Source organism: Arthrobacter sp. 05N428_2, from assembly GCF_056397065.1.
This window is the reverse complement of sequence record NZ_JBFTMR010000017.1, coordinates 1-54,258: the sequence shown is the minus strand read 5'-3', so window position 1 is coordinate 54,258 and position 54,258 is coordinate 1. Positions and strand designations below refer to the sequence as shown.

58 protein-coding genes, 1 pseudogene and 1 riboswitch (1 of these 60 only partly in view) are annotated in these 54,258 nt (G+C 67.3%); of the genes and pseudogenes, 23 read left to right on the top strand and 36 right to left on the bottom strand.

Annotated features, from left to right (window positions below; translation table 11 throughout):
- Positions 1-704: the 5' portion of a lipoate--protein ligase family protein gene (locus AC1DGI_RS15855; protein WP_476899520.1), read on the bottom strand. The gene continues 55 nt to the left of window position 1, outside the view; the window shows 704 of its 759 coding nt (coding positions 1-704); the start codon lies at positions 702-704; its stop codon lies beyond the left edge, outside the window.
- Positions 705-720: 16 nt separating this feature from the next.
- Here AC1DGI_RS15855 and AC1DGI_RS15850 point away from each other — a divergent pair, with 16 nt between their 5' ends.
- Positions 721-1,104, top strand: a complete 384-nt coding sequence (locus AC1DGI_RS15850) for a DUF2177 family protein (RefSeq protein ID WP_476899516.1) — start codon at positions 721-723, stop codon at positions 1,102-1,104.
- Positions 1,105-1,133: 29 nt separating this feature from the next.
- On the opposite strand, the gene AC1DGI_RS15845 is transcribed toward AC1DGI_RS15850, so the two are convergent.
- The 4 genes from AC1DGI_RS15845 to AC1DGI_RS15830 form a co-directional block, all read right to left on the bottom strand.
- On the bottom strand, positions 1,134-1,937 hold the full coding sequence (locus AC1DGI_RS15845; RefSeq protein ID WP_476899515.1) for a thioesterase family protein: 804 nt from the start codon (positions 1,935-1,937) through the stop codon (positions 1,134-1,136).
- A gap of 23 nt (positions 1,938-1,960) precedes the next feature.
- The gene (locus AC1DGI_RS15840; RefSeq protein WP_476899514.1) at positions 1,961-2,761 is read right to left on the bottom strand and encodes a CPBP family intramembrane glutamic endopeptidase; all 801 of its coding nucleotides are present in this window, start codon (positions 2,759-2,761) and stop codon (positions 1,961-1,963) included.
- A gap of 90 nt (positions 2,762-2,851) precedes the next feature.
- Positions 2,852-3,409: a CcdC protein domain-containing protein gene (locus AC1DGI_RS15835; protein ID WP_476899513.1), complete on the bottom strand. Its 558-nt coding sequence runs from the start codon at positions 3,407-3,409 to the stop codon at positions 2,852-2,854.
- Between the two features lie 111 nt (positions 3,410-3,520).
- Positions 3,521-4,279 carry a response regulator gene (locus tag AC1DGI_RS15830; RefSeq protein WP_476899512.1) on the bottom strand — a complete coding sequence of 253 codons (759 nt, stop codon included), beginning with the start codon at positions 4,277-4,279 and terminating at the stop codon, positions 3,521-3,523.
- Here AC1DGI_RS15830 and AC1DGI_RS15825 point away from each other — a divergent pair.
- Together AC1DGI_RS15825 and AC1DGI_RS15820 are read left to right on the top strand one after the other, a co-directional pair.
- A complete protein-coding gene (locus AC1DGI_RS15825; protein WP_476899511.1) occupies positions 4,278-5,405 on the top strand; it encodes a sensor histidine kinase in 1,128 nt (375 codons plus the stop codon). The genes AC1DGI_RS15830 and AC1DGI_RS15825 overlap by 2 nt on opposite strands.
- Before the next feature lie 141 nt (positions 5,406-5,546).
- Positions 5,547-6,239: an endonuclease/exonuclease/phosphatase family protein gene (locus tag AC1DGI_RS15820; protein ID WP_441403232.1), complete on the top strand. Its 693-nt coding sequence runs from the start codon at positions 5,547-5,549 to the stop codon at positions 6,237-6,239.
- 61 nt (positions 6,240-6,300) lie between these two features.
- On the opposite strand, the gene AC1DGI_RS15815 is transcribed toward AC1DGI_RS15820, so the two are convergent.
- Together AC1DGI_RS15815 and AC1DGI_RS15810 are read right to left on the bottom strand one after the other, a co-directional pair.
- Positions 6,301-6,975, bottom strand: coding sequence for a DUF1345 domain-containing protein (locus tag AC1DGI_RS15815; RefSeq protein ID WP_476899510.1), 675 nt, complete (start codon positions 6,973-6,975; stop codon positions 6,301-6,303).
- 75 nt (positions 6,976-7,050) lie between these two features.
- A complete protein-coding gene (locus AC1DGI_RS15810; protein ID WP_476899509.1) occupies positions 7,051-7,398 on the bottom strand; it encodes a UBP-type zinc finger domain-containing protein in 348 nt (115 codons plus the stop codon).
- Positions 7,399-8,145: 747 nt separating this feature from the next.
- On the opposite strand from AC1DGI_RS15810, the gene AC1DGI_RS15805 reads away from it, so the two are divergent.
- From AC1DGI_RS15805 to AC1DGI_RS15790, 4 genes are read left to right on the top strand one after another with little or no spacing between them, the layout of a single operon-like run.
- Positions 8,146-8,907 carry a phosphatase PAP2 family protein gene (locus AC1DGI_RS15805; protein WP_476899508.1) on the top strand — a complete coding sequence of 254 codons (762 nt, stop codon included), beginning with the start codon at positions 8,146-8,148 and terminating at the stop codon, positions 8,905-8,907.
- Positions 8,908-8,917: 10 nt separating this feature from the next.
- A complete protein-coding gene (locus AC1DGI_RS15800) occupies positions 8,918-9,676 on the top strand; it encodes a VTT domain-containing protein (RefSeq protein WP_476899507.1) in 759 nt (252 codons plus the stop codon).
- 5 nt (positions 9,677-9,681) lie between these two features.
- Positions 9,682-10,356, top strand: a complete 675-nt coding sequence (locus AC1DGI_RS15795; RefSeq protein WP_476899506.1) for a response regulator transcription factor — start codon at positions 9,682-9,684, stop codon at positions 10,354-10,356.
- A gap of 36 nt (positions 10,357-10,392) precedes the next feature.
- Positions 10,393-11,391, top strand: a complete 999-nt coding sequence (locus AC1DGI_RS15790) for a sensor histidine kinase (RefSeq protein WP_441402617.1) — start codon at positions 10,393-10,395, stop codon at positions 11,389-11,391.
- Between the two features lie 27 nt (positions 11,392-11,418).
- Here AC1DGI_RS15790 and AC1DGI_RS15785 read toward each other — a convergent pair whose 3' ends face one another.
- Complete coding sequence (locus AC1DGI_RS15785; RefSeq protein WP_476899505.1) at positions 11,419-11,781, bottom strand: hypothetical protein; 363 nt, start codon at positions 11,779-11,781, stop codon at positions 11,419-11,421.
- Between the two features lie 140 nt (positions 11,782-11,921).
- On the opposite strand from AC1DGI_RS15785, the gene AC1DGI_RS15780 reads away from it, so the two are divergent.
- Complete coding sequence (locus AC1DGI_RS15780; RefSeq protein WP_441402615.1) at positions 11,922-12,359, top strand: hypothetical protein; 438 nt, start codon at positions 11,922-11,924, stop codon at positions 12,357-12,359.
- Entirely contained in the window at positions 12,356-13,513 is a 1,158-nt protein-coding gene (locus AC1DGI_RS15775; RefSeq protein WP_441402614.1) for a cation:proton antiporter, read from the top strand. The genes AC1DGI_RS15780 and AC1DGI_RS15775 overlap by 4 nt, the downstream gene beginning before the upstream one ends.
- Before the next feature lie 145 nt (positions 13,514-13,658).
- Here the strand turns inward: AC1DGI_RS15775 and AC1DGI_RS15770 are convergent, their stop codons facing one another.
- Together AC1DGI_RS15770 and AC1DGI_RS15765 are read right to left on the bottom strand one after the other, a co-directional pair.
- Complete coding sequence (locus tag AC1DGI_RS15770; protein ID WP_476899504.1) at positions 13,659-15,341, bottom strand: DUF5671 domain-containing protein; 1,683 nt, start codon at positions 15,339-15,341, stop codon at positions 13,659-13,661.
- Positions 15,338-15,862 (bottom strand): LpqB family beta-propeller domain-containing protein, encoded by a 525-nt coding sequence (locus AC1DGI_RS15765; protein WP_476899503.1) that lies wholly within the window; start codon positions 15,860-15,862, stop codon positions 15,338-15,340. The genes AC1DGI_RS15770 and AC1DGI_RS15765 overlap by 4 nt, the downstream gene beginning before the upstream one ends.
- 112 nt (positions 15,863-15,974) lie before the next feature.
- On the opposite strand from AC1DGI_RS15765, the gene AC1DGI_RS15760 reads away from it, so the two are divergent.
- Positions 15,975-17,441, top strand: coding sequence for a DUF5129 domain-containing protein (locus AC1DGI_RS15760; RefSeq protein ID WP_476899502.1), 1,467 nt, complete (start codon positions 15,975-15,977; stop codon positions 17,439-17,441).
- 209 nt (positions 17,442-17,650) lie between these two features.
- On the opposite strand, the gene AC1DGI_RS15755 is transcribed toward AC1DGI_RS15760, so the two are convergent.
- Entirely contained in the window at positions 17,651-18,844 is a 1,194-nt protein-coding gene (locus tag AC1DGI_RS15755) for a type II toxin-antitoxin system HipA family toxin (RefSeq protein WP_476899501.1), read from the bottom strand.
- On the bottom strand, positions 18,844-19,041 hold the full coding sequence (locus AC1DGI_RS15750; RefSeq protein ID WP_441403296.1) for a helix-turn-helix transcriptional regulator: 198 nt from the start codon (positions 19,039-19,041) through the stop codon (positions 18,844-18,846). Before AC1DGI_RS15750 ends, AC1DGI_RS15755 begins: the two co-directional genes overlap by 1 nt.
- A 241-nt stretch (positions 19,042-19,282) precedes the next feature.
- Between AC1DGI_RS15750 and AC1DGI_RS15745 the strand changes: the two genes are divergently transcribed.
- A complete protein-coding gene (locus AC1DGI_RS15745) occupies positions 19,283-19,867 on the top strand; it encodes a dihydrofolate reductase family protein (protein ID WP_441403297.1) in 585 nt (194 codons plus the stop codon).
- A gap of 76 nt (positions 19,868-19,943) precedes the next feature.
- Here AC1DGI_RS15745 and AC1DGI_RS15740 read toward each other — a convergent pair whose 3' ends face one another.
- Positions 19,944-20,690: an NlpC/P60 family protein gene (locus tag AC1DGI_RS15740; protein ID WP_441403298.1), complete on the bottom strand. Its 747-nt coding sequence runs from the start codon at positions 20,688-20,690 to the stop codon at positions 19,944-19,946.
- A gap of 4 nt (positions 20,691-20,694) precedes the next feature.
- A riboswitch (cyclic di-AMP (ydaO/yuaA leader) is annotated at positions 20,695-20,860 on the bottom strand.
- 200 nt (positions 20,861-21,060) lie between these two features.
- Here AC1DGI_RS15740 and AC1DGI_RS15735 point away from each other — a divergent pair.
- On the top strand, positions 21,061-21,315 hold the full coding sequence (locus tag AC1DGI_RS15735) for a hypothetical protein (protein ID WP_441403738.1): 255 nt from the start codon (positions 21,061-21,063) through the stop codon (positions 21,313-21,315).
- Between the two features lie 5 nt (positions 21,316-21,320).
- Here AC1DGI_RS15735 and AC1DGI_RS15730 read toward each other — a convergent pair whose 3' ends face one another.
- The 4 genes from AC1DGI_RS15730 to AC1DGI_RS15715 form a co-directional block, all read right to left on the bottom strand.
- Positions 21,321-21,836, bottom strand: a complete 516-nt coding sequence (locus AC1DGI_RS15730) for a DNA alkylation repair protein (protein WP_476899500.1) — start codon at positions 21,834-21,836, stop codon at positions 21,321-21,323.
- A 55-nt stretch (positions 21,837-21,891) separates the two neighbouring features.
- Entirely contained in the window at positions 21,892-22,755 is an 864-nt protein-coding gene (locus AC1DGI_RS15725) for an anti-sigma factor (protein ID WP_441399556.1), read from the bottom strand.
- Entirely contained in the window at positions 22,742-23,311 is a 570-nt protein-coding gene (locus tag AC1DGI_RS15720; protein WP_441399554.1) for an RNA polymerase sigma factor, read from the bottom strand. Before AC1DGI_RS15720 ends, AC1DGI_RS15725 begins: the two co-directional genes overlap by 14 nt.
- Before the next feature lie 163 nt (positions 23,312-23,474).
- Positions 23,475-24,173, bottom strand: coding sequence for a DUF4397 domain-containing protein (locus AC1DGI_RS15715; RefSeq protein ID WP_441399552.1), 699 nt, complete (start codon positions 24,171-24,173; stop codon positions 23,475-23,477).
- 304 nt (positions 24,174-24,477) lie between these two features.
- Between AC1DGI_RS15715 and AC1DGI_RS15710 the strand changes: the two genes are divergently transcribed.
- The 4 genes from AC1DGI_RS15710 (at position 24,478) to AC1DGI_RS15695 (ending at position 29,119) form a co-directional block, all read left to right on the top strand.
- On the top strand, positions 24,478-25,476 hold the full coding sequence (locus AC1DGI_RS15710; RefSeq protein WP_441399550.1) for a glycoside hydrolase family 16 protein: 999 nt from the start codon (positions 24,478-24,480) through the stop codon (positions 25,474-25,476).
- A gap of 129 nt (positions 25,477-25,605) precedes the next feature.
- Entirely contained in the window at positions 25,606-27,021 is a 1,416-nt protein-coding gene (locus tag AC1DGI_RS15705) for a dihydrolipoyl dehydrogenase family protein (RefSeq protein ID WP_441399548.1), read from the top strand.
- 106 nt (positions 27,022-27,127) lie between these two features.
- A complete protein-coding gene (locus AC1DGI_RS15700; protein ID WP_476899499.1) occupies positions 27,128-28,036 on the top strand; it encodes a hypothetical protein in 909 nt (302 codons plus the stop codon).
- A 48-nt stretch (positions 28,037-28,084) separates the two neighbouring features.
- On the top strand, positions 28,085-29,119 hold the full coding sequence (locus AC1DGI_RS15695; protein ID WP_476899498.1) for a Gfo/Idh/MocA family protein: 1,035 nt from the start codon (positions 28,085-28,087) through the stop codon (positions 29,117-29,119).
- 33 nt (positions 29,120-29,152) lie between these two features.
- Here AC1DGI_RS15695 and AC1DGI_RS15690 read toward each other — a convergent pair whose 3' ends face one another.
- Genes AC1DGI_RS15690 through mscL form a run of 4 tightly spaced genes read right to left on the bottom strand, consistent with a single transcriptional unit; the run spans position 29,153 to position 32,098 of the window.
- On the bottom strand, positions 29,153-30,547 hold the full coding sequence (locus AC1DGI_RS15690) for an MFS transporter (RefSeq protein ID WP_476899497.1): 1,395 nt from the start codon (positions 30,545-30,547) through the stop codon (positions 29,153-29,155).
- Positions 30,540-30,980 (bottom strand): MarR family winged helix-turn-helix transcriptional regulator, encoded by a 441-nt coding sequence (locus tag AC1DGI_RS15685; RefSeq protein WP_441399541.1) that lies wholly within the window; start codon positions 30,978-30,980, stop codon positions 30,540-30,542. The genes AC1DGI_RS15690 and AC1DGI_RS15685 overlap by 8 nt, the downstream gene beginning before the upstream one ends.
- 29 nt (positions 30,981-31,009) lie before the next feature.
- Entirely contained in the window at positions 31,010-31,666 is a 657-nt protein-coding gene (locus AC1DGI_RS15680) for an FMN-binding negative transcriptional regulator (protein ID WP_441399539.1), read from the bottom strand.
- Positions 31,667-31,693: 27 nt separating this feature from the next.
- Entirely contained in the window at positions 31,694-32,098 is a 405-nt protein-coding gene (gene mscL, locus AC1DGI_RS15675; protein ID WP_441399538.1) for a large conductance mechanosensitive channel protein MscL, read from the bottom strand.
- A gap of 168 nt (positions 32,099-32,266) precedes the next feature.
- Between mscL and AC1DGI_RS15670 the strand changes: the two genes are divergently transcribed.
- Both AC1DGI_RS15670 and AC1DGI_RS15665 read left to right on the top strand, forming a co-directional pair.
- Positions 32,267-33,490 (top strand): amidohydrolase, encoded by a 1,224-nt coding sequence (locus tag AC1DGI_RS15670; protein ID WP_441399536.1) that lies wholly within the window; start codon positions 32,267-32,269, stop codon positions 33,488-33,490.
- A gap of 11 nt (positions 33,491-33,501) precedes the next feature.
- On the top strand, positions 33,502-35,013 hold the full coding sequence (locus AC1DGI_RS15665) for an MFS transporter (protein WP_476899496.1): 1,512 nt from the start codon (positions 33,502-33,504) through the stop codon (positions 35,011-35,013).
- A gap of 85 nt (positions 35,014-35,098) precedes the next feature.
- On the opposite strand, the gene AC1DGI_RS15660 is transcribed toward AC1DGI_RS15665, so the two are convergent.
- From AC1DGI_RS15660 to AC1DGI_RS15595, 14 genes are all read right to left on the bottom strand, one after another.
- The gene (locus AC1DGI_RS15660) at positions 35,099-35,560 is read right to left on the bottom strand and encodes a MaoC family dehydratase (protein ID WP_476899495.1); all 462 of its coding nucleotides are present in this window, start codon (positions 35,558-35,560) and stop codon (positions 35,099-35,101) included.
- A gap of 8 nt (positions 35,561-35,568) precedes the next feature.
- Complete coding sequence (locus tag AC1DGI_RS15655) at positions 35,569-36,363, bottom strand: SDR family NAD(P)-dependent oxidoreductase (protein ID WP_476899494.1); 795 nt, start codon at positions 36,361-36,363, stop codon at positions 35,569-35,571.
- A gap of 20 nt (positions 36,364-36,383) precedes the next feature.
- A complete protein-coding gene (locus AC1DGI_RS15650) occupies positions 36,384-37,613 on the bottom strand; it encodes an acyl-CoA dehydrogenase family protein (protein ID WP_476899493.1) in 1,230 nt (409 codons plus the stop codon).
- Positions 37,600-38,466 (bottom strand): 3-hydroxyacyl-CoA dehydrogenase family protein, encoded by an 867-nt coding sequence (locus tag AC1DGI_RS15645; RefSeq protein ID WP_476899492.1) that lies wholly within the window; start codon positions 38,464-38,466, stop codon positions 37,600-37,602. The genes AC1DGI_RS15650 and AC1DGI_RS15645 overlap by 14 nt, the downstream gene beginning before the upstream one ends.
- Positions 38,467-38,477: 11 nt before the next feature.
- Complete coding sequence (locus tag AC1DGI_RS15640; protein WP_476899491.1) at positions 38,478-39,254, bottom strand: enoyl-CoA hydratase/isomerase family protein; 777 nt, start codon at positions 39,252-39,254, stop codon at positions 38,478-38,480.
- 9 nt (positions 39,255-39,263) lie between these two features.
- Complete coding sequence (locus tag AC1DGI_RS15635; RefSeq protein ID WP_476899490.1) at positions 39,264-40,433, bottom strand: acyl-CoA dehydrogenase family protein; 1,170 nt, start codon at positions 40,431-40,433, stop codon at positions 39,264-39,266.
- Entirely contained in the window at positions 40,430-42,088 is a 1,659-nt protein-coding gene (locus AC1DGI_RS15630; protein ID WP_476899489.1) for an AMP-binding protein, read from the bottom strand. Before AC1DGI_RS15630 ends, AC1DGI_RS15635 begins: the two co-directional genes overlap by 4 nt.
- An 83-nt stretch (positions 42,089-42,171) precedes the next feature.
- Positions 42,172-42,918, bottom strand: a complete 747-nt coding sequence (locus AC1DGI_RS15625; protein ID WP_476899488.1) for an SDR family NAD(P)-dependent oxidoreductase — start codon at positions 42,916-42,918, stop codon at positions 42,172-42,174.
- Positions 42,919-42,983: 65 nt separating this feature from the next.
- Positions 42,984-44,129, bottom strand: a complete 1,146-nt coding sequence (locus tag AC1DGI_RS15620; protein ID WP_476899487.1) for an acyl-CoA dehydrogenase family protein — start codon at positions 44,127-44,129, stop codon at positions 42,984-42,986.
- Between the two features lie 36 nt (positions 44,130-44,165).
- Complete coding sequence (locus tag AC1DGI_RS15615; RefSeq protein WP_476899486.1) at positions 44,166-44,963, bottom strand: enoyl-CoA hydratase-related protein; 798 nt, start codon at positions 44,961-44,963, stop codon at positions 44,166-44,168.
- An 83-nt stretch (positions 44,964-45,046) separates the two neighbouring features.
- Positions 45,047-45,721, bottom strand: a complete 675-nt coding sequence (locus AC1DGI_RS15610) for a TetR/AcrR family transcriptional regulator (protein WP_476899485.1) — start codon at positions 45,719-45,721, stop codon at positions 45,047-45,049.
- A gap of 180 nt (positions 45,722-45,901) precedes the next feature.
- Positions 45,902-46,837: a 5'-3' exonuclease gene (locus tag AC1DGI_RS15605; RefSeq protein ID WP_476899519.1), complete on the bottom strand. Its 936-nt coding sequence runs from the start codon at positions 46,835-46,837 to the stop codon at positions 45,902-45,904.
- A gap of 60 nt (positions 46,838-46,897) precedes the next feature.
- Positions 46,898-47,569, bottom strand: coding sequence for a response regulator (locus AC1DGI_RS15600; RefSeq protein WP_476899484.1), 672 nt, complete (start codon positions 47,567-47,569; stop codon positions 46,898-46,900).
- Positions 47,566-49,200 (bottom strand): ATP-binding protein, encoded by a 1,635-nt coding sequence (locus AC1DGI_RS15595; protein ID WP_476899483.1) that lies wholly within the window; start codon positions 49,198-49,200, stop codon positions 47,566-47,568. The genes AC1DGI_RS15600 and AC1DGI_RS15595 overlap by 4 nt, the downstream gene beginning before the upstream one ends.
- Positions 49,201-49,614: 414 nt before the next feature.
- On the opposite strand from AC1DGI_RS15595, the gene AC1DGI_RS15590 reads away from it, so the two are divergent.
- The 4 genes from AC1DGI_RS15590 (at position 49,615) to AC1DGI_RS15575 (ending at position 53,374) form a co-directional block, all read left to right on the top strand.
- A complete protein-coding gene (locus AC1DGI_RS15590; protein WP_476899482.1) occupies positions 49,615-49,977 on the top strand; it encodes a hypothetical protein in 363 nt (120 codons plus the stop codon).
- Positions 49,978-50,215: 238 nt separating this feature from the next.
- Positions 50,216-51,154 (top strand): ABC transporter ATP-binding protein, encoded by a 939-nt coding sequence (locus AC1DGI_RS15585; protein WP_476899481.1) that lies wholly within the window; start codon positions 50,216-50,218, stop codon positions 51,152-51,154.
- Positions 51,151-52,260: an ABC transporter permease gene (locus AC1DGI_RS15580; RefSeq protein WP_476899480.1), complete on the top strand. Its 1,110-nt coding sequence runs from the start codon at positions 51,151-51,153 to the stop codon at positions 52,258-52,260. The genes AC1DGI_RS15585 and AC1DGI_RS15580 overlap by 4 nt, the downstream gene beginning before the upstream one ends.
- A gap of 13 nt (positions 52,261-52,273) precedes the next feature.
- On the top strand, positions 52,274-53,374 hold the full coding sequence (locus tag AC1DGI_RS15575) for an ABC transporter permease (protein WP_476899479.1): 1,101 nt from the start codon (positions 52,274-52,276) through the stop codon (positions 53,372-53,374).
- Positions 53,375-53,379: 5 nt separating this feature from the next.
- On the opposite strand, the gene AC1DGI_RS15570 is transcribed toward AC1DGI_RS15575, so the two are convergent.
- Entirely contained in the window at positions 53,380-53,712 is a 333-nt protein-coding gene (locus AC1DGI_RS15570) for a hypothetical protein (protein ID WP_476899478.1), read from the bottom strand.
- Between the two features lie 223 nt (positions 53,713-53,935).
- Between AC1DGI_RS15570 and AC1DGI_RS15565 the strand changes: the two are divergent.
- Positions 53,936-54,258, top strand: a pseudogene (locus AC1DGI_RS15565) (HNH endonuclease signature motif containing protein); the annotation flags it as partial.

Genomic DNA, 54,258 nt, shown 5'->3' with positions numbered 1-54,258 from the left:
GCGCCCAGCACGGCCGCTTCGATGGCGTCCACGTCGAGGTGCGGGACCAGGTCGTTGACCGCTCCCGCCGTCGCCGGGTCCCAGTCAAGGCCCAACGCGGCGTAGCTGGCCTCCAGTACTGCCCTGATCGGCGTGGAGTTCTCGACGATGATCACCGAGCTGAACAGCCAGCCGCCGGACACCACGCGCTGTGCGGTGCCGATGAGTTTGAGCAGCAGCGCGGGGGTGCTCGACGTGCCGTGGGAACTGCCGTGCACACTGAACTCCCCCGGGCAGTACTCGCCGGGAATCTCGCCGACGGCGGCCTCCACCCCGGCGTCGCGCAGTGCCTGCGCCAGCAGTTCGCCGAAGAACGAAAAGCGGCCCTTGGCTCCGGCAATCGCATCTGTGTGCGGCTCCAGGTGGTCGATCACGAGGGTCCCCTCGTGGTACGCGGCGGCCCGGCCGCCGGCCTTCCGGACCAGGGGCTCGAACCCCAGTTCCCGGCAGGCCCGCGCCGCGGCGTCGAAGCCTGGCAGGTGGGTGTCCCGCTGGCCGAAGGCCACGGTGGGGGCGGGCCTGTACAGCCGCAGCAGGGGGCCCGCCGTGCCGGTCTTCACGCGCTGCAGCAGCCCCAGCGCAAAGTCCAGGTCCGCCGCCGCTCCGAGGGAGTGACCCTGGCGGTAGACCGTCAGGGTCCGGGGTGCGGCCGCGGGCTGCTGCATGTTGTTATGCTCCCTTATGGTCATTCTGCAATTCCTCGTGGTCGCCGCGGCGTTCGCCGCAATCGACGCCGTCTGGCTCAAGTCGATGAGCAAGTTCTACCGCCGGCACCTGGGCCACCTGATGGCGGACAAGCCCCATCTAGGCTACGCCGTGGTGTTCTACGTCCTGTACATCGCCGGGATCCTGTTTTTTGCCCTCCGTCCGGCGCTCGACGGCGGCAGCTGGCTGACCGCGCTGGGCTACGGCGCCGCGCTGGGCGGTTTCGCGTATGCGACCTACGACCTCACCAATGCCGCGACGCTGAAGAACTGGCCGTTGCCGATTGTCGTGGCGGACATCCTCTGGGGCGCGTTCCTGACCGGCCTGGCCACCGTCGTCGGCTGGCTCGTTTTCCACTAGCCGGGCAGCGGCGGCATTCCCGCCGCCGGCTAGCTCTTGCGCAAGGTCAAGATCTGTTCGGCGCGTCCGAAGGGGCCCTGCAGATCGTGCAGCACGGTGGAGGTCAGGCCGATGCCGTCGGTGCCGAACGAAACCTCGTTGTCCAGGCCCAGCCACTCACCCACTGGTCGCCGGTACATATGGATCTGCAGATCCAGGTTGGGGAAGGCATAGCTGTCCTTGCCCGGCGGAACCCGCGCGGCAATCCCGTTGGCAGTGTCCACCAGCCCGATCAGCCGGGCCAGGTCACTGCTGTCGGCACGGTCCGTGAGCGGGTGATCGGTGTGCAGCCAGACGGTACCGGAGCCGGCCCGGTGGCCCTCGGCGATCCGCATCTTGAGCGAGGCGATGTACCCGCCCGGCCAGACCGTTGCGGCGTCGTACGGCTCGCAGTCCTCCGGAGCGGGGATCCGGGGGTCCTCGAACGCGGCGATGGCGGAGGTGTCCGAGGTGATCATCCGCCAGGCCGTGGCCCGGATGGCCACCCGGCCGCCGGCCACCAGTTCGGCCTGCAGCAGTTCGATGGTCCGTCCGGGGCGCAGCGTCGTGGTGGTGACTTCAAACTCGCCACCCGGGATGAGGCCGAGGATCTCGTAGCTGATCCGGGCCATCCGCATGTCGTCCCGCGGCTCGTGCCGGGCGAGGCAGTCGGCCATGATACCGGACGCGGGGGCCATGTGCTGTTCGTGCACGTTCCAGGCGCCTTGGGCGTGGATGGTGGAGCGGAAACGCCCCTCCCCCAACGCCTCGTAGTAGAAATCGCCCTCGGCCAGCATCGGTAGTTCAGCAGTCAACGTCGAGCCTTTCGCATCATCAATCAGAGAATCCCCACCACCCTATCGCCTGGGGCCGCCGCCTCTTCGCGGCGCCCTGGTCCGGCAGCCGCGCCGGCCACCTCGCCGGCGCTGGCCGCCCCGGCGGCCGGGCGGCGGCGCAACAGGACCAGGCCGAAGACCAGCAGGACGACGTCGCCGCCAATCATGATGCCCCAGCGCCAGGCGCTGCTGACGTCGCCGAGCTGGAGTGCGATGTCCGAGACTGCGTGGATGAGCACCAGCGGCCAGATCGACGAGCCTCGCATCCGCAAGGCCGCCAGGCCGAATCCGGAGCAGCTGGCCCCGACCACCTGGGCGGCCGTCACGACCGGGTTCGCGCCGAAGGCGATGTTGCACAGGTGCATGAGGCCAAACAGCGCGGAGGCGAGGCCGGCTGCCCGCAGCGGGGTCCAGGACGCGAGGGCATTAAAAATTACCCCGCGGAACCACAATTCCTCGTAGACGCCGGTGGCCAGATAGCCCACTACAATCACGACGGTCGCCGTCGCCCCGACGTCCTTGATCCCGCCAACAAACGGCGCGATGGCCAGGACCGCGGGAACGGCCAGGAGGGGGGCCCGCCATCGTCCGGAGGTGAAGACGTCACGGCTGCGGAATGCGACATAGCCGGCTGCGGCCACGGCCAGGGCGAGTACGGCAATGAACCGCTGTTGCATGGGTTCGAGGTCCGGCGCCAGCCAGCCAAGCAACAGGGCAGCGCCCAGGGTGGCTGCCGCGGCGGCTGCGGCCAGCAGCAGCGCCGTGGCGAACGGACGGGGTTGGGGTGCGGGCCGGGTGCTCATGAAGGATCCTTTTCCTGGGTGCGGAGGGGCGGGGTGGTGAACGATTTGGACGGGGCTGGTGTGTACGGTCTGGCTTGAGGGCGTTGGTCTTCAGGCGCGGATAACCGGCAGCTGCGGCGCGGCTTGGTTGGCGCCACCGCCGCCGGGGAGGGCGCCGGCCGGGAGGGCGCGCCAGCGCAGGGCGGTGACCAGGACGCGTGAGCCCACCATGGCCAGGGCCATGACGACGAAGGCCGCCGTCCATGATTCGCCGCCGGAAATGTGGTTACTGATCGAGAAGTCCCGGACGGCCCCCGAGGCCCAGCCGGCGGCGGATTCGGCGAAGCCGATGCGGCCGCCGATCACGAGGATCCAGAGCAGGGCGTAGGCGGCGCCGGCGCGGCTGGCGACGGAGCCGTCGGACCGCCGCTCCAGGCGCATGAAGATGCCCGCCACGATGCCCAGCGCGGTGCCGGCGCAAGCACCGATGGCGGCGAGCGCCGTGTCGTTTCCGGAGGCCGGCGCGGCAGACAGGAGCAGGAAGCCGGCGAGCAAGGCGAGGATGAGGGGAAGCACCAGCCGGCGGCCGGTGACCGGGCGGGTGCCCAGGTTGCTGCCGAGAATAAAGACGAGCAGTCCGAGGTTGAGAAGCCATTGTGCGGTAGTCATGGCTCAAAGGTACTGACGCGGATTCCGCGGCGATTCGGCCCCCCGGTGGAACCTGTTGTCCGGCTCTCCACCCGTGGGTGGAGGCGCGGGTGGAGGCGCGGGAGGGTCCCTTCAGCCGGTGGCGATCCCCTGGCGGAAGGCGTAGGCGACCAGCTGCGCCCGGTCCCTCAGTGCGGTTTTGGCCAGCAGGTGGTTGATGTGGGTCTTGACCGTGGAGTCGGAGACGAAGAGCCGGCCGGCGATTTCAGTGTTGGACAGCCCCTCCGCAATGAGTGCCAGGACGTCCAGTTCCCGCGGGGTAAGCCCACCGGGCGCCGCGGCCGGCAACCCCGGGGCGGCCAGAGCCTTTCCTTCCCCCCGCCCCAGCAGCTCCAGCAGCCGCCGCTGCACCGTGGGATCCAACTGCGCGTCCCCGGCGGCGACCGTCAGCAACGCCTTCCGGATCTCTTCGGCGTCGGCGTCCTTGGTCAGGAAGCCTTTCGCGCCGGCCCGGAGGGCGGAAAACACCCAGTCGTCGTCCGCGAAGGTGGTCAGCACCACCACCCCGCACGACGGCACTTCGCGGCCGAGGATTGCCGTGGCCTCGACCCCGTTCAGGACCGGCATGTGCAGATCCATGAGGACGACGTCGGGATGCAGCCGTCCGGCTTGGCGGACGGCATCGGCGCCGTCCACTGCAACACCGACAACKCTGATCCCGTCGAGGAACCCGAGGATCATGGCCAGGCCGTCCCGGACCACTTTTTGGTCGTCCACTATCAGCACCCGCACTTGCCCGTCGCCCATCCGCCGTGTCCCCTCCTGAGTGGTGTTGTGGCCCAGCCTTTCACGGGGATGCTGGCTGGTCACGGACCGTATGATTCCAGTCATGACGTCTTCCCGGCAATGGCTGATCCCACTGGGACTGGCCATGGTGGCACTTGTGGCGGCCAGCGCGGCGCTGGGCCCGGTGGGGTTCTCGACGAGCGGGGCCGGCATGTTCAACGCGGCCGCCGCGGCGGCCTTCACGGCCGCAGCTGTGCCGTACCTGCTCAAGGACCGGCTGCCGCAGCCGGCCTACGTCGTCCTGATGGTGGTGATGGCTGCCGCGGTCGTGGGGATGCGTACAGCCGATCCGACTGCTGAGGTCACCGCCCTCTTTCTGATCGCGGCTTTTGCGCCGCTGCGGCCGCCACGGCTCCTGCTGCCGGCGCTGGTGCTGCTTGCCGCCTGCGCCGTCAACGTCGTGCAGCTGAGTACCGGCCAGGGCGTGGTCTCGCTGGTTCTTGCAACGGATGCGGGTGCGGCGTTCTTCTTGCTGGTGGGAGTGCTGTTGCGGCGGGAGAAGGAGCAGCGGGAGCGGATCGCCGTCCTCTTGCGGCAGGTGGAGGCCGGCCGCGAGGCTGAACGCACCGCCGCCGCTGCCGCCGAACGGGCGCGGCTGGCACGCGAGATGCACGACGTGCTGGCCCACACCCTGTCCGGACTGTCGCTGCACCTGGAGGGATCACGGTTGCTGGCTCGCAGCGCAGGGGCGGACGCGCGCCTCCTAGGGTCGCTGGACCGGGCCGGCGCCCTCGCCAAGTCCGGGCTCGCCGAGGCGCGGCGGGCCGTGCTGGCCCTGCGCGAGGATGAGGCCCCGGGCCCCGGCCGGCTGCAATCGCTCCTCGATCAGCACCGCGATGCTGCGTCCGGTCGGCTCAGGTTCAACTCCCGGGGCGAGGCGGTGCCGCTGCCGCAGGAGGCCGCGCTGGCTCTCTATCGGACGGCACAGGAAGCGCTGTCCAACGTGCGCAAGCACGCCCCAGGAGCCGACGTCGACGTCGACCTTAGCTGGGAGCAGACCGCGGTGCGGCTCACGGTGACGGACAACGGCGCGGCCGACGGCGCGGCCCCGGGCGGCGGCGTGGGCTTCGGTCTCAACGGAATGGCTGAACGGGCACGACTTGCCGGCGGTACCGTCGAGGCGGGGCCGCTGGGCAGCGGATTCCGGGTCCGTCTCACGATCCCCGTCTGACCGCCGGCACGGGGCCCTTACTCGCGTTCTTCGACCCTCCCGGAAAGACGACCCGCGGCACCGGGTTCCCATCTGATCCGCCGGACTGGGTAGACTCGGGACCAAGGTTTACCGACTATTCTGCGAAGAGGTGCTCCACTGATCAGAGTCATCAGCTACAACCTCCGCAAGCACAAGGCCAGCGGCGAACTGGAAGCCCTGGCCCGCGACTACGAGATCGACGGACTCTGCCTCCAGGAGTGCGACACCGAAGATCTGCCCGAAAGCATCGGCGGCCTGCACCTGGCTGAGGCCACCAGAGGCAACCGGCTGGGCTTGGCGATCTACTACCGCAAGGACCGTTTCACCGCCGGCGAGTCCAAGACGTTTGCGCTGAAGAAATCGTTGCACGACCGCGTGCTGGCACCCGCGCACGAGCGGCTCATTGGTACCCGGGTGGTGGACAACGAGACGGATCACGATCTGGTCCTCGCGTCCTTCCACGCGGCACCGCTGACGGCGTCGAACTCACTGCGCCGGAACCAGATCCACGCCGCGCACGCCGAGTTGCTGGGCATGGGCGCGGGTCTGATGACGCTCATGGTGGGCGACTTCAACTATCCGTTCTTCACCAAATACCTCACCGAGCAGATGAAAGACGCCGGCTACGAGCTCTCGCTCAGCGACCGGCGGACCTACACCCGGTACAAGGTCTTCAAGGGCCACTTCGACTTCGCGACGTCCCACGGCCTCATGATCGAAAACGTCGAAACACTGCCGCGCGGCGCCTCGGACCACCTCCCCATCTTGATCTCGGCCGAATACGGCCAGGGCCCGGGGTCTGCGGAGAACTAGGCGTCACCTGGGCCGGGTCACTTCAGTGACCCGGCCCAGTGAAGCGAACCGGTGAACCGGATCAGTGAATGAGGCCGGACACCAGATTGATGGTGGTGGCCAGCACAATGGCACCCAGCAAGTAGGACAGCAGCGCCTGCCGCAGCACGGTGCTGCGGATGGCGTCGGTCTTCAGATCGGTGTCTGAGACCTGGAAGGTCATCCCCACGGTGAAAGCCAGATAGGCAAAATCGAGGTACCGCGGACGTTGGTCCTCGTTGAAGTCGACGCCGCTCGCGTCCCGGTAATAAATCGAGGCGTAGCGCAGGGTGTACAGCGTGTGCACAAGGAACCAGCTCAGCGCGACGCTGCCCAGCGCCATCGCGATGATGGCGGCTTTCGCGCCGCCTGCGGCGTTGGATGCGTCCACGAGGATCAGGGCAACCCCCGCAAAGCTGGCGAGCGTGGCCGTCAGGACCAGGACATCGGAGACACCCCGGCCCGGATCCTCGCGCCGGGCGTGCGCTGCCGTGGCCTCGGACTGCAAATGCCCGATGACCGCCCACACCCAGATTAGGTAGGTCAGCGACGCTGCCGCCCACCCCATGGCCGGTGCGTACGCCCATGACTTCAAGGACCCGACGGCCAGCCCCACTGCGACTCCGACAACGACCATGGCTGCCACCCGCAGCCGCGAATGATGGGCCCGGGTGTTGAAGTTCAGCCCTTGGCGGCCAGCCCTGTTATGTGTGCTCATGCTGCGATCATTTCACCCCGGACCCGTCTGGCGTGCCCCAAGCCGGGCGTGTTGCCGTCAGTGGGCGTGTTGCCGTCAGTGCAGGTGGTCCCGCCAGTCACCGGGAAGGCGTGAGGCCGGCCCCGGGACACCCTGGCCTGGCGGATGGTGCGCGGGCGGTTCCAGGTCCGGTCCGTCAAAAAACGAGGAGCTGGGGTAGTCGAAGAACCAGTCTTCGCCGGGTTCGAAACTCCGGATGACCGGGTGGCCGCTGGCTTCGGCATGCGCGGTGGCATGTTGGCCGGGCGAATTGTCGCAGCAGCCGATGTGGCCGCATTGCGCGCACCGGCGCAGATGCAGCCACCAGCCTCCCCCGGCCTCGCATTCAATACAGCCGGTGCCGCTGGGTGGAACCGATTCGTCAATTCCAAGCTTGGCGTCCATCTGGCTTCCCCTCGGATTCGAGTGCCTTTCGGTCCTCGGTCCAGCCTACGCGTACAGCCAGTGGAGGGTCCGCGCCTGCGGCGTCTGGGTCTTTAGTCCCTGTTCGGGATACGGGCGGGGGCGTGAACTGTAATGGTCCTCCGGCCAACCATTCCCGGAGCAACCCCGGTCCTGACGACGCGGACCACGACCGCCGGCCGAGATCCCGGCCAGGCCATCAACGGGTATCAATTCCAAATCATTCGGTGCCCTTCCGCTAAGAAATCCGGGACCCTCCCCCGAGCAATCCGGGCCAGGGGACCGCCCACAGCCGGGCTGCCCGGGTCCGGCTGGGCACCGAAGATATGGCCTTCGTCAAAGGACCAGTCGACGGCTGGGGTTGGCGGGATGACGACGGCAACTGGCGCGACGACAACGACCATAACGGCTAGTGGACGGGCGACGACGGCTGCCGGCACGACAGGAACGGCTTCTGGGACCACAACGGACAGCGGCACGATAACAACAAGAACGACAACAACCGGAGCCACCGCCCAATCCGCTGGTAGCCAGGACAGTGAGGACGCCCGGTTGAGGGACCGGGGCACCTGAAAAGCCCGGGCGGCGGAGACAAATGCCTGCGCCGCCCCGACTATGCCCAGCCCCACTTCGGGCGTCCGCGCAGTTCTTAAGCGTTTCTTAAACGGCACGGGAAAGACTTGAACTAGACGCGCGACCGCGCGCCGCTGCCCCGAGCCGGAGGTTTCGATGACTGGACCCGCCCCTGTCGACCGCACTGCACCACACCAGGTTCCCGCCGGGCGCCCTGTTGCCCGGGAACGGTTCTGGGCCCTCCCCCAGGCCCGACACTGGCTGCTCGTGGGTGTCCTGCTCTGCGCGGCCGTCATCGCGCTGGGCCTGGCGGTGCAACTGATCCCCGGCGAAGCCCGGACCGAGCTCGGCGTGGACCAGGACCTCAGCCAGCACCACGCCGCCGCCCTGACCGCCGTCGCGATGGCAATCAACTTCGTTTTCGGCCCCGTGGCGGGACTCGCACTGGTCGGCGTCGCCGCCCTCTACATCTGGCTGGTACGCCGTGACCTGATCAAGGCCGTCGGCTTCGGCCTCGTGGCGTGCTCCGGCTGGGTGGCCAGCGAAGCCTTCAAACTCATCATCGCCCGGCAACGGCCCAACCCGGCGCTGCTCTTCGATCCCCTCGCCCCGGAGACCGGCTCCAACAGCTTCCCCAGCGGCCACGTTTCGTTCGCCGTCGCGCTGGCTTTCGCACTCTATTTCCTCGCCCGCGGCACCCGCTGGTCCAAGCTCATCGCCGTCGCCGGCATCGCCATGGCCCTGATCGTGGCGTGGTCCAGGGTCTATGTCGGGGTCCACTACCCCACCGACGTGGCGGCCTCGTTCCTGGCCGCAAGCGCAGCCGTGGTCCTGGTCGCCGGGCTGTGGAACCGCTTCGCTCCCTCCATCGTGGACCGCCTCCCGGCTGCCGTCTTCCTCCACTCACGCCAACGCTAAGGACGTAACCGTGCACAGCATCTATCTCTCGGGACTGGTTCCGGCCCTGACCGCCGCGGCCGGATCTCCTTCCCTGCTGGACCCGGCAAGCCTGCTCGCTGGGCTCGGTCCGGCGGCCCTTGGCGTGATCGCGGTGATGGTGTTCATCGAATCCGGCGTGCTCTTTCCGTTCCTGCCCGGCGATTCCTTGCTTTTCACCGCCGGGCTGCTGCACCAGCAGCTGCAGCTGGCGCTGCCGGTGCTGATCGGTGTGGTCACCGCAGCCGCCGTCGCCGGCGACCAGGTCGGTTACATGCTGGGCCGCGCCTTTGGACGGCGCTGGTTTAAGGACGACGCGAAGGTGTTGAAGACGTCCCACCTGACCACCACGGAGGACTTCTTCCGCCGCCACGGCGGCGCCGCCGTCGTGCTGGCCCGTTTCGTTCCCATCGTCAGGACTTTTGCGCCGCTGACTGCCGGCATCGGCCGCTACGGATACAAGGCCTTTACGCTCTGGAACTTCGTCGGAGCCCTGGCGTGGGCGACCTCCGTGACGCTGCTGGGCACCTGGCTGGGACAGTACGAGATCATTGCCAAGAACATCGACGTGATCGCCGTGGTGATGGTCCTGGTCTCCGTCCTGCCGTGGGGTGTGCAGTTCCTCAAGCAACGACGCCGGAACCGCCGTGCCGGCGCCGGCGCCCCGGCAGCGGCCCCGCACGGCAGCAACGAAACTACGCCCGACACGGCCGACGGCGTGCTGGCCGGGGAAATGGCCGCGAAAGAATAGGCCGCATGACAATCGCTGACCGCCCGCGCCTGCTGCTCGTCGAAGACGATCCGGTCCTTGGCCCACTGATCGCCGAGCTGCTCGAGCCGGACTACCGGGTCGTCCTGGCCGCCAACGGCCAGGACGGTCTGCACCTGGGCCTGACGGAGCCGTGGGACGTGATGGTCATCGACCGCGGGTTGCCCGTCATGGACGGGATCGCCCTGATCACGGCCCTGCGGTCGAAGGGCATTTCCGTGCCGATCCTGATCCTGACCGCGCTGGGCGACCCCAGCGAAAAAGTCCGGGGCCTGGACGCCGGCGCCAATGACTACGTGACCAAGCCGTTCGACGCCGGCGAACTCGCCGCCAGGCTGCGCGCCCTGACCCGCACGTTCACCCAGCCCGCCGGGACGGTGAGCATCGGCGACTGGGAGCTCGATCCGGCGTCGCGCTCGGTCCGGTCGGTCTACGGCAGCCTGGTCTCGCTCACGGCGAAAGAGTCCGAAGTGCTCGCCGCGCTCGCAGCCGAACCCGGGCGGGTCTTCAGCCGGGACGAGCTGCTGGCCGGTTTCTTCCACCCCACAGATCAGCCCGGGGTGATCGACACCTACGTCCACCACCTGCGCCGGAAGATCGCCAAATCTGTCATCCGCACCGTCCACGGCGTCGGTTACCAGATTGGCGACGCCCGTGACTAACGCACTGAACAGGAAAGCAAAGGCTTGGGGACGCGAATGACCAAGGCAACACTGCCGGGCGGCGCCCCGGACCAATCCACCCTGCGCAAGGCCTCACTCAAAGTGGCCGTCCGCATCAGCGTCGCGTGCGCCGTCATGGTGCTCGGCCTCCTCGCCGTCGCGGCCCTGTATCTGATGAACAAGCTGGCCCACCCGGACCTGCCGCCCTCGGCGTCTGCGGGTACCACTTACGCCTACCTTGATTCCAAAGACCTGCTGGAGGCGATGATCATAGCCGGGGTGGCGGGCATCGCCCTGGCCGGCCTTGTCGGCTGGCTCAGTGCCCGCAGCGCCATCCGTCCGCTGGGCGAGGCCCTCGCCCGCCAGCGCCGGTTTGTCCAGGACGCCAGCCACGAACTCCGCACGCCGCTGGCCATCCTGGATACCCGGATCCAGCTCGCGCAGCGCGACGCCGCCCCGGACTCGGCGCCGGGCCGGGCACTGCTAAGAATCCGTGAGGACACGGCCACGCTGACCGGAATCGTCAACGAACTGCTGCTGGCAGCCACCGCGGTCGCCCCCGATCCCGCAGCCGAGGCGGTGGATCTGGCCGACGTCGCGGCCTCCGTCGCGGATAGCCTGCAGCAACTGGCCGCCGCCAAGGAAGTCCGGCTGGAGTTCACCGCAGACGGCCGGCCCCGGGCCAGGATCGAACCGAACGCACTGCGGCGGGCAGTTCTGGCACTGGCGGACAATGCCCTGGCCCATACCCCGCCCGGCGGCCGTGTCACGATTTCCACGGCTGCGCGGCAGCATCAGGCGGTCATCACGGTGGCCGACACAGGGGCCGGGATCACCGGCGTCGACCAGGACCGGATCTTCGACCGCTTTGTCAGGACCCCCAGCCCTGACGGTGCACGCGGACAGCGGAGCTTCGGCATCGGACTGTCCCTGGTCCGCGAGATCTCCATGGCAGCCGGCGGCACCGTGGAAGTGGCCCGGACCGGCGCGGACGGGACCGTCATGAGGATCCTGCTGCCGGCAGCCGGATCCTGACACCGCAAACGCGGCGCCGGCAAAGGGTCAGTTGGCTTCCGCACCCTGGGGCCTGGCCCGGTCCGGGTCCAGGACCGGCGCAGTGGCGGGCTCCACATTTGTCCTGGCCAGGAGCGCCGCCACCACCTCGGCGACTAGGTCTTCCTTCTCGCGCTTCTTCGCGTCCTCCAACTGTGCGACTTCAACCCGGGCCGCCTGCCAGGCGGACCAGTGACCGGAGACGAGGGCCCAAAGCGACAGCGCCGAGACGTAGACGACGGAGTCCAGCCAGCCCATCATCAGCGAAATGGGGATCATCAGGATCCAGATAACCGCCAGCCACCCGTTGACGCGCCGCATAAAGACGGGGTCTCCCTGAACCATCGCCCACAGGCTCTTTACCGGCCCCACGCATTCTCCTCATGTCGGTGGCGGGACAATTCCTGCCGTCGGGGACATTAGCCGCGGAATCTGTGAAGAAGCTGAAGGCGGACGGGCGCTCTGGCCCAAGTGCCCGGGCGTTAGGGCCCGGACGGGACTAGTCTCATTCCATGGCGAAAGACTCCAGGAAAACTGATCCGACGGCATCCGTCATCTGGCTGCCCGAACCGGAGGAACACGATTACCCGGCCGCGGAGCGTTATCTCGCCCTGCTCACCGACGCAGTCTGCGCCGCTGCCACCGTGCAGGCGATGCGCAACCTGCCGGTCACCCAACAGTTGGCGAAGGACATCTTGCGCGCCTGCGGGTTGCCGCTGCTGACAAAGGACAACCCGCACGTCGCGTCGGACCTTGCCAAAATAGCGGCCGGCAAAAAGCTCTCTCCGGTGCTGATGGTCCGCGGCGACCTCCATGACGGCATCGCAGCCCAAATCGCCGACGGGTACCACCGGGTCTGCGCTTCCTACCTCACCGACGAGAACACACCCATCCCCGTCAAGCTGGCTCCCGTGGCAGCCAGGGGACCTGCCGGGGCCGGCGCAGGGTGACCTTCCTGTCCCTGGCGCTGATTGCCGTCGTCGCGCTGGCGGGGCCGCTGCTCGCACTGCCGGTCCGCTGGCGCCTACCGGTGGTCCTGGGCGAATTGCTGGCAGGCATCGTGATCGGCCGGACGGGGTTAGGACTAGTCGATCCGGCTGACCCCACCTTCAGCCTGCTGGCGAATATCGGCTTCGCCCTGATGATGTTCGTGGCCGGAAGCCATGTGCCGGTACGCGATCCCCAGATCCGCTCAGCCCTCGGCAGAGGCTCGGGCCGGGCCGCAGTTGCGGCCATCGCGGCGGTGGTCATCGGTACCGGCCTGGGGCTGGCGTTTGGCACCGGGCACGCTCCGCTCTACGTGGTGCTGCTGGCCTCCTCATCCGCCGCACTGGTCCTCCCAATCGTTGACTCCCTGCGCCTGGGCGGCCCGCAGGTGGTGGCCATGACGGCCCAGGTGGCCCTCGCCGACATCGCCTGCATTGTCGCCCTGCCGCTGGCCGTGGACCCACCGAACGCCGGGCGCGCCGCCCTCGGAGCGCTCACGGTGGGAGCATGCGCCGTGGCGCTCTTCTTCGCGCTGCGGGCGCTGGAGCGCAGCGGCACCCGCCAGCGCCTGCACCGGCTCTCGGAGGACCGCAAATTCGCCCTCGAACTGCGCATCCAACTGGTTCTCCTCTTCGCGTTGGCCGGAGTCGCCGGCATCGGCCACGTCTCGGTGATGCTGGCCGGATTCTCCTTCGGGCTGGCGGTGGCCGCCGTCGGCGAACCGAGGCGCCTGGCACGCCAGCTCTTCGCCGTCAGCGACGGTTTCCTGGGCCCGATCTTCTTCGTGTGGCTGGGCGCCTCCTTGAATCTGCGCGACCTTGCCGGGCACCCGGACATGATCGTCTTGGGCTTGTCCTTGGGGGTCGGGACGGTGCTGCTCCACGCCGGCTTGCGGGCCTTTGGACTCCCCCTGCCGCTGGGTGTCATCTCGGCCGCCCAGCTGGGGGTCCCCGTGGCCGCGGCCAGCATCGGCACCCAGTTGCACGTGCTGCAGCCCGGGGAGGATGCGGCACTGCTCCTCGGTGCCTTGGTCACCATAGCCGCGAGTGCCGCCGCCGGCTCGAGGGCCGCCAAATCCTTCGCCGAGCCGGCAGATGCCAGCGACGCCAAGCACTGAAGAGATTCCCCACGTCAGCCGCCTGGCCGGGAGGGCGTGGTGGCCGCCGTTGGCCGGTCCGGACCGGTTTTTCCCACGGTACCCAACGCCGTGCGCTCCTATCGGAGGGAATTCGGTCTCCTGTAACCCGGACGGCGCGGCGGCATTAGCCGCGGAGCGGTATGACCTCCACGTGCCCGCCGGGGCCGGCAATGACCAGTACACGCCCGGCGCTTACCCCGGTGAGGGCAACGGCCAACTGGCCGCCGGGATCTCCCGACGGCAGGCCGGACGCGGGCACGGCACCCGCTGGCAGGGGCACGCCGACGTCGGCCCTGCTCCAGACGGTGACCCCCGCCCCGGTCAGCTCTTCAATGGACCGGCGCAGCGGCTCGGGATCTGAGCCCGCCACCAGGATGACGTGGCCTATCGTCCGCTTCGGGCCCGGTCCCGCTGCCGCCTGGCGTGTTCTGTCCTGCTGCCAGACAGCGAAGTGGTACCCGGCTGCCAGACCGGTGGCCACCAGCAGCCCCATCGGTGCGCGGATTCGGTCCACCAGGCTGCCGCCGGTGACCTCGGCCAGCAAGAATTCGAACAACCGGTAGCCGACCACCAGCAGTGCCACCAGTGCCACCACGGCGCTGAGGCCAAATACCGCGATGAGATAGACCCGCCGGCCTGCCCCTGCGGCAGGCCGGCGATGCTGTTCTGCGGGCCGCCACGCAAGCCACCAGATGAGGCCGCCTACGGCGAGGGAACTGATGCCGCCCAGAAGCAGGGTCCGGGCATTGCCACCCGCGAGCGGCGACACCGCGATGGACAGGGCAGCGTTGACGATGACGCCGATGCCGCTGGCCGCCGCTGCCAGGGCCACGCCGGACGTCACCAGCATCCCCGCCTGCCGGGTCCGCTGCGCGCGGACCACCGCCGCGGCCCGGTAATACCGCCACACCAGCGCGCCGACGGCGGCCGCGGCGACGGCAACGCCAAGCGGCTCGAGCAGTGCCGGCAGCGAATCCTGCCGGTCAAACACCAGTCGCAGCAGCACAAAGAGGGCGGTGCCGGCGCCGCCCAGGGCGAGCAATCCGGGAGCCAGCACTCCGACAACGATCAGCCCGACGTCCGCGAACCCGTCCCGCAGCCGGCGCGCACCGCCCCGCACCCAGTGTCCCCACCAGACCGCGGCTCCCCCGGCCGCCCAGACCAGGTCCCGGAGGACCGGCCGCCACCAGGGGTTATCGGTCGGGGTGAGTTCCATGGGCCCGCGGAGGGCGACGTCGAACAGTCCACCCAGGGCCAGTACCGCAGCGCCCGCGCCGAGGGCCAGACCGAAGTAGGTGCCGAGCACGGCCGGCACGGTGGCGAGCTCGATCGGACCCCGGGCCGGATGGCGCCACATCCAGTGGTGCCATACCCAGACCAGCGCCCAGACCAGCCCGACGGACAGGGCTGAGCGCCACTCCGGATTGTTCTCCGCGATGACGGAGGCGGCCATGGCCAGCAGGGACGTGGCAGAGATGACGAGGGACATCGTGTAAACCGCGGCGACGTAGAGACCCCAGGAGGGGGCTGCCCGCTCCGCGTCCTCGTCCAGCCGCCGCCATACGAGCCACCACAGCAGCGCCGCGAGCGGGCCGCCGACCAGGGTGAACGCCAACGACAGCGCCAGTCCAGCAACGCTGTCGCCGGCCAGCACCTGGCCGGAGCGCAGCAGCCGTTCCAGCAGGCCGCTGAGCCCGTTGGCGGCAATCACGACGAGGGCGAACAGCAACACGATGACCACTAGCCGGCGGAGCTTCGCCTGGACGGGCACCACCGCGGGCCCGCCAGCCACCCTCGTGGCGCTCACTTCTTCAACGTCCCGCCGACGCAGGTCTGGAGGCTGTAGGGCAGATCGTTGATCAACCACCTGCCAGCGGTCTTCACGAGGGCGATGGTGGCCTCTTCGGCGTATTCTGAGGGGCCGAACGGGCCGTCCGGCGCTGAGTGCACTACTGAGACCTTCACCGTGGCGGTGTCGCCCCGCTCGGTCGTCGCGATCAGGACCACGCGGCTGGCCTGGGCGCTGCCGTAGAAGCTGGCACAGCGGGATCGGGCACTGTCCGATAGATAGGTATCCGCCGCGGCGGGGTCGGCGTCGATGACGGCTTTGCTGTAGCGCTGCACCACTCCGGCGGGGGACGATGCGTCCAGCGGCTGCGGTTCCCCACGGAGGAAGACCACCGCCAGGGCGACAACCACCAGAACCGCAATGGCGGCCACAATGGCCAGGAGGACACGGTCCGGCTGCCGCCCCGGGACGGGCTCTGGCCCGCTTGACGTCTCTGGAGCCGCCGCGGGCGGTCCCGGCTCCTGCGGCGCTTGGCTCATGCCGTCAGTATGGGGCGGCCGCGCGGGCGGGTCATGGTGTCTTTAGGCCCTTTCTGCGCTGCCGCGCGTCGACGACGCTGGGAGCTGACACTACTCTCGGACAATGGGGATCATGCGGAAAATCATCGGCCCGGCGCTGGCGGGCGCGTTGCTGCTGCTCATCGGCCTGACGGGCATCCTGCTGGGCTCCGCCCCGGCGGCGCTCGCCGTCCCGCCCGCCGACGTCGTGGTGGAGGACCGGGCGGGCGTGCTGGACCGCAACACGCTGCTGCCCGCCGTGCAGAAGATCGAGTTTTACCAGCCCACCAAGGTGGCCGTCTACACCTACAACGGCAACGCGGCCGACAATCTCAACGAGGAGGTGCTGCGCTTTGCCCGCGCTGAGCACCCGGACTGGATCAGCGCGGACGGGCAAAAGTGGGCGGACGGCCTCTTCATCTTTGCGCTTGACCCGGTCGGCCGGCATGTCGGGACGTACATGGGCGAGGACCGGAAAGTGTCCCCCGCGCAACGCGACGACATCCAAAACGCCACCAAGGACCTGCTGCGCGACGCCCAGTGGACCGACGGGACCATCGCCGGAATCAGGCGCGGCGCCGAGCTGATCAACCAGCCCTGGTACCGCTCCACCGCGTTCCTCGCCACCGCATGGAGCACCCTGGGAGCGGCGGCGGCCGGCGCCGGTACGTGGCTTCTCGTGCGCTGGCGTACCCGGGTGGGCAGCCGCCGGGAGATCGCCCGCGCAGACGCGCACTATTCCAGCGTAAGCATGGACCTGCAGGTGACCGAACTGAACGCCAGCACCATCCCGGAGTCCTCCCGTTACGGCAGCACGGTGCTGGAAAAGTACCGCACGTTCCTCACCAGCTACAACACGGCCACCGGGCTCTCCAACCAGGTACATGCCCTGACAAAGCGCCAGCTGGGCCGCAGGGCCAACTTGCTGCTGGCCCGGCAGTACGCGGACGCGACTGCCCAACTGGACGCGCTGGACGATGTCATCTCGGACACGAACGCCCTGCTCAACCGGGCCTCCAGTTGGGCGCCGGCGTGGGACCGGCAGCTCGCACCGTTCCGCAGCGACCTGGCCGGTATCGAAGGCATGCTTGGCAAGAGCCATGGCGAGGGCGATTCCGCGACAGCTGCGGCCCTCCGGTCCTTCCGGGATGGCAGCCAGCGGGAGCTTGAACGCTGGACTGCCGAACTATCCGAGCGCAGCATCAGCCCCGAAACCGCGCTGGACCGGTTGCGGGACGCCAGGACGGAGCTCTCCGAGCTGCTTAAGAGCCACGCGGACACCGTGATTGCCGGCTTCGCCCGGAACGACCGCGAGGCCAAGCTCATGCGCGAGGAGATGGACCAGGCCCAGGCCGGGACCGGCAAGAAGCACCGGCCCAGCTACGAGCCAAGCATTCTAGGAACGGTTTATCCGTCCTACTATTTCTTCTCGGTCCCCACTTTCAACAGCGGCTTCAACACCGGCGTCAGCAGCGTCAGCAGTGCCCGGGGCGGCGGCACCACGGGTTATGGCGGTAGCGGCGGCAGCTTCTCCGGCGCCGGAAGCTCGTCCGGCTTCTGAGAAAAACAGGTCGACAACCGGTGTCCAAGCGACGATTCCTGGCACGCTTCAGCTTCGAACCCGGGTGGCGCTGGTCCGAATGCATCAAGCCGGCAGCCAACACCGATACCTGTAGGAGTCGCCGGCGGTGATGTCGAGGCGGCCGCCGTCGCTCGTCTCGACGCATAGCTGGCCGCAGACGCGGAAACCGACGTGGCTGTTCTGGCGCCTCAGGCGGCGAGAGCTTGACGCCTGAACCGCAGCTCGCGCTGTGCGCCCCGCAGCGGCGAGCCGCCGAACGGCAGGTCCTCGAGGCGGATGGCGCCTGCAGCGGCGACGGCGATCCGGTTGGCGCTTGCCGCTGCCCGCGGCGGCAGCCCCAGCGTGTCCGCGAACTCAGCCCAGTGCCTGGCCTTCAGGTTTTTGGTCTTGCCGGAAACCGGCAGGGCCAGAGTCTCGTCGCCATAAAGCAGGGTGCACGGCACGTCGTACACGGGAGCCATGACAAATCCGGCGGCCCCGCCCAGGATGGCGAGGTTCTTGGCGTGGAGGTCGCCGTTTCCGCTCAGCCAGGCGAAGACGAATTGGAGATACAGGTTGCGGCTGGCGACCAGCGGAGCCTTACACAGCCCGGCCAGCGCGGTGGCCACCGCTTCGGAGGCCAACCCGTACTTGGAGGCCGGCGGCAGACCCAGGACTTGGGTGCCGTCCTCAAGCGGCAGCCGGAGCCACCTCCCGTCGGCCGACTTGATACGGTCGAACCGCTCCACCAGCAGCCCCGGCAGGCCGTGACTGTCCTTAATAACGGAGCTCTTTGCGACGGGGATCTTGAGCCCCCTCGCGCCGATCAGATGGGCTGCCTCGTTTTCCACCAGATGGGGATGTTCCGCTGGGTCCAGCTTCAGCAGGTAGCGGTGACCGCGCAGGGCCAGCGGCGTCGTCAGCATGGAGGCGCTGGTCTTGCGCTGCACCCCCGGGATGCCGTGCAGGTCGACGGTGTTGGCAAGTAGAGAAAAATCCAGCTCCTCCGGCCGCGAGGTGTCTGCCAGCGCCGCCGGATCGACGGGCAACTCTCCCGCAGGAACTACCTGGACGTCGCCCGGCACATCAGCCCCGACGGCGAGCAGCAGCGTCAATTCGTCGTCAAAACTGGTTTTCGTGGCGTTCTTCAACACGGTAAGCCGGTGCCCCTCGGGAAGGAGCCCGGCAAAGAAGGCCGGCAGGGCGCCCGCGGGGGCTTCCACCGCCACTTCGGATCCCGGCAGGGATACCGCAACCGCAGGGTACCCGCCCGCAAGATAGTCGGACCGGTACGAAAACCGCACCCCGCCGTCGGTGGTGCGGGCCAGGGAACCGGCCAGGTGTCCGTTCTTGTAGACGTCGGCGGACCTGACGAACCTCAGTTCCTGCAGTTCGGCAGCCATCAGATCACCGCGAGCCGCAGGCCGAGCACGTTGGCCACGGCCGCGACCGCACGCAATGAGGGGTTGCCGGTCCCGGTCTCGATGGCGCGGACGGTGCGCTCCGAGGTGGCGGCCAGCAACGCCAAATCCTCCTGGGTAAGCCCGGCAGCCTTGCGGCTTCGGCGGATCCCCTCGGCAATACTTGCCACGTCGGCCACGGCACTCCCCCTTCGAACGTATGCCACCTATGCGGGTGACGGTCCGGCAACATTCTGCCGATTTGGACCCCAATATCCTTCCATAATGCATGACGAGCATCCAATCGGCAAGATGTTGCCGATCATGCATTCACGGAGCAGCCCAGTCAACCGCATCGGCAAAACCGGCAGTATGCTGCCGAAACCCGGGTGCCCACGCACCCCTTCCGGCGGCGGCCACCCGACGCGTAGGCTCTGGGCCATGCGGAAGATCATCCTCGCCCTGCAGGTGTCCCTCGACGGCTACGTGGAGGGACCCGACCGGGACATCGGCTGGCACATGGTCGACGAGGAACTCCACAGCCATTTCAACGAACACCTCCGCACCATGGGCGCGTTCCTCAGTGGCCGCGTTTCCCATGAGCTGATGGCCAGCTTCTGGCCGACGGCGGACCAGGATCCGGCCTGCCCGCCGACGATGGCCGAGTTCGCCGGTATCTGGCGGGAGATGCCCAAGGTCGTCTATTCAAGCACGCTTGAGGCAACCGACTGGAACACCACTGTGGTGCGCGACGTCATCGCCGAGGACATCCTGGAAATGAAGGCACAGCCGGGCGGCGATTTGGCCCTGGGCGGGGCTGATCTTGCCGACACCTTCCGGCGCCTCGGGCTGATCGATGAGTACTGGATCTACGTCCACCCGGTGTTGATAGGGCGCGGGACACCCTTGTTCAAGCCCGCGGACAGCAAGACGCCGCTCACGCTCGTTCAAACCCGGGCGTTTGGCAATGGCGTTGTCTTGTTGCGGTACTCCAGCCCGCCAAAGGCCGGTGGCCGGCCGTCATAACGACAGCCGGCCACCGGCCCTTCAATGCAGTGCGCTGCGCCTCGGCGCGTACGCCCAGGCACCTACGCCTTGGTGCTTAGGCGCGGACGAACGTCACGCCGCCGGTGGCAGTCAGCCAGGACAGCGGGTGGACGATGGTCTGGTTGGTTCCGTTCATGCCGCCGCTGACGACCTGGCCGTTGCCGGCGTAGATGCCGACGTGGCCGGACTGAACCACCATGTCTCCGGGCTCCGGGGTCGCAACTACCGTCCCCTGGCTCAGGAACTGCTGCGGACCGAGGTCACCCACCGGGTGGCCGGCGGCGCCGAGAGCCTTCTCCACCATGGCGGTGCAGTCCTGGATAATGCCGATCTGGGCGTACGCGGAGGCGAGCATTGCGGCATTGACGCCGCCGGCTGCCGCCGGAGCCGGCGCCGGGGCCGCTGCGGCCTGCACGGTGATCTTCGGTGCGGCCGGGGCCTGCACTGCGGCCGGCGCGGCGGCGGCCGGGGCTGCGACCGCCGGAGCTGCGGCGGGCTGCTCGATCACGGGGGCCGGCGAAGTAGCAACGGCGGAGCGATCAAAGCTGATCTGCACGGAGGAATCAGCCGTGACCGGCGTCGAGACCTTGCTGGCGACGTCAACGGAGGATGCGGGGGCGGCGTCGCGCTGAACCGGTGCGACGGCGGCGTTGGCCGCCATGCCGCTTGTGAGGACGAGTCCGGAGGCTGCAAAGATTACTGCGGCCTGGCGGCCGACGGTACCTGACTTGATGGAAAATGCTGAGGACCGCCCGGCGGTGGCGTCGGAGCGATGGCGCGCAGCAGTAGTGCTTGAGAACATGTTTGTAGCCTCTCCCAATGCCTACGAGGTGAGCTGTCGGATTCGGATGGGAGGCACCCGGCCGCGGGCCCGTCAGAACGGGCGCTGTGCGGCTTCACCCCAAGACCTGCCGGAAATGCAGGTCAAATGTGGTTTCCCCGTCTCTGCCAGAAAGGTTGCATTCGGATCCCGGGCCGCGGCAGAGTTAGGCAATCGGCTGGGGAGCGCCCGTATCGGATACAAACAGGCACCCATCAACGGTAACGGAGTCGGGCGGCAATGTCACATTCAGGTAACGAGAGCGTGTCGTGGCGCCGAAAAACCCTAGGCCGCCGGTAGCTGCCGCGCTTAGGATAAAGCACGTGAGCGCCCGCCGAGTGGAGGCCCTGCTATGAACAGCCCCTGTGTTGCCATCTGCCAGTTGAGCGATCAGCCGCAGGAAGACTTTGACGTCAACACGGAACTGCTGGTTCTTGAGGGAAAAGAAATCCACGTGGCCACCTGGGACGCCGAACCACGCGACGGCGGCTTCGACATCCACGTCCTGAACGACCGTGTGGATTCGCTCGGTTTCATGGTGTTGACCGGGTGGCAGTTCCTCGACGGCAAGGCGTACGCCGTGGTGGAACGCCGGCCGGGCAACTAACTGGCCTACCTCCCGGGCACTTCACCGCTGAGAGTCGCGATCGCCTCGCGCACCAGTCCGGCCGAGCGGCGCAGCCACGGGTCCGGGTCCCGAAACCACCGGTCCAGGACGAGTTCGGAACGGGTCCGGCGGGCGCCGTCGAGGCGCGCTATGAGCGGCCCGACGACGTCGACCGCCAGGGGATCCGCCAACTCACGGACGCCGGCACTGCGCAGAAAGCCCTCGATCCGGGTCAGGTCCGAGTTGTCCAGCACGGGCGTGCAGGACTGCAGCAGCACGACGCCGGCGAGGCGCCGTTCGAACACGGGAACCGCCCATAATTCGGAGCTGAGCGCGGTCAGGTCGTCGTGGCCCAGGTTCCGGTAGCGGCGCAGTGCGTCCCGGACCGCGCCGCGGACGGCGCCCACAGAGGCGCCGTAGCACTTCAGCTCCGGGCCGAACCGGGCCTGCGCTTCCTCGGCCCGCTGCCACGTGCTTTCCCGCTGCAGCGCCCCGTCAATGAAGTCGCCGGCATCGCTCATGGGTCCATTCTGTCGTGTCGGTGCGGCTGGCGCGTCAGGGCAGGGGCCGTCCCGGTCAACCCGGGCCGGTGAACTTTCCCCGCGCAATGCTCTCAGCGGAGTGGGCCGGATTCCCGTCGTAGGGCTCATTGGAAATGTCGAGCACCGGATAGTCGGCCAGGTTGACGCCGCCGGGGATGACAAAGGCTCCCGAGCCCTCCCCCAGGACCCCCAGGCTGACCATCTTGGACAGATCCGCGGATCCCACCCAGACCTCGCGGAAACCGGTGAGCTTCTCCTCGGGAAGGCTGACGACCAGCTGTCGGGTTCCGTCGGGGAGCTTCTCCACGACCGCGCTGCCGCTAGCGGAGTGCCCCGCAAGCGGAGCCAGGGTGGCTTCGGCGACCACCGCCGCTGTTGGCGGGGGTGTTGGCGCTGCCACTGGGGGGACGGCGGGACCAAGGAGTGTCAGCGCCGTCCAGGCCCCGGCGGCGCCAATCGCTACCCCCGCCGCCAGGCCCAGGATCCAGGAAGGCCGGCGCGGACCGCGTTTGCGGATCTGCGGCGGGCGGCGTTGCCGGGCGGGGGTGGCGGGCCGCTTCGGGCCGGGGTTGAGCGGCTTCGGGGCAACATGCTCCTCCGTGCGCGCAGTCCCCGCGTCGGAACGCCCCGCGATGTCGACGCCCGGGCCGAGGAGAGGATCTTCAGCCAGGGCCGGAGAGAGCCCCAGCGTCCGGTGGATTGCGGCCCAATTGTGGCTGCCGGGCGCCTCCAGGGGCACCTGTTCCGGATTGACCGTCGCTGCGAATACGGTGCTCCGCAGCGCGCTGAGCATGGCCCCGCACTCCCCGCAGCTCTCCAGATGGGCCAACTCTTCCTCGGTGGCGGGCCGTTCCCCAAGGGCCAACAGGCCCAAGAGATCATCGTCAAGATGATCCATGTTCCACCTCCAACCGGGACCGCAGCCGCGCAAGACTGCGGCGGATATGGCTCTTGACCGTGCCGAGCGGCAGATTGAGCCGGGACGAGATCTGGTCGTGGGTCAGATCCTCGTAGAACGCCAACCGCATGATGGCCGTCTGGGGGTTTCCCAGACGCTCGAGTTCATCTTCCAGTGTCAGGCGGTCCGCGAGCGCGTCGGCGTCCGGCCGGCCCGTGCTGTCAGCGGGGTGGTCGACCAGGTACAGGGCGGCCTGTTCAACATCCCGTCGGCGGGAGCGGGCGGACAAGGCGTCGAAAATGGCATTCCGGGTGATTCCGATCAGCCACGCCGGCAAGCGTGCCGCTTCGGGGCGGTAACTGGTTCGCGACTTCCAAGCTCGGATGAAGACCTCCTGGGTGACGTCGTCGGCAGCACCATGCTCGCGCAACGCCCTCAGCGCCAGTGTATGGACGAGAGGCCCGAGCATCCGGTAGGCCTCGGCGAGCGCACGCTCCTGCCCGGCGGCGAAGGCATGGTCAATGTCAACGTTCCATTCACGATCGGCAGCCTCCATCGGGTGCTCCTTCGAGCGGGAAATGGGACCCGTGGAACGTCATTATTCCTCGGCGCCGGCAGCCCTGCAATGGTCGAGAGGCTGGGAAGGCAACTGGCGGGGCCGCGATCACCGCGGCCCCGCCAGCCGGTCGGCGCCCACCCGGTGGCAGGGCCCGTTCCTATCAGTCGTCGTGCCCTGACAGCTTCACCACCTGCACGGCGACTCCGAGGTTGTGGTCGGCCAGGCTGCCCCAGGCATACACGATGGTGTTCTTCCCCGCGGTGACCGGAACGTCCGCCGGCCCGATCAGTGCGTCGCTGCTGCCGGCCGCCGCCACCGAGGCGGAAATGGTACCCGCCTTGAGCGTGAGCTTCTCCTGGCCGGGGTTTTCAAGGCCCTCGATCACGGCGGTTCCGCCGGCGAGGACGTCGACGGCGGGTGCCGCGGCGACGTGCCGCACCGTCAGCCTGCCTTGGCCGTCTCCGACCGCGGACGTGTCGTTCTTGAAGAGTGTGGCCGTGGGCTCACCGTCAGCCGTCAGGTGCGCCACGGCTGTGTAGTCCCGGCCCGCTTTCAGATCCACGTCCACGGGCCCGATCACAGGATTGTCAGCACTCGTGGCGTCCGCCCCTGTGATGGCAATCTCGTGATCTCCAGCCTGGACGTCCAAGGGACCGGCCAGGCTTCCCGGCTTAAAATTGTCCAGCGTCAGCTTTCCATCGACCCAGACGTCCACGGTGAGTCCGGGGACGCCGTGTAACACGGAGAGTTTCGCTGTGTCGTGCTCGTGGCGTTGTTCGCTTGCCTGCGCCGGGGCTGCAAAAGCAAGCCCGGCCAACAGGGTTAGTGCTCCGGCGGCTGCAGAAAAAGACTTATGCATCTCGAACTCCTCATTGAGGCCCGGATACGGGCGTTTTTGGCTTACACCCTTACTACCGGCCGGGGGCGCCATCCGGATGCAGTCGAGAACAATAATTTTCCGGCCGCCGCGGCCGGCCCCCGGTCCCCGTGCGACCTAACCCGGGCTGGGTTTTGCGGAGAAAGGTCACGATCGCGTAACGTTGGCGGCTGGCCCTGAGGGCTGGCCCGCATGCAGGGCCCCGGACGCCCCGCCGCGGGGCCCGCCGCGGGCCCGGTCGCCTTGTCGCGCCACCCGCACGAATTCAATATCCCGGAAGGGTCACTTGTTCAAGAAAATTGCCATCACCGCCTCCCTCGGTGCCTTATCCCTGACCGGATGCAGCGCCGCATCCACAGCCGGTACCGCAGCACCGCCCGGAGCAACCGGCCCGACGCCGTCGTCCGCCGCCTCCGGGTCAACCTCCGCCACGCCCACCGCGGGTACCCCGGGCACTGCAGGGACCCCGGGCACCGCAGGGACCCCGGGCACCTCAGCGGCAGCAGCCCCGACCGCTTCCACCGCCGCGCCGGTGGCCGCGCACGCACCGGCCCCGCAAGCATCGACGGCGGCGACCGGGACATCGACGACGGCGGCTCCCGCGGCACCGCCTGCACCTGCGGTACCGGCAGGCGACGGGACCCAGGCCGCCGCCGCCTTTGGCTGGGGCGCCGTGGTGGCGGGCGACGAATTCTCCTATTCAGGCGCGCCGGACATCAGCAAGTGGGCCGCCTTCGACGGCCCGGGTCGAGCCGGCAAGGGCTTTCGCAGCGCCCAGGCATGGTCCGTGTCCAACGGCGTGGCGACGGTCAAGGGCGACGCGGCCGGGATCACGGGCGGCATGTCGGCAAAGTTTGGACAGCAGAAGTACGGACGCTGGGAGACCCGCATGAAGACGAACGCCCGCGACGCCGACTACCACCCGGTGCTGCAGCTGTGGCCGAACAACAACACCTCACCGAACTGCGCCGAGGTCGACTTCGCCGAGGGCAGCTCGGACACCGCTGCCATGAGCTTCTACCTTCACTACGAATGCAGCGGCGGAGACGTCCAGGCCACTGCGGCCACCCCGATCGACACGACACAGTGGCACAACTACGCGGTGGAGTGGGCCCCGGCCGGCATCACCGGCTACATCGACGGGGTAAAGACATTCACCGACTCGAATCCGGCACACCAGCCAACCGTCGGCATGCACCAGACCCTGCAGCTCGACTGGTTCCCCGACGGCACCGGCACCAGCCCGTCGCAGATGGACATCGATTGGGTCCGCGTCTACCAATAGGATGACGGCGTAGGAGGACTGCGTAGGAGGACTGCGTCCGCGCGCCTGCCCGACTGGGCCCTTGTTCGCTGTTCGTGGCCCGGTGCAATGCAATGCTCATGGTGATCGGAAGCAAAGGGATGATCCAGAATGGCAGATGACGGCCCGGAAGTAGAAGAAGTCGACCTGCTCGTGGTCGGCGGCGGCAAGGCGGGAAAGACCCTTGCCATGGACCTGGCCAAGGCCGGCCAGAAGGTCGCGATGATTGAGCGTGCCATGATCGGCGGCACCTGCATCAATGTCGCCTGCATTCCGACCAAGACCCTGATCAACAGCGGGCGGGTGCTGCAGACCATCCGCCGGGCCGCCGAGTTCGGCGTTGCCGGGGCCGATGACGCACAGGTGGACCTCAAGCTGCTGCGTCACCGAAAGGAAGACGTGGTGGAGACGATGGTTAAGGGCCAGCTCTCCTCCTTCACCGGGTCCGGCATGGACTTCATCCTTGGCGAGGCGACGTTCGTGGGTCCCCGGACCGTCGTTGTGGCTCTCAACGACGGCGGCAGCCGGACCCTGCGCGGCACCGACGTCGTCCTCAACCTCGGCACCGAACCGCTCCTGCCGCCCATCGACGGCCTCGCCCAGGCCAAGGTGCAGACCAGCAATTCGCTGCTGCGCCTCGAGTCGCTGCCCGAGAGCATCATCGTCCTCGGCGGCGGCTACGTGGGCTGTGAGTTCGCCGATCTGCTCAACACGCTCGGCGTCAAGGTGACCATCGTCCAGGGCGGACCCCAACTCCTGGCCCGTGAGGACGAGGATATTTCCGGCGCAATCAGCCAGCGCTTCGTGGATGCGGGCATCACCGTCCAGCTGGGGGCGAGGGCGGACAAGGTCACCCGGGCCGCGGACGGGACGGTCACAGTGACGCTGGCGTCCGGCGACAGCGTGGCTGCCGCAGACATCCTGGTCGCCGTCGGGCGCCGGCCCATGACCGGCGGCATCAATCTCGAAGGTGCCGGCGTGGAGCTTGACGAGCGCGGCTACGTCAAGGTTGATGACCAGCTCCGGACCACCGCCGCGGGAGTGTGGGCGGCAGGCGACGTGGCCGGCACACCCCAGTTCACGCATGCCTCCTACGATGACTACCGGGTGCTGAAGACCAACCTGGCGGCCGCCAACGGCGAGGGAGCGCCGCGCAGTACCAGCGGACGGCTAATCCCGTACTGTGTTTTCACCACCCCGGAGCTCGGTCGCGTCGGCCTCACCGAGCAGCAGGCCAGGGATGCGGGCCACAACGTGCGCATCGCAAGGATGCCGGTCACGGCCATTCCGCGTGCCCGCACCGTGGGGCATCTGGACGGTGTCTGGAAAGCCGTGATCGACCGGGACACCAACAAGATCCTGGGCGCGGCACTGCTGGGCGCCGAGGCCAGCGAAGCCATCGCGGTGGTCCAAATGGCGATGCTCGCGGGCATGGAGTACACGGCAGTGCGCGACGCCATCCTCACCCACCCCACCATCGCCGAAGGCCTCACCCTGCTGTTCACCCCCGCCTACCTGGCGGACTGACCCGCTGCCGCGGCGGGCTGCCGGCCGGGCCAAAATCCTCTGGTCCCGGCGGCTCCCGGCCCGGAGAATGGGCGCAGCACATCCACCGACGGCAGGGAGTCCAGTGGTGCGTACAGGTGCTGAAACAACCCGAAACCTTGGCGGTCCGCACTCGCGGCGGCGGCGCTGGCTCGTGGCTTTGGCCGCCGGCGTGCTGGCCGTCGCCGGCTGCACGCCGGGCCCACCCCCGCCGGCTCCTTCCAGTTCCCCGCCGGGTGCCCGCGCCACCGCGAGCGCGGCCGTGCCGGCAGCCGGGAAGGTGTTTTCCGATGAAGAACTGATGGCCCTGATGGACCGGGCGATCAACAGCGCCGAGAAAGGCACCGGGAGGGTCGCGAAAACCGGGGACCTGCGGGCCCGGCTTCAGGACCGCCCGAACTCCGCGACGCTTCCCGCCGTTGAACCGGCCGAATGCGGCGCCTTCCGGCCCCGCAGTTCGCCCACCGGGCCGGCCGACCTCGACATGAATTTCGCCGCCGGGGTGCTGACCCTGACCGGTGAGTGGTCGCGCGACTCGGTGGCCTTTGTTCTGGCCCGAAGCGGGCCCAGGGATGATGTGTTGGCCGCGGACTTTGCCTACACCGAAGAGCAATCCAGCAGATGCTCCACCTTTGTGCAGGCCGGGCAGCCGGATGCGTCGCCGTCCACGGTCCTGTTGTTCGCTGTGCCGGCCGTGGGTGAGAAGGCCTACGCCACTGTGGTGCTCCCGCAGGAGACTCCGGGCACTCCTCACGCGGGATCCACGGTTGCCCTCCAGGCCTTGCTGGGTAACGTCTCGTTCGGTCTGAGCCGGGAGGCTCCCCCGGGCACTTACGCTTCCGCCGACGAATATGCGATCGTCCTGCAGCCGCTGGTCCGGCTCGCAAAAAAGCTGGTCGCGGAGACGGCCGCAAGCCTGGCCCCCGGGACTGGCCCGTCGGCCGCCGGGACGAGCACGCACCCGTACGACCGACCAACTGCCCAGCCGCCCGCTTGACCGAAGCCCGCTTGCCCGCCTGCCCGACCCACCGAGGAACCCGACGACATGCCTGAGAACTCCACAACCCGCTCCCCCGCCGGCTCCGGCGCCATCCCCGGCCTCCGTTGGGGAATCCTGGGCACCGGCTACATTGCCGGGCTGCAGACCTCGGACCTGGTGGAGCACGGCTTCACCGTCCAGGCGGTGGGTTCCCGCCAGCGCGCTACCGCGCGGGAATTCGCCGCCAGGTTCCGGCTCCCAGCCTCCCACGGCAGCTACGAAGCGCTGGTGAATGACCCGGAAGTCGACGTCGTCTATATTGCCTCGCCGCATCCGTTCCACTACGAAAACACCCTGCTGGCCCTCAACGCCGGCAAGCACGCTTTGGTGGAGAAGCCGTTCGCCATGAACGCACGGCAGGCCCGGGACATGGCCGACCTCGCCAAGTCCAAAGGGCTCGTCGTCCTCGAGGCGATGTGGGCGCGCTACCTCCCGCACATGGTCCGGATCCGCGAGCTAATCAGGGCCGGTGACCTCGGCGAAGTACGCACCGTGATCGCGGACCACAACCAGAACCTCCCCAAGGATCCGGAGCACCGGCTCAATGACCCGGCGCTGGGCGGCGGAGCCCTCCTGGATCTCGGGATCTACCCCGTTTCCTTCGCCTTCGACGTGTTCGGGGCGCCCGTGCGGACCCAGGCCGCCGCCAGCAAGACGGCCACCGGCGTCGACCGTCAGACGGCAGTCATCTTTGAATACGCGGGCGGGCAACAGGCGGTGCTGCACTGCGCCCTTGATACCGCCGGGCCCAACCGGGCCGCTGTCCTCGGGACCGGAGGCAGGATCGAGATTGATCCGGTCTGGTACACCCCCACGGCCTTCACCCGCTACGACGACGCCGGAAGCGTCGTCGAGCGATTCGACCAGCCGGTCACCGGCCGCGGCATGCAGTACCAGGCGTGGGAAGTCGAGCGGCTGATTGCCGCCGGCGCCATCGCCAACGACATCCTGCCGCCCCAAGGCAGCGTCCAGGTGATGGAGGCCATGGACGCCGTCCGCGGCCAGATCGGCCTTGGCTACGCCAGCGACGCACGTCCCTGAGCCAGTCCCGGAGCGCCGGTGCAGCTTCCCCGTTCAAGCCGCCCGGCGGGAACGCGCCCTCAGGGTATGGAAAAGCAGTGCGATGAACACCACGAGGCAGATGACCCCGCCGATCGCGAGCGTCGCAGTGATTCCGATGCCGGTCGGGTGCAGGTCCGGCGCCATGTTTCCGGCCAGTACCGCACCCGAGGCAGCGGTGCCGAAGGAGCTTCCCACCGTCCGCAGCACCTGGTTAAAGCTCACGGAACTGCCCAGCTCTTCGGTGGCCACGCTGCGGGCGATCAACGCCGGCATGGCGGCATAGCTCGTGCCCATGCCGACGCCGAAGACCAGCATCCCGATCAGGATTTCCCCAAGTTCGGTGTGGGCAACCCAGAGCAGTATGGCGGCCGACGCCATGATGCCGGCGCCAATCGGCAGCAGCGTCGCCAGTTTGATCCGGCGCGACAGCCGGCGCACCAGGCGGTTCGCGCCGAAGCTTCCCACCGAGAGCGGGAACATCACGAAACCGGCCCAGAACACCGGCAGCGCGATGCCGTAGCCGGTCGACGCGGGCGCCTGGGCTACCAGGCTGGAAATGGAGAGACCGATGTACATCGCTGCGCCCAGCCCGACTGCCGTGCCGTTGGCCAGCAGCACTTCGCCATTCCGGAGGACCCGAAGGTTCACGAGCGGGTGCCGCGTCCGCAGTTCGGCCCGGACCCAGGCCACCAGGACACCCGCCGCGACGAGGAAGGCGCCGACGGTCCACGGTGAGCTCCACCCCCAGTTGGGCCCTTCGCTGACGCCCAGGAGCAGGGCGCCCAGGCCGAGTCCGAGCAGGCCCGCGCCGTTGTAATCGAAGGGCACTACGGGGGCCCGCTCATCGGGTCCGGCGGGTACAACGCGGAAGACGACGGCGATGGCAGTGACCACGAACACGGCGGCAAACCAGAAGGCGAACCGGAAGTCGAAGAGCCCCGCGATGATTCCGGTCAGCGGGTAGCCGATCCCGATCCCGGTGGACACCGTTACCGACAGGCTCGAGATGGAGAACTGCACCTTGTCTGCTGCGACGTAGCGGCGGGCGAGCGCGATGGTCACCGGAACGATCCCGTAGCTCAGGCCCTGCAGGGCCCGACCGATCAGGAACACCGTGAAGTTCGGCGCCGCGGCCGCGATGACGGATCCGAGGAGGATGATCGACAGCGCCCACAGCAGCAGCCGCTTCTTGTGCGGACCGTCGCTGAGCCGGCCCATGACGGGAGTCGCGATCGCGCCGACCAGAAGGTTGAGGGTGAGCATCCACTGTGCCGTACTGACCGACACGTCCATCTCCCGGGAGATGGTGGGCACCAGCAGCATGCCCAGGGAGCTGACGATCGCGGTGGAGAGCGCCGCGTACACCAGGGCCGGCACGGTGTTCGAGGGGCCCGCCGGTTCAGTCAACGGGGGCCTCCTTCCCAAGCTTTCGCAGGATCGGAATGACCGCTTCGAGCGTCGTCCGCTCCTCCGGGGTCAACTGCTCCGCGATGGCCCGGCCAAGCCAGCCGTGGCCGGCCGAGGATTCGAGGTCAAGCTTTTGCCTGCCGGCGTCGGTGATCTCGATCCAGCTTCGGCGCCGGTCCGCCGCGTCCGGCACGCGGACAACAAAGCCCAGCCGTTCCAGCTCGCGCGCGGCCAGCGAAATAGCCTGCGGGCTGACCTGGACGACGACGGCCAGCTCGGACGTCGTCGCGGGACCTTGTTCCGCGATGTGCCGGAGTACGCCCAGCTTCCCCGCCGAGATGGTTCGTTCGGTGTTCAGCCGCCGGAGCAGCGGTTGCAGGGCCTGGAAGAAGGAGCGCGCCGGGACCTGGCCTGGCAGCGGTTCATGCGTCATCCCCTAATTATACAAGCAACTTGATCAAGTTACTTGCGTACCTTGGACTGCGGAACTGGCGGTCGCTCGCTGAGAGCACGTGCGACGTCGTCCGCGCTGGGCGCCTGACCGCTTGCCCGAAGTCCGGTCACGACGCCCGCGGCGTCTTCGGCGGACCGGTTCTGGCTGAGTTTGGTCTTCGCTTCGATCCTGCTGATGAGCACCTCGACGCCGACGATGGCGCGCAGCTGGCCGGCGATGAAGCGTTCCGGAGCGTCATCGACGGACCACGGCCGCTCCGCTCCGGTCTCATGGAGGTCGGTCAGCCGGCGGACATGGCCGGCGAGCCAGGCCGGGTCGTCGTGGACCACCAGCGTGCCGTACACGTGCGCGGTGGAGTAATTCCAGGTCGGGACGACGCGGCCGTGCTCGGCCTTTGACGCGTACCAGGTGGGAGAAATGTAGGCGTCCGCCCCCTGCATGATGACCAGGGCCTCACCGAGTGCGGGTTCTGACCACTGCGTGTTGTTCCTGGCCAAATGGCCGTGCAGCGCACCGTGCTCACCAACCGAAGGATCGTAGCGGAGCGGCAGCAGGGTGGCGAGCATGCCCTGCGCGGTCATGGTGACAAGGTTGGCGGCCGCCGGCGCGGCGAGAAGCTCTCGGATGGCAACGGAGTCGGCCTGGAAGTGGGCTGGGATGTACATGGAACCTCCGCGGCGTGGCCTAGCAGGCTAGGCGCGGTCCTGCTGCAGGGCGTCGCGGATCTCGGTGAGCAAGGCAATCTGCGGGTCCTCGGCCGCGTCTTCCTTGACGTCCTGGTTGATGCCCAGGCGGCGGTTGCGGCGTTCGATCATGTGGTTCATCGGCATGACAATGACGAAGTAGATGGCGGCGGCCACCAGCAGGAAGTTGACGATCGCAGTGAGCAGGACACCGAACTTGATGTCGTTTCCGTTGAGGGTCACGACGGCGAAGCTGTCGAAGTTGGGCGACTGGAAGATCGCCGAAATCAACGGCATTAACACGCTTTGAACTAGGGCCGTGACCACGGCGCCGAAAGCGGCACCGATCACGACGGCGACGGCAAGGTCTACGACGTTGCCCTTCATGATGAAATTCTTGAATCCGGTCAACATAAATCTCAAGCTACCGCACGCTGATGGGCAGACGGTGGCGTCCGGGCAATATTTCGGGCGTGTCCGGGGCCACAATTTCGCCGCGGGTCTAAACTGAGTCTTGCCAGCTGCGCCCGGTTCGCTGAGGCGCCTTGACCTCAGAATGTGACCCCAGAGAGCGTGGTGCGTATGAGTAATTCCGACACAGTCCTGGCTTCCCTCGATACCGAACTCGGCTGGATCCGGGAAACGTACTCCCAGCTGCACCGTCATCCCGAACTCAGCCTTGAGGAGCATGAGACCTCGAAGCTCGTCGAGGACAGGCTCAGGGCCTTCGGCTATTCCGTGACCCGCGTCGGTGGCACCGGCGTCGTCGGCGTCCTCACCAACGGTCCAGGCCCCACGGTCTTGGCGCGCGCGGACATGGACGCGCTGCCTGTCACCGAGGCCACCGGGCTGGCCTACTCCTCCGAAGTCGAGGGGGTCATGCACGCGTGCGGACACGACGTCCACGTCAGTACGCTGCTGGGCGCCGCGAAGCTGATGGCGGACGGCCGCGGCGCATGGGCGGGGACCTACATTGCGCTGTTCCAGCCCGCGGAAGAGGTCGGAGCCGGGTCCAAAGCCATGGTCGAGGACGGTCTCGCCACCAAGGTGCCGCGGCCCGACGTCGCCCTTGCCCAGCACGTGATGCCCCTTCCGGCGGGGACGGTGGCCACCACGGCCGGGCCCGTCCTCTCGGCCGGAGACTCACTGAAGATCACGGTGCACGGCAAGGGCGCCCACGGCTCGATGCCGCACATGTCCGTGGACCCTGTGGTGCTTGCTTCCTCGATTGTGCTGCGGCTGCAGACGGTCGTGTCGCGGGAGACCAAGCCCGGCGACTTCGCGGTGGTCACGGTCGGGGCGCTCAACGCCGGGGCCAAATCCAACATCATCCCGGACCGCGCCACCCTGCTGCTGAACATCCGCACCTACGACAACGAAGTCCGGAGCACGGTGCTCGCGGCGATCGAACGGATCGTCAAGGGCGAATGCATCACGGCCGGGTCGCCGCAGGAGCCCGAGTTCGAGTATTACGACCAGTTCCCGCTGACCAGCAATGACGAGGCAGTCACGGACCACGTCACGGCAGCGTTCAAGGCCCACTTCGGGGCGGACGCGGTGCAGCCGGCCGGCAGGCAGACCGCTTCCGAGGACTTCAGCCGCATTCCGGACACCTTTGGCGTGCCGTATACCTTCTGGCTCCTGGGCGGCGTGGACCCGGCGGTGTACCAGGCCGCGGCAGCGAAGGGAACGGTGGCCCAGGACATCCCGGCCAACCACTCCCCCTTCTTTGCTCCGGTGATTGACCCGACCCTCTCGATGGGCGTCCAGTCGCACGTTGTCGCAGCATTGTCCTACCTTTCCTAGGAGGCGCAATCATGGGTACCGCCCAATCCCAGGCCAAGACCGAAACGCAATGGAAGCCTAATGACGCGTGGCTGATCGGCATTGTCCTGGCGGTCATCAACTTCTGGCTGTTCGCACAAACCCTGCTCAACGTCATCCCCGGCATCCAGGGATCCCTGGGCATCGAACGGACCCTGGGCAACCTCGCCGTGTCCATCACCTCACTGTTTTCCGGCATCTTCATCGTCGTGGCCGGCGGCCTCGCCGACCGGCTGGGCCGCGTCAAGATCATGAACATCGGCATCTACCTGAGCATCCTCGGCTCGCTGCTGATAGCGCTGACCCCCGAGAATGCCGGGGGCCTCACCGCGGCCGCCCTGCTGGGCGGCCGCATTGTCCAAGGCCTCTCCGCAGCCTGCATCATGCCTTCCACCATGGCCCTGGTGAAGACCTACTACGAGGGCAAGGACCGCCAGCGGGCACTGTCCTTCTGGTCGATCGGGTCCTGGGGCGGCTCGGGTTTCTGCGCTCTTTTCGGCGGTTTGATGGCGACGTCGTTCCTCGGCTGGCGGTCCATCTTTTGGATCTCGATTGTGCTCTCGATCGTCGCGTTGTTCCTGCTCCGCGGGACTCCCGAGTCCAGGTCCGCGGCCAAAGCCGGCGGGGCCTTCGACTGGGGCGGGATGATATGCCTCGTCGTCGCGCTCGTCGCGATCAACGTGTACATCTCGCAGGGCCCGCTGATCGGCTGGCTCAGCTTGCTCGGGATCGGGCTGGTTGTCGTCGCGGTGGTGGCGGCCCTGGCGTTCTTCGGAATCGAGACAAGCCGGGCCAACCCGGTCCTCAACCTCAAGCTCTTCGGCAACCTGACGTTCGCCGGGGCCACACTGTCGAACTTCCTGCTCAACGGCGCCGCGGGGACGCTGATCGTGTCCCTCGGACTGGTCCAGGTCGCCGCTGGTATGTCGTCCCTGCAGTCGGGCCTGCTGACGCTTGGATACCTGATTGCGATCCTTGCCACCATCCGCGTCGGAGAGAAACTGCTCCAGCGTTTCGGGCCGAAGCGGCCGATGATTTGGGGCAGCGCGATCGCCGGCGTCGGCATCCTGATGACGTCGATGACCTTCACCTTGATCGGGCAGTACATCGTCCTTGCCGTTATCGGCTTCACGCTGTTCGGCATCGGACTCGGCTTCTATGCGACGCCGTCCACCGATGCCGCCCTGTCCAACGTGCCCGACGACGAGGCCGGTGCCGCGGCCGGCATCTACAAGATGGCCTCGTCCCTGGGCAACGCGATCGGCGTCGCGATCTCGGCTGCCCTGTATGTGGCGGCGCAGTCGATGAATCCGGACACCATCCGGTCCTGGGGCTTGTTCATCGGCAACCAGGAAAACGTGGGACTGCGGTTCGGCGGCGCCGTTGGAATCCTTTTCAATCTGCTCATGGTGGTGGTCGCGATCATCGCCATCATGGTGACGGTACCCAACGAACGGTCGGTCAAGCGGCCCGAGGTCCCGGCGACCCCTTCCTTCGGCAGCTAGCCGACGTTCCTACCGCCGGGCGGGTGCGTCCAGACAGCCGCGTTGGGTTGGCCCGGAAGATGAACCCTCTCGGCGGTCCGGCGGCTTAGGTTCCGCTGACGCCGGGGACCAGGGCCGCTGACCGCACCCACTTGACCACGTGTTGGCCTGCCGCCACAATGTCGTCGCGGACACGAGCCTCGACCCGGGCGGTCGCGCGCTGCGTTGCGGGCTCGTAGCTCTCGAAGGCGTACGTCAGGGACAGCGTCTGTCCGGGATACACCGGCCGCACAAAGCGGATGCGGTCATAGCCGAGCGCAACCGGCGTCAGCCCTTCGGGCCGGGCGTCCTCCAGCGCCCTGGCGGCCACGGCGGACATGAATCCGACGATGAGCGCCCCATGGACGTGCCGCGTCCCGTACGCGGAGCGTTGCATGTATTCCTCGTCGGTGTGGTTGCTGGCGAAGTCGCCCGTGATGCCGGCGAAGAGCACCATGTCGGTTTCCGTCACGGTCTTGCGGAAGACGGTGATCCTGCTCAGGTCGAAGGGGGCGCTGTCCATGGTCATAGAACTCCTTACATGGTGAGTCCGCCGGAGACGGACAGGACCTGGCCGGTGGTGAACCCGGCGTCGGTGGAAGCCAGGTAGGCAACGGCAGCGGCGATCTCCCGGGGCCGCGCGGCCCGTCCCTTGGGGATCGCTTTGAAGGTTCCGGACATCACTTTTCCGGTGAGGCCGTCGTCGGAGAGCATGCCGGCTAACAGCGGGGTGTCGGTGGGGCCGGGAGAGACGACGTTGATGGTCACGTCCGGCCGTGCCGTTTCCCGCGCCACGGACTTCGCGAGCCCGTACAGCCCGGCCCGGGCCGCGGACGACATTGCATCGCCCAGCGTCCCCGCTTTGCCGCTGTCCGAACCGATCAGCACGATCCGGCCGAATCCGGCCTCAAGCATCCCCGGCAGCACCGCTCGCACCAGCAACGCAGGGCCCAGGAGTTCGGTCCGGACAATTTCCTGCATGGTCCGGGGATCCATTTCGGCCAGCAGCTGCAGCGCGTGGCGGTGCCCGGTGGTGATGACCAGGGTGTCGATTCCGCCCAGTGCCCGGTCCGCGCTCCCCCGGGGGCCGGCCAGCGCGGCGACCGCGCCGGGGTCACCCGCGTCCAGTTGCACTTGACCCGCCCAGCAGTCCCGCGGCAACCTGGCGGCCAGCGCTGCGCTGCCGTCGACGTTTGCGTAGTGGGTGCCGAAAAGACGGGCCCCGCGGCCGGCAAGCACATCCGCGACGGCCCCGCCGATCCCGCCGGTGCCGACGAGCAGCACGCGCCGCCCGGCGAAGTCGTTGCTCTCCGGCATACCACCCTGCTGCATGCCGTGACCTTCCCCCGCGCTCATGCGAAGGCCGAGATTCCGGTGGCGGCGCGGCCGATGAGGAGGGATTGGATGGAGTCGGTGCCTTCGTAGGTGTGGACAACTTCCATGTCGGTCAAGTGTCGGGCAACGTGGAAGTCGAGCAGGAGCCCGTTGCCGCCGAGGATGTCGCGGGCTTCGGAGCAGATCCAACGTGCTTTTTGGGCGGTGTGCATTTTCGCGATCGAGGCCATTGTCCCGGTCCAGGTTCCGGCTTCCTGGAGTGCGGCCATGCGGAAGCAGATGAGTTGGATGGCAGTGAGTTCGGCGAGCATGTTGGCGAGCTTGTTTTGTACGAGCTGGTAGCTGGCGATGGGCTTGCCGAACTGGGTCCGGACCTTGGCGTAGGTCAGGGCGGCTTCGTAGGCGGCGAGGGCGTGGCCGAGGCTTTCCCAAGACGCGCCGCCGCGGGTGGAGGCTAGCACCCGGGAGGCGTCCCGGAACGATTCGGCGCCCGGGAGCCGGTTCTGCTCCGGAATCCGCAGGCCGGTGAATTCGATGTCGGGTTGCAGGATGGCGCGTTTGCCGATTTTGCCGGTGATCAGCTCGGTCCGGTACCCGGCCGGGTGGGCGCCGTCGTCATTCTTCTCCATTACGAAGGCTTTGACGTTGCCGTCGGCCTCGTCGCGGGCCCAGATGAGCACGACGTCGGCGAAGCTGGCGTTGCCGATCCATCGTTTCCGGCCGGTGAGGACCCACTGGTCCCCGGTCCGGCGGGCACTGGTTTCGAGGTGGGCGGAGTCGGAGCCGTGTTCGGGTTCGGTGAGGGCGAAGGCGCCGATCAGGTCCAGGCCGGCCATCCGCGGCAGCCATCGCTGCTTCTGCGCCTCGCTGCCGAGCATGTTGATGGTGCCCATGGCCAGGTTGGACTGGACGCCGATGAAGGTGTTCATGGAGCCGTCGCCGCGGGACATTTCCATCGTGGCCAAGCCTGCGGCAAGCCGGCTCATGCCGGGGCAGCCGTAGCCTTCGATGGTGGAGCCGATGATGTTCAGTTTGGCCAGGGCGGGCAGGAGTTCGTGCGGGAATTCGGCGCGTTCCCAGTAGCCGTTGATCACCGGGAGCACCTGGTCGTTGACGAAGCCGCGGACCGCGTCCCTGACCGCCCGTTCGACGTCGGTGAGCTGGTCCAGGAGGAGGTAGTAGTCGGTATCGAGGGCCCCGGTCAGTCCCCTGGCCAGCGCTGCGGTGTAGTCCTCACTGAGGGTCATAGCTGTACCAGCCCTTTCCGGTTTTCCGGCCGTAATTGCCCTGGTCGTAGAGTTCGGTCAGTGCCGGGTGGGGCAGGTCCGCGGGGTCGCCGGTCTCCTCGAAGGTCGCTTGCCGGATCAGGTAGCTCACGTCCAGGCCCACCAGGTCCATCAGTTCAAACGGGCCCATCGGGTGGCCCAGCGCGGTTTTGGCCGCCGTGTCGATGTCGGCCACGGACGCTATGCCGTCCGCGTAGAGCCGCAGCGCCTCGTCCCGGAGCGCGCCCATCAGCCGGTTCGCGACGAACCCGGGGACCTCGCGGTTGATCAGCACCGGAGCCTTCCCCAGCGAGCGGGCCAGGTCCAGGGTCGTGTCCACCGTGGCCTGGGAGGTGGTGTCGTGGCGGACCACCTCGACGCATTTCATCACCAGGGCGGGGTTGAAGAAGTGCATGTTGCAGACCTGCTCGGGGCGGCCGGAGTCCTCCGCGACCTTGGAGGAGCCCAGGGTGGAGGAGTTGGTCGCCAGGATGGCATGGGCCGGGGCGGCTCGCCCGAGCGCGGCGAAGATCTTGCGTTTGGTCTCGAGTTTCTCGGTGGCCGCCTCGATCACGAAGTCCGCGTCCGCCGCGCCGTCCTCCAGCGAGGTGGTGAACGTGAGCCTGGCCAGCGCCGCGTCGGCGTCGTCCCGGGTCCGGCGGCCTTTCGCGACGCTGCTGTCCATCCGCTCGGTGAGCTGCCGCCGGGCGGCGGCGAGCATGTCCGCGGAGATGTCCCGGACGGTGACCCGGTAGCCGGCCAGGGCGGCGACCATGCCGATCTGGGAGCCCATGGCCCCGGCCCCGACCACCAGGATCTTGTTGATCTGCCTCATGTCCTTCGTCCTTATCTGCCGGTGAATTCGGCCGGGCGTTTGTCGATGAAGGCGCGGGCGCCTTCGCGTTTGTCCTCGGTGGAGTAGAGCAGGGACTGGGCCAGGCGTTCGAGCAGCAGCCCGGTCCGCAGATCCGTTTCGGCACCGTTTTTGATCACGAGCTTGCCGAGCCGGACGGCCAGCGGGCCCTTGGCGAGGATCTGCTCCGCGGTGGCCCGGACCGTGGCCAGCAGGTCCGCGGCCGGGACCACCTCGGTGACCAGGCCGATCCGCAGCGCCTCGTCCGCGCCGAAGAGCCTGCCGGTAAGGATCAGCTCGACGGCGCGGCCCTTGCCGACCAGCCGGGTGAGCCGCTGCGTGCCGCCCGCGCCCGGGAGGACACCCAGGGTGGCTTCCGGCAGCCCGAAACGGGCCCCTTCGGCGGCGATGCGGATGTCGCAGGCCATGGCCAGTTCGTTCCCGCCGCCCAGGGCGAAACCGTTGACCGCCGCGAGCGTGGGTTTCGGATAGTCCTCGATGTAGTCATAAAGCCGCTGCATGTCCGCGACCAGCCCGTCCAGGAAGGTGTAGTCCACCAGTTGGGTGATGTCCGCCCCGGCGATGAACGCCTTGTCCCCGGCACCGGTGAAGACAACGGCGCCGACGTCGTCCCGGTCCGCGAAGTCTTCGAGGGCGGCCCGGATTTCGCGCAGCACGGTCCGGCTCAGGGCGTTGCGGACCTCGGGCCGGTTGATGGTGATGGTGCCGAGCCGGTCAGCGACGTCGGTCAGAATCGTTTCGTACCCCACGGCCCGCCCCTACCGGAACGCCGGCTGGCCGGTGATGTGCTGGCCCAGGATCAGGGTGTGGACCTCGTCCGTGCCCTCATAGGTCCGCACCGATTCAAGGTTGTTCGCGTGCCGCAGCGGCGAATAATCCAGCGTGATGCCGTTGCCGCCCAGGATGGTCCGGGCCTCCCGGCAGATCGCGATCGCCTCCCGGCAGTTGTTCAGCTTCCCCACCGAGATCTGCACCGGCTCCAGCACGCCGGCGTCCTTGAGCCGGCCGGTATGGATGGCCAGCAGCGTGCCTTTCTGGATTTCCAGCAACATGTTCACCAGCTTCTCCTGGGTCAGCTGATACCCGGCCAGCGGCTTGTCGAACTGCACCCGTTCCAGCGAGTACTTCAGCGCCTCCTCGTAGCTGTCCCGTGCCGCGCCCATTGCGCCCCAAATGATCCCGTACCGGGCCTCGTTCAGGCTGGAAAACGGGCCGCGGAGCCCCCTGGCCACGGGCAGCATCGCGGACTCCGGCAGCCGGACGTCATCAAGCTCGATGTCGCACTGGATCGAGGCGCGCATCGAGAGTTTCGGCTCGATCGGCGTCGCCGTGAACCCCCGGGTCCCGGTGGGGACCAGGAAACCGCGGACGCCGTCCTCCGTCGCAGCCCAGATCACCGCGACCTGCGCGATCGAGGCCAGCCCGATCCAGCGCTTCGCACCGTTCAGGACCCATCCGTCCCCGTCCCGCACCGCCGTGGTCGCCATCGACGACGGGTCTGAACCGGCCGTGGGCTCCGTCAGGCCGAAACAGCCGATGATCTCACCCCGCGCCATGCCCGGCAGGTACGTGGTCTTCTGCTCCTCGGACCCCCACTTGTGGATCGCGCTCATCGCCAGGGACCCCTGCACCGAGACAAACGTCCGCAGCCCCGAATCCCCGGCCTCCAACTCCATCGCGGCGATGCCGTATTCCACCGCGGACCGGCCCGGACAGCCGTACCCCTTCAAATGCATCCCGAGCAGACCCAGCGCGCCCATCTCGCGGGCGATCTCCACCGGGAAATAGGCGTCCTCGTACCACTTCTTGATGTTCGGCTTAATCCGCTCCCGGACGAACACGCGGACCGCATCCCGGAGCCGGAGCTCCTCGGCACTGAACAGCCCGTCCAAAGCAAGCACATCCGAATTGGCCAGAATCGTTGTCATGACGCTGCTCCTGCCGGCTGGGTCTCCGCGAATTTTTGGCGGAGTTGGTATTTCTGGATCTTCCCGCTGGGGGTCCGCGGCAGGTCCTGAAGGACTTCCACCTGCTCGGGCCAGTACGGTTTGGCGACACCCTTGGCGGCCAGGAACTCCTGCACCTCGATCAGGGTCAGCCCGGTCTCGCCGGCCTTCAGGACGACGGCGGCGAGGGCCGTCTCCTGGAGCCTCTGGTGCGGGATGGCGACCAGCACCACCACGTCGATTTTCGGGTGTTCGTAGAGCACGTTTTCCACGTACGCTACCGGGATGTTCTCGCCGCCGCGGATAATGACGTCCTTCGTCCGGCCGGCAATGCGGAGGTAGCCGTCCGCGTCCACGGTGGCCAGGTCGCCGGTGTCGAACCAGTCGCCGTCGAACTCCGCCCGGGTTTTCTCCAACTGCCCGGCGTAGCCCTGGAACACGAACGGCCCCTTGGCCTGGAGCTTCCCTTCCGTGCCGGAAGCGGCCTCGGTGCCGTCAAAGTCGAGGATGCGGACGCTCATGCCGGCCAACGGACGCCCGTCGGTGCTGACGATCTTCTCAAAGGGATCAGCCGGATTTCCCATGGTCACCAGGCAGCACTCGGTGGAACCCCAGCCGCCGAAGACGTTCAGTTGGGGCAGTCGTTCCTTCGCTTTGGCCACCATGGCCCTGGGAATGGGGGCGCCCATGCAGCAGAAGTGCTTCAGGGAACCGGTGTCGTGCTGATCGAGGTTGCTTGCCTGGAGCAGGTCATGGAGGAACGGCGTCGCGCCGGAGGTGTGCTGGATGCGGTGCTGCTCCACCAGCCGTACGAATTCCTCGGCGTTCCAGACATCCTGGAAGACTCCCGTCGCACCCAATTGCAGCGGCAGGGACACGCCGTAAAGGTACCCGGTGAGGTGGGCAAATGTGGATGCCATGTGGATCACCGCTTCATTGTCCATCCCCAGTCTGTCGGGCCATGGCAGGCTGCCGGCCACCAGGGTGTTGTGCGTGTGCATCACCCCCTTGGGCTCACCGGTGGTCCCGGAGGTGAAGATCATGACGGACAGGCTGTTGGGGTCCGGACGCAGGCCCGCAAGTTCCGCCGGATCCCGGAGTTCCTCCCACGGCGTGCCGATGAACTCTTCCCAGGACGTGAACCCTTCGCCGTTGGTCCCGGTGTCGCCCAGGACCACCACCCGCTCAAGGGCGGGAAGTTCGGCGCGCAACCGGTTCGCCATGTCCGGGTAGTTGAAATTGCGGAAGGTTTGCGGGATGAACAGGACCTTTGAGGCGGCTCGCTTCATCATGAAGCCCACTTCGCGGTCGCGGTAGATCGCGATCAGCGGGTTGGTGACGGCACCGATCCGGATGGCGGCGAGGTGGATGACGATCCATTCGCGCCAGTTCGGAAGCTGGATGGACACCACGTCCCCCGAAGCGACGCCGAGCTCCAGCAGCCCCAGAGCGCAGCGATCCACCAGCCGCTTGAGTTCGGCATACGTGAAGCTCCCGCGGGAGTCCACGCTGGAAATCTTGTCCGGCGTGGCCGAGACGGCCTCATCGAGGTAGTCGGTAAGGGTCTTGTTCCGCCAGAAACCCTGACCGGTGTAGCGGTCGATCTGGTCCTGGCTGAGCAGCGTGTCAAATGTCATGGCAGGGTGTAGTCCTTAATCCTCGTCGTTGAGTCGGGTTGCCTGGCACAGCGGTTTAAAAGCAGCGGTCTAAAAGCAGGGGTCTAGCTCATCGTCAGGCCGCCGCTGACGGACAGGGTCTGGCCGGTGATGTAGGAGGCTTCGTCGGACGCGAAGAAGGCGACGGCGTTCGCCAGGTCTTCGGGCTGGGCCAGCCGCCGCATGGGAATGGCTTTTTCCAGCGCTTCGCGGAGCTTGGGATTTTCCTCGCTGATGCCGGCGAACAGCGGGGTATCCGCGGGGCCGGGGCAGACGCAGTTGATGCTGACCTTGTTGCGGGCCATTTCCCTCGCCGCGGTCTTGGTGAAGGCGATGATTCCCCCCTTGGCCGCGGAGTACACCGCTTCCCCGGATGAACCCACCCGGCCGGCGTCGGACCCGATGTTGATCACGGCGCCGAAGCCCTGTTCAGCCATCACGGCCAGGACCGCTTGGCTGCAATGCAGCGTGCCGTAGAGGTTAATGCCGATCACCCGTTCCCAGTCAGGAACTTTGCTGGTCAGGAACGGCTCCACCTTGTCCCAGCCGGCGTTGTTCACCAGCACGTCGATCCGGCCGAATTCCTGCGTGACCGACCTGACCATGGCGTCGACGGATTCCCGCGACGTGACATCGGTGAGGAACCCTACTGAGTTATTGCCCAGCGACGATGCGGTCTCCTTGGCGGCCACCTCATTGATGTCGCTGACGACGACGGTGGCGCCCTCGGCCGCGAGTTTCACGGCGATGGCACGGCCAATCCCGCTCCCGGCTCCGGTGACAATTGCAATCTTGTTCTCAAGCTTTCCCACGGTGTGCTCCTCGGATGGAAGTTTGTGCTGTTCAGTGCGGGTCCGTGCAGGGCCCGAGTCTTTGCCTAGGGGGCGAATTCGCGGCCGATGGCCTGTCGGGCGATGATCATTTTCATGATCTGCGCCGTGCCGTCACCGATCTGCAGGCCCAGGACATCGCGCAGGCGCTGTTCGATGGGACGGTCGGTCTTGTACCCGAACTGCCCGTGCAGCAGCAGGCAGTCCTTGACGATGTCGAAGGAGACTTTGGGCGCCCACCACTTGCACATCGCGGCCTGCGAGGTGTGCGGCAGTCCCTGGTCCTTGAGCCAGAGCGTCTGGTAGCAAAGCAGTTGCGCGGCGGCAATCATGGTCTCGGCCTCTGCCAGCGGGAAGGAGACGCCCTGGAACTTACTCAGCGGCTGGTCAAACGCCTCTCGGTGGCTGACATACTCCCAGGTCTCGTCGACGGTGACCTTGGCGACCGCCAGGCACTGCAGGCCGATCAAGGCACGGCTGAAATCGAAGCCCTGCATCACCTGTGTGAAGCCTTTGCCTTCCTCGCCGAGCAGGTGGTCCGCAGGGATCCACGTGTTGTCGAAATGGACAGCGCCGCGGCCCACCGCCACCGTACCCATGTCCGAGAATCGCTCCCGGCTCACGCCTTCGGCGTCCATCGGGGCCAGGAAGGCGCTGATTCCGCGACCGCGGGGCGTGTCCGGGTCTGTTTTGGCAAAAACGACGACGGCGTCCGCGGACTCATTGAAGGACATCGACTTCATCCCGTTCAGCACCCAGCCGCCGTCGCGCCGTTCTGCCCTCAGCCGCGGCGTGCCGGCGTCAGATCCGGCTTCCGGCTCCGAGAGTCCGATCCCCACGATGGACTCGCCGCTGCAGATCCGCGGGACCCATTCCCTGGCGACGGACGGTTGGGCATTCTGGGCGAGGATCTGGCCAACCAGGGAGCCCACCACCTGAACGTAGGAGACGTTGAAGTCGCCGCGGGCGATCTGTTCCAGGATCAGGCCGGAGGTAAGGCGGTCAAGGCCGCGTCCGCCGAGGTCCACCGGCAGTTCTGGGGCGATGAGGCCCAGGTCGCCCATTTCCCGCCGCAACTCGGCCTTGACGTGGCCGTCCTGCTCCCGCTGTTGGTAGCCCGGCGCGATCTTGTCAGCGTAATTCTTGGCTTCTTGCTGGTACTCGAGCTGTTGTGCGGTCAATGCAAAATCCATGGTGACTTCCTTGTCAGCGGGTGGATGCGGCGGTGGTCAGTGCGAGAGAACGTGGCGGTTGAACTCGGGCTTGCGCTTCTCGGCGAAGGCGGCGGCGCCTTCCTGGCCTTCGGGTGAGGCGGTGAAAAGATCGAGGGCGGACATCGCCAAGTTGCTCAGCCCGGCCTGGTGGTCGGTGTCCGCGTTGAAGGACTGCTTAAGGAAGCGAATGGCGGTGGGGCTCTTTTCGGCAATTTCGGCGGCCCAGGCCTTGGCTTCGTCGAGGAGCTTGTCGGCGGGGACCACGGCGTTGACCAGTCCCCAGCGTTCGGCCGTCGCGGCGTCGTACTGGCGGCACAGGTACCAGATTTCGCGGGCCCGCTTCTCGCCGACCACTCGCGCCAGATAGGCCGAGCCGAAGCCCGCATCGAACGAGCCAACCTTGGGCCCGGCCTGCCCGAAGGTGGCGTTTTCGGCCGCGATGGACAGGTCACAGAGCACATGGAGGACATGCCCTCCGCCGATGGCCACGCCGTTGACCGCGGCAATGACCGGCTTCGGAATATCGCGGATGAGCTTGTGCAGGTAGCCGATTTCAAACATTCCCGACTCGGTGGGGCCGTAGTCGCCCGTTTCGGCGCGCTGCTTCACATCCCCGCCGGTGCAGAACGCCTTCTCCCCCGCGCCGGTCAGGATCACGGCCTGTACCGAGCGGTCGGCCCAGGCCAAGCGGAACGCCTTGATAAGTTCCTCCACGGTTTGTCCGCGGAAGGCGTTGTAGCGGTGCGGTCGGTTGATGGTGATGATGGCGGTGGCCGCATCGACTTCGTAGCTGATGTCTTCAAAAGTGGTCATGTCGGAACCTTTCGGCGGGTCAGTCGGATGGGAGGGAAGCCGGCGGCTAAGAAGCAGCTGGGTTAGACCTGCTCGGCAAGCGCTCAGTCAAGATCGAGCAGGTGGGCGTACTGGCTCCGGTACTCCGGGGCGACGACGGCGCCGAGGGCCACCGCGGTCTGCTTGCGGACGTAGCTGGGAAAATCGAGCGAGCGTTCGAAGTACCAGTGCTTGAGGGCCCAGGCGTGGGCCAGGAGCAGGAGGTTGTAGGCGAAAAGGTCCACGTCGACGGGGACGAACCGCCCGGCGTCGATGGCTGCCTGGACGGTATCCCTCAGCGGCTGGGAGGTGGTCAGTTCGAGGTCTTTGATTCGGGTGCGGCCTTCCTCGCCGAGGGTCTTGGACTCCCGGTAGGAAAGAACGGCAGCGTGGCGGTGCTCGTCGATGACTTCGCAGAACGCGGCGAAGGCCGCAGCCACGCGTTCAACCGGATCGTTCCCGGCGGCATCGACGGCTGCCGGCGCTTTCGTGCCGAAGGCGTCGAGCACCTCCACGATGACGGCCAGCAGCAGGTCCTGCTTGTTGCCGAAGTAACGGTAGATCAGCCCCACACTGACGGACGCTTCGTCGGCCAGCGCCTGCATCGACACGGCGTGCGATCCGTCCCGTTCCATCAGCCGTGCGGCGGCGCTCAGCAACTGCCGCGTACGCAGGTTGGTTCTTACTTCGCGGGCCGCTGCTCCGGGATCATCGTCTACCGCGGAGATTGGGGTTGCCATCTTGGGGTCCTCAATTGAATAGTAGTTCACTAAAAATGAATCAATGTTCATTTTCAATGAGGATATATTCACTCCCAGTGGCCGTCAAGAGCTATCCCAGGTGTAGCCGATGCCGGTCCCGGGATCAGGRCGCGGCCGACGGCCTCCTCAGGTATTCCGGTAAGGTTCCAGCCGAGGTTCCTACCGCCGGTCGAACGCCTCGAGAAGCCGTCCGACGGAGCTCCCCAGGTTCCACTCGGTGGCCAGACGCTCCAGTTCGGCGCGGGACTCGCCCGCGACAGGGTGCAGTTCGGCGCCCGCCTCTTCGAGCGTCGGCAACTGCAGATCGCGGACGATCTTCACGACGGCCGGCGCGACCGTGAGATAGTCGGCCGCCGCGGCCAGCTTAGACCGCACACCGGAGGACAGCCCGCTGCCCGCGTCCGCCGCCGCGGCGAGCAGCCCGTCCAGAGTGCCGTAGTCGCCGAGCAGCGCCGCGGCCGTCTTCTCGCCGATTCCGGCGACGCCGGGCAGCCCATCGGAGGAATCGCCGCGGAGGGTCGCGTAGTCGGCGTACTGTGCGGGCAGCACGCGGTACTTTTCGACGATGACCGCGTCGGTCACGACTTCGAGGTTCCTCATGCCGCGCGCGGTGTAGATCACCCGCACCTGCCGGGCGTCGTCCACGGCTTGGAAAAGGTCGCGGTCGCCGGTCACCACGTCAACCGGCACCCCGGCATGGCTGGCGTAGCTGCCGACGACGTCGTCGGCCTCGTGTTCGGGGGCGCCGACGACGGCGATACCCGCGAGGTCGAGCACCCTACGGATCATCGGGAGCTGCGGCGTGAGCGCGTCCGGTACGATCTCGACGTCTGGGGCTCCCACCAGGGTCTCGGCGACCCGATGCGCCTTATAGCTCGGAATCCGGTCGACCCGCCACTGCGGCCGCCAGTCATCGTCCCAGCAGGCGATGAGATGCGTCGCGGCGTAGTCGGTAGTGAGGCGCGCGATCATGTCGAGCAGGCCGCGGACGGCGTTCACCGGCGTATCGTCGGCGCGGCGGATTGTGTCGGGCAGGCCGTAGAAGGCGCGGAAGTACAGCGAAGCGGTGTCGAGCAGCATCAGGCGCTGGGGCATAGCCGATCCTTGCACGTATGCGTGATCATGTCAGCCCAACCACGGCGGCGGCCTCAGGAGCTAGGAGTCGACGGGCAGGTACGTGTTCACCGGCCGTCCCGTAGTGCCGTAGGCCAGCTGAAGCGCCAGAAGTCCCTTGCGTTCCAGTTCGCTGAGATATCGCTGGGCCGTCGGGCGGCTGATGCCGATGCGGTCGGCGATGTCAGAGGCACTCGTGGGTTCGCCGGCTTGGACCACAGCATCGAGGACCTTTTGCATGGTGGGCGGCAGCCGGCGGCTCCCGGCTGCCCTCGACGGTGCACGCCGCAGGTTGAAGAGTTGGTCGACGGCGGCCTGGTCGGCGACAGTTCCGGCGCCCACTTCCCGGCGCCAGCGACGGTATGACTCAAGCTGGGTCTGGAGTTGTTCGAAGCCGAAGGGTTTGACGAGGTAGTAGACGGCTCCCCCGCGCATGGCCGCCCGGACCGTCGCCAGGTCCCGCGCCGCCGTGATCATGATCGCGTCCACATTTTCCCCGCGGGCCTGGAGGGAACGGAGCAGGCTGATTCCGTCCTCGTCCGGCAGATAGACATCAAGGAGCAGGAGATCCGGTTTGAGTTCGGCGATCGCGGCGCGCGCCGCCGCCGCCGTGTGGGCCTCGCCGACACATTCATATCCCTCAATCCTGTCGACCCGGGCGGCGTGGATCCGGGCCACACGGAAATCGTCATCGACCACCAGGGTGCGAATCATGCCGGCCCCTCTCCCAGGGATGCGGGCTCGCGCACCGATCCTTCGGTTGCGGGTTCAGGGAGCCAGATTTCGAACCGACCGCCCGGCCCGGGGAAGACATCCAGCGTTCCCCCGACCCGACGCACGATCCTGGCAACCAACGCCAGCCCGATGCCCCGCCGGATGCCGGGCCGTTGGTTTTTCGTGGTGAACCCGTCCACAGCCACGTCGTTGAGGACCTCGGCCGGTACGCCGGGCCCGTTGTCTGTCACGGAGATGAAGATGCCGGCGGAATCATCGAGCTGGAGCGTGACCAGCCTGGGTGTGGGCCGCCCCGCGACAGCGTCAACGGCGTTGTCCAGCAAGTTGCCGACAATGGTCAGGAGCGATTGGGTGTCCAGGAAGGGCTGCCGCAACTCGGAATCATCGGTGACGCCGATCTGCACGTCCTGCTCCGCTGCCACCGTGATTTTGGCCAACAGCAGGGCCGCCAGTTCCGGCGGTTCCACCCGCGATCGCAGGCCTTCGCCCAGGGACCGCGAAGTGTCTGAAATCCCCGAGACGAACCGGCGCGCTTGATCGACGTCGCCCATTTCCAGCAACCCGCCCACAACGTGGAGTCGGTTCGCGTACTCGTGCTCCTGCGCGCGGAGTGCTTCCATCAGACCTTGGACGGAGCGGAGGTCGCGGACCAGCCCCTCCACCTCGGTGCGGTCCCGCAGCGTCACGACGGCGCCGATGCTTCTGCCGTCCAGGCTGACGGCCATCCGGTTGGCTACCAGCAGCGCGCCATCCGTGATCACCGCCTCGTCGGTGCCGCCCAGCTCCCCGGTCAGGACGGACTGCAGCCGGCCGGCCGGAAGCAGATCCTTCAGCCGTTGGCCGACGACGCTCCCGTCCAGGTGCAGCAGGCGCCGCGCTTCGCTGTTGATCACGGTGATGCGGCCGTCGTCGTCGACGCCGATCATCGCCTCACGGATGCCGTGCAGTAGAGCCTCGCGGTCCTGTAACAGAGAGGCGATCTCGGCCGGCTCCAGGTCGAACGTCACCCTCTTGATCCGCCGTGCCAGCAGCACCGAGCCGAAGGCACCGATCAGCAGCACCACTGCCGAATAACCGGCTATGAGCCAGATCTGCTGCCCCCGGTCCTTGTCCTCGGTCGTTTCCAGGATGCCGACTGAGACCTGGCCGATCACGCTGCCGTCCGGTGCCCTGACGGGCGCCTTGGCGTTGGCCGAGGGCCCCAGCCGTCCCGGCTCGGTGCCGACATGATTCTGGCCATCCAGTGCATCCACGGGCTCGTGCAGGACCGTGCCGACGAGAGCCGGATTCGGGTGGGAATAGCGCACGCCGTTGCGGTCAGTGACAATCACGTAGTCCGGATGCGCGGTGGACTGCACGGCGGCCGCGAGCGCCTGGATTGACCGTGCAGGGTCGCCGTGCTGCAGGGCAGCCGCGACCTCGGGCATTTGGGCCACGGTGGTGGCGATTCCCAGTGCACGGGCGCGGTACTGGCTTTCCAAGGTCTGGTTGCTGATTCGGTCGTAGAGGAACGCCCCGCCGGCCACTGTCAACAGCAGGATGCAAAGCACCCACACCAGGATCTGTGATGCGAGCGGCTTGGCCCTCAACGGTCGACCCGGGATCCTCACCTTGCCCGTCTCCCTGCCTTGAACCGGGGCGCGCTCGGAATGTTCGAAGCGAAATGATCGAGGCCGCCTGCCGAACAACTGCGGCGGCACCGTTAACCTCTTCCTACACCCCCAGTTTAGGCGCTACACCGCGTCGCCGGACTTCGGTGCGGACCTTGGCTGGATGCGAGTTAGCGGGGCAGCCCGAGCAAAACGCTCGAAACGTGAATGATGCCGCTTAACCTTCGCAAGGCACGCAATCCTTGGGCGGTGCATTCCCCGTTCCTATCGTTGAAGTATCAGAGGTGACGTGGTTCATAGCCGGTCGAACCACCACGATTACCACCATCAGCTACCGCACGCAGGTGCCGTCGTCGGCTCAATTGACGCTGACGGGCAGTGCGGCGAGGTAGCAATCTCCAAAGGACTAACCCAATGAACAAGATCATCCGCGTTCTCGGAACGACGACGGCGACGCTGGCTCTGGGCTTGGGCGCAAGCGCCCTTCCGGCGAGCGCTGCGAGCGCAGCCGCCCCGGCCTCTACCGACTGGAGCCACAGCTCGATGACCGACCGCCACCACATGAAAGACACCAACCGGCACGATGCTCAACATGGCTGGTGGGATAACGAAGGCCGCTGGCACGACTGGGCCGACGGATCGGGCTGGCGTGACGACAACGGCAATTGGCGTTCGGACAACGACCACAATGGCTCGTGGATGGGACGCGACGGATTCCGGCACGACAAGGACGGATTTTTTGATCACCAGGGCCACCACCATATGCGCACCTGGTAACCCCGGGGAGACCTCGGGGGTGCGGGCCTGGCCGTGAGGCCGTTGCGCATCCATCCAGCCGGAGGACGGGGTTCTGCCCGCCCTCCGGCTGGCGTTCGCCCGCATGCGTTCGCCGGGTCTGATTCCCTTGCGTTTTGTTCGGCACAGTCCCATCATGGAGCCGAGGCGCCGCCTTCTGGAACTGGCCCACTGATGTTGCCGGCCGGACCACGGGCGTGTGGTTCAGGGAGGTACGGGCATGTCCGAAACGGCCATCGAGCTCTCCGGCGTCACCAAGCGGTTCGGCTCCTTTACCGCGATCGATGACCTTAGCCTGCGGGTCCGGCGCGGGGAGATCTTCGGCCTGCTCGGGCCCAACGGGTCTGGCAAGACAACCACCATCAACATGATCAGCGGCCTGAGCCGCCCGACCGCCGGCGGGGTCAGGGTTCTTGGCATCGACCTGCTGGCGGATCCGCGAAAGATCCGGCGCTCGCTGGGGACCGTGCCGCAGGAGAACGCCCTCTACGAGGAGCTCACGGCGGAGGCCAACCTTCGGTTTCACGCCGACCTCTTCGACGTTCCCCGGAACGGCCTCGAACAGCGGATTACCGCCCTGCTTCAGCTGGCGCAGCTGGAGGAGCGGCGGAAGAGCCGCGTTTCCACGTTCTCGGGCGGCATGAAACGACGTCTGGCCCTGGTCCGGGCGCTGCTCCACGACCCGGAACTGTTGTATTTCGACGAGCCCGCGCTGGGCGTCGACGTGCAGAGCCGGCGCGCGCTGTGGGACCGGATCCTCGAGCTTAAGGAACGCGGAACCACCGTGCTCATCACGACGAACTATCTCGAGGAGGCGAATGTCCTCTGCGACCGCCTGGCCATCATCGATCGCGGGCGGCTTGTGGCGCTCGACTCGCCGTCGAACTTGCGCCGCAGCTTCGGCGACACCGTGCTCGAGATGCGGACACGGCCTGCACCGACGGAGGACCTCGTTCGGGATGTCCGCGCGCTGCCCGGCGTGGTCTCCGCCACGGCGTCCCATGAATCGTTGAAGGTCACGGTGGAGGGCGGCGCCGACGTCACCGGCAAGGTCGTGACGGCTGTGGTCCAATCCACGAACCTTGAGGAGATCCAGAGCCGCGAGCCGAGCCTGGACGAGGTCTTCCTGAGCCTGACAGGCAAGGAGCTGCGGGAATGAGCCTGCGCCATAACGTGCGGGTGGTCCGGGCAGTGGCAGCGGCGGACATCCGCCTCACCCTCCGCGAACCGCTGTTCGCGGTAGTCGGCGTCGTCATCCCGATCAATTTCTTACTGCTCTTCCTTCTCTTCGCCCTCAGCGGGGGTCAGGCGCCGATCGCGGTGGTGATGAATGACCAGGGGCCGTTGGCCGCGCGCTTCGTGCAGGCCATGGGCAACTCGCGGTCTTTTATTATCCATACGGCTTCCCCGGCCGACGCCGAACGCGAGATCCGCGCCGGCACCATCGTCGCCGTCGTGACGGTACCGCAGGACTTTGATGCCGCGCTGGGCGCCGGGACACGGGTGGACCTGCCAGTTGAGGTCAACAACCTCAACGTCGATTTCACCAACGACATCCGGCGGGCAGTGCCGCTCTCGATTACGTCTTTCTACGCGGACGCGTTCCCTGAGCAGGTGGTCGTGCATGCCGTCGAGTCCGACATCCAGGCACACGACACCGGCTACGTTCCTTACCTCGCCGTCAGTATCGTGGTGGCCGGCCTGATGCTCGCCGCGCTCTTGCAGGGCAGCGTCAACGCCGCCCGGGACTACGAGCTGGGGACCGTCAAGGAACTGGCGCTGGCGCCGGTGAGCCGGCTGGCGATCGGGCTGGGAAAGATGCTCGGGTCGGCCGCGCTCACGGCGGCGTCGGCGCTGCTGGTGCTGGGTGTCGTGATCCTGTTGATCGGCGTGCGCCCGCTCCATCCCTTGGAGGTGCTTGGGTTCGCGTTGCTGATGATCGCGGCCTTCCTTGCCCTCGGTGTTCTGGCCGGGACGCTGGTCCGCCGGCGGCAGCAAGCGATCCCGCTCGCCATCGCCAGCGTCCTTCCGCTGTTCTTTCTAAGCGGTCCGTTCGGGCCGGCGAACTGGCTGGGCCCGGTTCCCGGCGCGATCGCGGCCGTATCCCCGCTCACCTACGCGATCGCAGCCTTCCAGCACGCCTTCCACGGCTACCAGACGGCCACGCAGGACCTCGCCGTCGACACGATTGTGCTGGCCGGGTTCACGCTGCTGACCGTCTTGCTTACGGCGTTTGTTTTCGGCCGCCGGGGGGTCGCACGCTGATGGGAGCGCACTAATGGGAGTCCTGCGGGCCGTGCTGGCCATCGCGGTCAAAGACCTCGTGACGTGGGTGCGCACGCCTTCGGCGATCGCGGTGAGCCTGCTGCCGCCGGTCGCCTTCCTGCTGATCATCTTCATCGTGGCCGGGGCAACGGGCCGCAATCCGGTGGCAGTCGTAGCCGAGGGCGACGGCCCGCAGGCCCAACGCCTCGTGTCGATTCTGAACGACTCGGATGCGTTCCGCATCCAGCGCGCATCACCGGATGAGGCAGCCCGGTTGCTCGACACGCTTCAGGTCGCGGCCGTCATCACCATCCCCGCCTCGTTCGACGACGACTACCGGATGCACCGGCCGGACCCGGTGCAGATCCGGATCAATAATCTGAACCTGGACTTCACCAATGACCTGCGCCGGTCCCTGCCGGCGGCCATCACGCGATTTTACGAGGGCCAGTCAGACAACCCCATCATGGTCGGCGTCGCCGAGTCTGATCTGAGGCCGCACGACGTCGACCTCGTGCAGTTTGAGCTCGTGCCCATCCTCGTACTGCTGCTCACGCTCATGGGCGTGGTCAACGGCGGGTTGGCCACGGCCCGTGAGTTCGAGGACCTAACGATCAAGGCGCTGCTGCTCTCGCCGATCGGCCGCGGCACCCTGATCGCCGGGAAGATCCTGGGCTGCTGGGTGACGACCATGCTGGTGGCCGCGCTGGTGCTGGCCTTGTCGGCGGTCACCGGCATCCTGCGTCCGGCGGGCTGGTACTGGGTTCCTGCCCTGGCAGTGGTTGGGTTGATTGCGCTCGCGGCAGCCGGCGTCGGGACAGCCCTTGGCGGCATATTCCGCCGGATCGCACCCGTATCGGCGGCCGGCATCAACGTGGCGATCTACCTGTTTTTCCTCAGCGGCGGGATCGGTGTGGCGGCCTTCCTGCCCGAGTGGATTCAGGCCATCGCCCACTTCACTCCAACTTTTTACGGCGTGGACGCGTTGGAGGCGGCGGTCTTCTACCAGTCAACCGACAACCTGGGCCGGGACGTCGCCGTACTGGTGCTGACGGCCGCCGGCGGACTCTTTGTGGGCATTCTCTCGCTCCGACGGCGGCTCGTTGCCTTCTAAAACATCTACTGCGACTCGGAGTAGACAACCTCAATCGTGGTTGTTTCGTCGGCCGGCCGTCCATAAATCAGTGCGTAGCGCGAGTACGGCTCAGGCCGTCCATCTCTTGTGAAATGGTGGTCCTCCCAGCGAAGGAAAACCTCGAAGGGATTTCCGTTTGCCGCCTCTATGCCCCCTCTGATGACGTCCGTGACCTGCTCGGCGTCGGTGACATCCCATTCATCAACTAACCAGGCGAAATCCGGTGCAGGCGGAGGAGTCCAGAAGCGCACCCTGTACATCGGCGCGAAGTCATCTTCGCCAACGGAATCTACCGAATCAGCTCGCACGCTGCGCATAGCCCGAGCCTAGGCGCCGGAACGAGTCTGAAGAATGTCGCACCCGCTGACCGTGTTGCGGACGCTCCCCCAACCGTCACTCCCCTTGTGGTCACTCAGGATTGTCCCCCCCCATAACGCCGGTAATCCGCCGCTTCCTCCCCCGCTCGACGATGGAACGTCGAAGCGATTCCAAAGGACGTGCGGATCATTAAATGTCGGTGCCTCCTCGTAGTGTTTGGGTATGGAAAGCAGTGTGGTTTTGAGTGCGGAGATCGGGGAGGCGGTGGCGGCCGTCGCCGCGTCTGCTGCTGCGCTTGCTGCTTTGATCGGTGCCGACACCCACGCCGACGCCAATGCCGACTTCGCTCCCGACGCGGATCCGTTGCGTGCTGTGGCGGAGGCGTGCCTGGACGGTCTGGCCGAGGTGGCCCGGGGGGAGGCCCGGTTCGCGGCGCTGAAGGCGAGGCTGGCCGCCGAGTACGTGCGGGCGGCCGAGGCCCTGGCCGCGCCGGCGGCATCCCTTCAGGAGCGCACCGCGCAGGAAATGGCGGTCGTGGCCGAGGT

Bases quoted from the DNA above. Each gene is read 5' to 3' on its own strand.
- AC1DGI_RS15850 (WP_476899516.1), top strand. From the start codon at position 721: ATGGTCATTCTGCAATTCCTCGTGGTCGCCGCGGCGTTCGCCGCAATC.
- AC1DGI_RS15840 (WP_476899514.1), bottom strand. From the start codon at position 2,761: ATGAGCACCCGGCCCGCACCCCAACCCCGTCCGTTCGCCACGGCGCTG.
- AC1DGI_RS15835 (WP_476899513.1), bottom strand. From the start codon at position 3,409: ATGACTACCGCACAATGGCTTCTCAACCTCGGACTGCTCGTCTTTATT.
- AC1DGI_RS15825 (WP_476899511.1), top strand. From the start codon at position 4,278: ATGACGTCTTCCCGGCAATGGCTGATCCCACTGGGACTGGCCATGGTG.
- AC1DGI_RS15815 (WP_476899510.1), bottom strand. From the start codon at position 6,975: ATGAGCACACATAACAGGGCTGGCCGCCAAGGGCTGAACTTCAACACC.
- AC1DGI_RS15810 (WP_476899509.1), bottom strand. From the start codon at position 7,398: ATGGACGCCAAGCTTGGAATTGACGAATCGGTTCCACCCAGCGGCACC.
- AC1DGI_RS15805 (WP_476899508.1), top strand. From the start codon at position 8,146: ATGACTGGACCCGCCCCTGTCGACCGCACTGCACCACACCAGGTTCCC.
- AC1DGI_RS15795 (WP_476899506.1), top strand. From the start codon at position 9,682: ATGACAATCGCTGACCGCCCGCGCCTGCTGCTCGTCGAAGACGATCCG.
- AC1DGI_RS15790 (WP_441402617.1), top strand. From the start codon at position 10,393: ATGACCAAGGCAACACTGCCGGGCGGCGCCCCGGACCAATCCACCCTG.
- AC1DGI_RS15780 (WP_441402615.1), top strand. From the start codon at position 11,922: ATGGCGAAAGACTCCAGGAAAACTGATCCGACGGCATCCGTCATCTGG.
- AC1DGI_RS15765 (WP_476899503.1), bottom strand. From the start codon at position 15,862: ATGAGCCAAGCGCCGCAGGAGCCGGGACCGCCCGCGGCGGCTCCAGAG.
- AC1DGI_RS15760 (WP_476899502.1), top strand. From the start codon at position 15,975: ATGCGGAAAATCATCGGCCCGGCGCTGGCGGGCGCGTTGCTGCTGCTC.
- AC1DGI_RS15755 (WP_476899501.1), bottom strand. From the start codon at position 18,844: ATGGCTGCCGAACTGCAGGAACTGAGGTTCGTCAGGTCCGCCGACGTC.
- AC1DGI_RS15745 (WP_441403297.1), top strand. From the start codon at position 19,283: ATGCGGAAGATCATCCTCGCCCTGCAGGTGTCCCTCGACGGCTACGTG.
- AC1DGI_RS15740 (WP_441403298.1), bottom strand. From the start codon at position 20,690: ATGTTCTCAAGCACTACTGCTGCGCGCCATCGCTCCGACGCCACCGCC.
- AC1DGI_RS15735 (WP_441403738.1), top strand. From the start codon at position 21,061: ATGAACAGCCCCTGTGTTGCCATCTGCCAGTTGAGCGATCAGCCGCAG.
- AC1DGI_RS15730 (WP_476899500.1), bottom strand. From the start codon at position 21,836: ATGAGCGATGCCGGCGACTTCATTGACGGGGCGCTGCAGCGGGAAAGC.
- AC1DGI_RS15725 (WP_441399556.1), bottom strand. From the start codon at position 22,755: ATGGATCATCTTGACGATGATCTCTTGGGCCTGTTGGCCCTTGGGGAA.
- AC1DGI_RS15720 (WP_441399554.1), bottom strand. From the start codon at position 23,311: ATGGAGGCTGCCGATCGTGAATGGAACGTTGACATTGACCATGCCTTC.
- AC1DGI_RS15715 (WP_441399552.1), bottom strand. From the start codon at position 24,173: ATGCATAAGTCTTTTTCTGCAGCCGCCGGAGCACTAACCCTGTTGGCC.
- AC1DGI_RS15705 (WP_441399548.1), top strand. From the start codon at position 25,606: ATGGCAGATGACGGCCCGGAAGTAGAAGAAGTCGACCTGCTCGTGGTC.
- AC1DGI_RS15695 (WP_476899498.1), top strand. From the start codon at position 28,085: ATGCCTGAGAACTCCACAACCCGCTCCCCCGCCGGCTCCGGCGCCATC.
- AC1DGI_RS15685 (WP_441399541.1), bottom strand. From the start codon at position 30,980: ATGACGCATGAACCGCTGCCAGGCCAGGTCCCGGCGCGCTCCTTCTTC.
- AC1DGI_RS15680 (WP_441399539.1), bottom strand. From the start codon at position 31,666: ATGTACATCCCAGCCCACTTCCAGGCCGACTCCGTTGCCATCCGAGAG.
- mscL (WP_441399538.1), bottom strand. From the start codon at position 32,098: ATGTTGACCGGATTCAAGAATTTCATCATGAAGGGCAACGTCGTAGAC.
- AC1DGI_RS15670 (WP_441399536.1), top strand. From the start codon at position 32,267: ATGAGTAATTCCGACACAGTCCTGGCTTCCCTCGATACCGAACTCGGC.
- AC1DGI_RS15665 (WP_476899496.1), top strand. From the start codon at position 33,502: ATGGGTACCGCCCAATCCCAGGCCAAGACCGAAACGCAATGGAAGCCT.
- AC1DGI_RS15660 (WP_476899495.1), bottom strand. From the start codon at position 35,560: ATGACCATGGACAGCGCCCCCTTCGACCTGAGCAGGATCACCGTCTTC.
- AC1DGI_RS15655 (WP_476899494.1), bottom strand. From the start codon at position 36,363: ATGCAGCAGGGTGGTATGCCGGAGAGCAACGACTTCGCCGGGCGGCGC.
- AC1DGI_RS15650 (WP_476899493.1), bottom strand. From the start codon at position 37,613: ATGACCCTCAGTGAGGACTACACCGCAGCGCTGGCCAGGGGACTGACC.
- AC1DGI_RS15645 (WP_476899492.1), bottom strand. From the start codon at position 38,466: ATGAGGCAGATCAACAAGATCCTGGTGGTCGGGGCCGGGGCCATGGGC.
- AC1DGI_RS15635 (WP_476899490.1), bottom strand. From the start codon at position 40,433: ATGACAACGATTCTGGCCAATTCGGATGTGCTTGCTTTGGACGGGCTG.
- AC1DGI_RS15630 (WP_476899489.1), bottom strand. From the start codon at position 42,088: ATGACATTTGACACGCTGCTCAGCCAGGACCAGATCGACCGCTACACC.
- AC1DGI_RS15620 (WP_476899487.1), bottom strand. From the start codon at position 44,129: ATGGATTTTGCATTGACCGCACAACAGCTCGAGTACCAGCAAGAAGCC.
- AC1DGI_RS15615 (WP_476899486.1), bottom strand. From the start codon at position 44,963: ATGACCACTTTTGAAGACATCAGCTACGAAGTCGATGCGGCCACCGCC.
- AC1DGI_RS15610 (WP_476899485.1), bottom strand. From the start codon at position 45,721: ATGGCAACCCCAATCTCCGCGGTAGACGATGATCCCGGAGCAGCGGCC.
- AC1DGI_RS15605 (WP_476899519.1), bottom strand. From the start codon at position 46,837: ATGCCCCAGCGCCTGATGCTGCTCGACACCGCTTCGCTGTACTTCCGC.
- AC1DGI_RS15600 (WP_476899484.1), bottom strand. From the start codon at position 47,569: ATGATTCGCACCCTGGTGGTCGATGACGATTTCCGTGTGGCCCGGATC.
- AC1DGI_RS15590 (WP_476899482.1), top strand. From the start codon at position 49,615: ATGAACAAGATCATCCGCGTTCTCGGAACGACGACGGCGACGCTGGCT.
- AC1DGI_RS15585 (WP_476899481.1), top strand. From the start codon at position 50,216: ATGTCCGAAACGGCCATCGAGCTCTCCGGCGTCACCAAGCGGTTCGGC.
- AC1DGI_RS15580 (WP_476899480.1), top strand. From the start codon at position 51,151: ATGAGCCTGCGCCATAACGTGCGGGTGGTCCGGGCAGTGGCAGCGGCG.
- AC1DGI_RS15575 (WP_476899479.1), top strand. From the start codon at position 52,274: ATGGGAGTCCTGCGGGCCGTGCTGGCCATCGCGGTCAAAGACCTCGTG.
- AC1DGI_RS15570 (WP_476899478.1), bottom strand. From the start codon at position 53,712: ATGCGCAGCGTGCGAGCTGATTCGGTAGATTCCGTTGGCGAAGATGAC.